This is a genomic window from Pseudomonas sp. EL_65y_Pfl2_R96 (assembly GCF_963970905.1).
GTDB lineage: Bacteria > Pseudomonadota > Gammaproteobacteria > Pseudomonadales > Pseudomonadaceae > Aquipseudomonas.
The window spans coordinates 1-49,519 of record NZ_CAXAQH010000041.1 but is presented as its reverse complement, the minus strand read 5'-3'; the positions used below and the strand labels follow the sequence as shown (position 1 = coordinate 49,519).

Genomic DNA, 49,519 nt, shown 5'->3' with positions numbered 1-49,519 from the left:
ACATCGTTGGGTTTTACAACAACGAGCGGCTGCACTCGAAACTGGGATATCTGCCACCGACCGTTTACGAACGGGCAATGGCGTCTAAACCTCCTATCGAGGTGTCCGGAATTAGTTGACCACTACAGATAACCATCATGAAGAAAGAGGCGGCTGGCTCAAAGGAAACAGAGGGGGGCGGCTCTGCCTCTGAGCGGATAGACGCGAGGGTCAAGGCGCTGGACACGGTAAAGATGAACAAGGCGCTGAACGGGGAGGGCGTAGAGGAAAAACCCGAGATGGCCCAGGCAGACGGTGTTGCTGTTGCTGCATCGACGCCAGCCAGGGCGATGGCCTCATCGCGAGCAGACTCGCTCACGCAAGGGGGTCTATGTCGGGCCCAAATAACTGGGGCAATGCAGTTCAAAAGTGTGTGCGGGCTTGTGTGGCGAGGGAGCTTGCTCCCGTTGGGTCGCGCAGCGACCCTGGCATTTCAAAGTTAAACCGCATGCAAAGGGCTTACGACTGCTTCGCAGCCGAGCGGGAGCAAGCTCCCTCGCCACACAAGCCCGCTCTTACAAGGGCTTGCGCTTGATCAGAGGGGCGGTTGGGCAACCAGGCCTTCTTCCCCACGCAGCTGACGGCTCATGTCGTCGCAGCTTTGCGACCAGGCCGTCAGCCACATCGACATCTCGGGTGACTGTTCGGCCAATCCCAGATCCCTGACGATCTCTGTAGATGCAACCGTGCCTTTGGCCGAGCGGAACAGCCCCCGCATGATGACGACGCCAATCACTCGCCCTTTGCTCACGAAGCGGTGTTCCATAAAGCTCCATTTATCGTCCCAGCCGAGCATTTTGGTGTGAATCTCGAACGATTCGAACACCTTCAGCTCACGACGAAACTTGCCCCAGGTATCCCCAACGATCGGTACTGCCTTGTTGCGCAAAGCCACGCGGTAAGCGCCGCTGCGCAGGACGAAATCCATGCGGCCTATATCGGCCAGGGTGAAATAGCGGCCATTGGTGACGTGCCGGTTGAGGTCGAGGTCGAGCGGCCAGACGCGCAGGCGGATGACGGTGGTGGCCAGGGCGTCTACCGGCTTGCGCCAGGGGCGACGAAACAGCATGAGGATAAGTCGAAACCAGAGATTCATAAGGATGCCGAGGGTTGAATGACCGGTGCACTTTAGGGGGGAGAAATCGGATAAGGTAGGTGCACAAATGACTTTTTTCATGCGAAAAGCGCAATCGGGATCATTCATGCACGTCACCCTGCTACTGGCTGATCAATGTTCCGCCGCCAGCGCCACCTTGGCGCTGGAAGTGCTCAGTGCCGCCAACCTGTTCGCCGACACCGCCAGCGCGCCGTTCAATGTGGTTGCCGCCTCACTGGATGGCGGTGACGTCGCCGGATGGGGAGGGCAGACGCTGCACGTGGACCAATCCATCGCCGACATTTCCCGAACCGATCTGGTGGTGATCCCGGGGTTCCTCTTCACACTGAAGGACGCCTTGCCGGCATTTCCCGGTTATGGACCGTGGCTGCGTCAACAGCACGCGCAAGGTGCCGTTGTGGCTTCCATGTGTACGGCAACGTTCATGCTGGCCGAAGCGGGCATGCTGGACGGCATTCGTGTCACCACGCACTGGGCCTTTGCCGATTTTTTTCGGCGCCGGTATTCACAGGCCTGCCTGGAGGAGGCGCAGATCCTCTGCGAGGACAATCGCCTGATCACCTGCGGCGGCGCGACGGCCGCCATGGATCTGTTGCTGCATCTGATCCGCCGGTTCGCGTCACTGGAACTGGCGCAGAAGTGTGGCAAATACCTGCTGGTCGACAACGTGCGCAGCGAGCAATCGGTCTATGTCATGTGGTCACTGCCCAAGCACCATGGGGACAGTGACATCCTGCGGGTTCAAACGTGGCTGGAGGATCATTTCCATCAGCCGCTGCTGATCGATGACTTGGCCGAGCGATTCGGGTTTGGCGTCAGGAACTTCAAGAGGCGTTTCAAGGAAGCCACCGGTTACACGCCGCTGACCTATCTGCAAACGCTACGTCTGGAGCGGGCAAAGCAGCTGCTCGAGTCCACACGAATGACCCTGGACAGCATCACGTACAAAGTGGGCTACGAAGATGGCAACTCGTTTCGCAGGCTTTTTCGGCAGCGAGTGGGCCTGCTTCCGGCGGCTTACCGAAAGAAGTTTCAAGCGAGCGTGGGTTGAGCGACATCCACTGCTGGTCGAGGCTGTGTAAAAACCGGCGTCAAGGCGCAGCGCCCGGACGAACATAGTAATTGTCGAACTCGCCGCTTTCGACGAACTGGAAGCCATGACGGATGTAAAACCGATTCGAAGCGCTCTCTTTGAGCGCGCCCACTCTGATAGGGAGCGCGGCGGCGTCCGCTTCTTTGAAAATCTGTTCGAGGACAGCAGAGCCTACACCTGATCCCTGAGCACTCGGTCGCACATACAAGTGGTCAAGCAGCAGTTCGTTCAGGTGAGGCTTGACCACAATAAAACCAATCCGCACACCGGCCAGCTCGATGTGACGCGTGTTACGGGGATCAAAACCGTTGAGAAAGCGTTCACGGGCACGTACCGGATCAAATCGCCCAACACGCTCCAGACTTTCGCGCATGGCCTCAATTCGAATGGCCACAAGATTGTCCAGGTCGGCGGGTTGAGCCGCGACCAACGTGACTGGAGAATTTTGATCAGGTATGACGGACATCGTCTGCGCTCTAATTATCATCACGGGGAGCCAGCATAGAGCGTGCACCGGCTCGGCGAAGAGTGCTTCGTCGCTGAAAAGGAGCAAAGAGAGTTATAGATTGGCTTCAAGGCTTCGGTGTAGACGCCAGTCATGATGAAATAGCCGCCCGCTTTTGTTGTCCGCAACACTCGATTTGGAGCCGAACATGAAACACGCCGCCGTACTCACCTTCGCCTTGATGCTCAATACAGGGTTATTCAGCCTGCAAGCAGACGCGGCGGGAGATGTTGAGGCGGGTGAGAAGCTGTTTAAGCGAATCTGCGGCGGCTGCCATCAAGTCGGGAGTTCGGCGAGGGGTTCTTTCGGCCCGCAGCTCAATGGCATTTTCGGGCGCCCTGCGGGAAGCACGACGGACTACCAGTACTCATCCGCCATGAAATCATCAGGCGTCGTCTGGGCCCGCGAAACACTCACCGCCTACATCGAAGCTCCAAAGGACGTGGTCCCCGGCACCCGCATGATTTTCTGGGGCCTCAGCGATCCGGAAAAGATCGAAAACCTGTTGGCCTACCTTCAGACATTTCAGCCGCAATAATCGGTGCATGCCTACCTTTGTGGCGAGCGAGCTTGCTCGCGCTGGGCGCGCAACGGCCCCAAAATCTGACAATCATTGCCGATTTTTGTGAGTGCTACGCACTGGTGCGCCAGCCCGGTCAAGCGGGAGCAAGCTCCCTCTCCACAGGTTTCTCAGTCATTGATTGTGGTTCACGCCCACGCTTTTCCGAGTTCCTCCAGACCGGCGTTTTGCAGGTCCTGCGGGTTCATGACCACACGGAACTTGCAGTTGGCCTGGAAGTTGAGGAAGAAGGGTTCCGCATATCCGGGTATTTCGGAGGGATCCACGATATCGATCAGGAAAATTCCACTTCGCATGCCATCTTGCTCAGTGAAATAAGCCGCCTCGGGCTTAATGGTGTCCAGGATGCGGTTCATGATTTCGCCGACCTTCCCGGACCTGACAAACGCGTTGAAAGGCTCATGGGGGAATTCGACCATCAGTAGCATTTTCATTATTCGATACTCTGTTGATGTGGCGCGCTCCTTACCCGGATCCTTACTCCTGGTGTTGATGCCGCAAGCCGTGCCCGCGGTGTGTGGTTAAGAATAGCGAAGGGTGAGAGGTCGTCGGTGCAGGGTTACGGACGGTCGTTACTGTAGAGACGATGCCGACTCACCGATCCCCACTTACTGCTTTACCGGCGTGCAGAGTTCCACAAGTGTTCCGTCAGGGCATCGAACGTAGGAGACGATTTGTCCCCAGGGTTTGGCGCCTGGCGCAGAGATTTCGACGGCGCCCGCCTTCAACGCTCTGGCATGCGCCGCCGGAACGTCCTCGGTCACCAGACCGACTTCGATTCCGAGTGGTTTGGGGGAAGAGTGCGCCGAGACATGGCCGGTGCTGAAGTTCATCGCAGCCAGTTCATCGGCGGCGAATGCCAGCGCGGTTTCTCCCGTTTCGAGTTCGCCGTAGGTGTTGGATTCATGGAGGAAGCGAACGCCAAGCCCGAAGGCTGACGAAAAGAACTGGAGTGAGGCAACAACGTCCGGGACGTAGATGATCATGTAGCCAAATTTCATGAGCGGGCATTCCTTGTCGCGTCAAATGAGTGGCGAATCTAGCAGATTGTTCTGTAAATTTGTTGTCCGTTTTAAAGCGCTCACAGCATCTTTCTTTCGAGTGGGCGCTGATGGCGCGTAGCTGTTTTCAAGCAGTGTCCTGATTTTGGCGATCCACGCTTTTACTAAGCTCGTGTCCGTCCTGTTTCAGTGAGATGACGGCATGTCATTCGCAGACTAGTTCGTTGCAGAGATACTGGCGCTGAACAATGCGGCGGCTGAAGTGTATTCAGAGGGTGTCATCTTCGTGTCATCGACCTAATGGCAACATCCTCGCAAACCGTCTTGAGCGCTCAGCGGAACTCCGTCTGCGGGCCGATGAATTTGCCAGGAATCCCCCCTATGAAAGACGCCTCCCTGTTTGCGGCCATTGACCTGGGGTCCAATGCGTTTCGCATGATGATTGGCCAGTCGGTCAGGCGTAATCAGGGGTTCGTGATCCAGGAAGTGAAAACCCTGCGTGAGCCTGTCCGTTTGGCGGAGGGGTTTCAGGGCGGGGCGCTGGACGAGTTGGCGCTGGATCGGGGATGGCAGGCACTCGCGCGGTTTGGCAAAAAACTGCGCGGCTTCGAGGCGGGGCGTGTGCGGGCAGTGGCGACCAGTGCCGTGCGCGAAGCTGACAATGCTCAATTATTTTTGACCAGCGCGGAGCGGCATCTGGGTTTTTGTATAGACGTCATCTCTGGGCATGAAGAGGCTCGACTGGTGTACGCCGGTGTTGCCCATACGATACCCGGCACAGAGAGTATGCGACTGGTCGTGGATATCGGCGGCGGCTCCACAGAATTGATTCTGGGGCAGGGCACGCAGCCCCTGTTGACCGAGAGCATTGCCATTGGCAGCGGCACTCTTGGCACTCGTTACTTTCAGGGGGGGTGTATCACGGCTCAGGCGCTCCTGGAGGCTGAGCGAGTGGCCACTCTACAGTTTGAAAAAGTTACCCGTCGTTATCGTGCAATGGGTTGGCAGCAGACTATCGGCTCTTCAGGCACCGCACGGATGCTGGCCAAAGTGCTCAAGGCCAATGGCTTGAATGACGATGGTCAAAGCGGTATCACCTACGGCGGTCTGTTGCGCTTGTCGTTGCGTCTGCTGGAAGCGGGGCATGTTAAACAACTCAAATTGGCGGGCTTGCCACCCCATCGCCTGAGTGTCTTGCCCGGTGGTCTGGTGCTCATGCTGGCGGCGTTCAAGGTATTCGGCATCTCGCATATGAGTCCTTCCGAGCCGGGCTTAAGGTTGGGCGTTCTTCATGGCCTGATGTCCAGGCACTGAATGAAGATGCTTCAATAAAAAAGCTGTGCTATTCGGATCAAACAGGTGTGAGGACGTGATGGCTGACAAACTCCGGGTTCTGTTCGTTTGCGCAAAAAATGACGTTCGCTCACTGATGGCCGAAGCGTTGCTTCGGCACATTTGACGATTCAGTCGGGCAAAAAAACGCATGAAAAAACCCGGCTGATGAGGCCGGGTTCTTTGGTCGAGTGTTGCGGTAAAGCCACTCATTCATGCTGCGCGGTTTTCGATCAGACGATCCGAGCCACCTTCAGCGACGCGATTCTCGATCAGACGATCCGAGCCACCTTCAGCAACGCGGTTTTCAATCAGACGATCCGAGCCGCCTTCAGCGACGACCGGGTGAGTAGAAGACGCGGCGAAAGCGTTAACTGCAAAAACCGAGAAAGCGATGCCGAGAAGAGTTTGGCGTTTCATGATGGTGTGCTCCGGGGTGTTATGGGTTGGGTATGGAGCGGATGTTACGCCGAGGATTTTTTATGAGAACTTCATTGAAGTGATGGTGACTATCGACGCGAGCAATGGTTGAAACGTGGTGGGAAAATGCCGCGTCCACGCGTCATGGGCCCACACCCATCGAACATTGGATGCGGGCTGTTTTCCTCAGGTTTACACGAACAGGTCATAGGACAGTTTGCCGATCAGGATCAGCAGCAACACCAGGAACAGCGCCCGGACAAAGGGCACGCCTTTATGAACCGCCAGCCAGGTGCCGGTCAGTGCGCCCAAAATGTTGAATGCCGCCATGGGGATGGCGATCAGGTAGAGCACGTTACCCGTCGGAATGAAGAACATCAGCGCCGCTACGTTGGTCGCGATGTTCACCAGCTTGGCCGACGCCGAGGCGTGCAGGAAGTCGAAGGCGAAGCAGCGGATGAACAGGAAGATCAGAAAGCTGCCAGTGCCGGGCCCGAACAGTCCGTCGTAGAAGCCGATGGCACCGCCGATGCTGATCGCCAGCAGTTTTTCCCTGGTACCGATGTGCATGGGTTTGTGCAGAGCGCCGAAGTCCTTTTTCCAGAAGGTGTAGATCGCCATCAGCACGATCAACACCAGCACCGCCGGCCGGATCACCGACTGGGGGACGAACGACACCGTGGCCGCACCGAAGAAGGACATGACAAACGCCGCACAGGCGGCGGGGATCACCAGGCTCCAGTTGATCACCACCTTGCGCACGAAGGACCGGGCCGCGAATGCGGTGCCGCAGGCTGCCGCAACCTTGTTGGTCCCCAGCAGCGCCGCCGGTTGTGCCGTGGGCAGCACGTTGAACAGCGCGGGAATCTGGATCAGTCCGCCGCCGCCCACCGCCGCATCGATCAGGCCGGCGGAGAAGGCGAACACGCAAAGGATAATAATATCGACCATGAAATCAGGCTCTGACGATGAAGGGTGGGTGAGCGTCCGGCGGCTTCTACGTGTTTCATCGCATCGGCTTGCCTGCGTCCTTGAGCAGGAAGGTTAACGGAAGGGCTTTTAATGTGTTGCAATGCCACGTTGTGAAAAGTGCAACGAGGTGGCGCATGGCATTGGATATGTTGGGGGAACTTGAAGCCTTCGCGACGGTGGCTCGCAAGCGCAGCTTCGTCGCGGCGGCACGTACTCTGGGGCGCTCCCCCAGCGCGCTGACCCGTGCCGTTCAAGCCCTGGAGGAAAGTGTCGGGATCAAGTTGCTCAATCGCTCCTCCAATGCCGTGAGCTTGACCGAGGCGGGTGAGCGCTTGTTGCCCCACGCCTACAAAATGCTGGATCTGCAACGTGAGGCGGATGAAGACCTGGCCGGCATCAGCGGCCAGGCCTACGGCTGGGTCCGCTTTTCCGCCCCCGAGTTCCTTGGCCACGGCGTATTGCCCCGGCTGATCGCGCAGTACGCCGAGCGTTATCCAGATGTGAACGTCGATGTGATTTTCACCGATGAGATCGTCGACCCGGCCAAGAACAAGCTGGACTTCTCGATTCGTGGTGGGTATCCGCAATCCAGTGACCTGATCGGCTTTCCGCTCTGGAGTTATTCACGTTACCTGTACGCCAGCCCCGGGTATCTGGAGCGGCGCGGAATGCCCGACTCCATTGAGGCGCTGGAGGCGCACTCACTGATCCTGCACACGGCACCGCGGATTCTCAAAGAGTGGAATTTTCGCAGTGAGGCGCAGGCCATCAGCTTTCGGGCTCATCCCAAGTTTCGCTTCAACTCCGGTTCGGCGGTGTTCCAGGCGGCCCTGGCGGGCCTCGGCATCGCCCGCCTGGCGGACTGGCTGGCGGAGCCCGAAGTGGAAGCGGGGCGCCTGCTCCGGGTCTGTCCCGAGTACAAACTCACCTCCAGCAGCGGTGAGAGCCCGCAGATGCACGCGGTGTACCCGGCCGGGAATCTGCCGCTGCGGGTGAAGTCGTTGTTGGAGATGATCCGTGGCGTTGGTGAGAGCCTTGATCGAAAGCGTGTGCGGATGCTTTAGGCGGCGACGCATCACGATTCGCGGACACAAAAAACGGGCGCCACTCAGGCTAATGCCAGTCAGTTAAGCGCAACCCCTGTGGGAGCGGGCTTGCTCGCGAAGAGGGAGTGTCAGTCGGCATTGATGTCGCCTGACACACCGCTTTCGCGAGCAAGCCCGCTCCCACAGGTTCCGCGCCTTAACTGACTGGCATTGGCCACCCAGGAACCCGTTTTCGTTTACTCCGTCGCCTGCGCCCGCAAGCGTCTGCCGATCACATCCATCAAGTCACAGCCATCGCGCAGCGGAATGGCCAGCAGTTTGGCAAAGTCCGACAGCACCACCGTGTCGCAACCGATCTCGGCGCGGAAGGCGATGTTTTCCAACACCTGCGTGACCGTGCGGATGCGGTAGTCGGCCATGGCTTGCAGGACGTCGAGTGGGGCTTGGGTGTCGATGAGCAGGGAGGCCGGGATCAGGTCGATTCCGGTGAGGGGCATGTATCTATCCATCGGTGAAACTCCGAATCAGGGTTAAAGGACTGATCCGATCGGCAGGTCGCCAAACCTGGTCGCCATTTGGGCGACGGGCGGACTATAAACATCAATGGGCTAGGGGGCAAGGTGCAGGGGGCTGCGATTGGTGTAGGAAGTGATAGACAAACCCTTCTTTGCGTCTTTTGGAATCATATGCCGCATAGGTTTCAGAGGAGAGAGAAGCTATACTCCTGTGCCATGCACAATCCAGATCATATCCGCGAACTGCTCAAAAAATGGGTCGCCAAGACCATGCCTCATGCTGAGGACGATGTCTTCATTGGGGAGCTTTGCTTCATCAACAAAGCTAGGCGCGCAGATCTTGTGCATGCCAACGGTCAGCTAACGGCGTTCGAAATAAAATCAGCCTCAGATAGCTTGTCCCGATGGGAAGGGCAGCAAGATGCGTATCTCAGTTGTTTTGATCAGGTTTGGCTTTGCTGTCATTCCAAACACATAGAGAAAGCGTTCGGCGTAACACATCGGAGCGTCGGAATTCTTGTGGTTGATGACCTTGGAACTATTGCTGTGGTCAGGAAAGCAACGAACAACAAATTGCGCGATAAATTTACACTTACAGGACTTTTGTGGCGCTCGGAGTTAGATGAAATTTGTAAGGAGTTTCAGCTTGAAACGAAAAGCGTTATGAAGATCAAAGAAGTGCGCCTCGAAGTGGCCGAGGCGCTAGAGTGGGACCTTATACGAGACAAGGTTTTAACTAGGTTGAAGGTTCGTTACTCTCAAGGTCAGACCATGTCATCGATGGAAATATTGTCGCCATCATCTTCATGCTGAAGGAATTGGAGCGTTGCACAAATATGCTGGTTAGCTCTTAGGCCGTTCCATACCCCATTATTCCCATATTTCTCATTTGTTTGGCTAATCCGCCCATACTCTCTGGTCGCCCAGCAAAAGTCATCGCCATGGTAGTCGGGCAACTGACGAATGTCTCTTGCTAATTGAACGTAGTTTTCAAATTCTTTATCTCTTCCTAGCCGCTTCAACCACCATTCATTAGGTGCGTAATAACTAGCAAAAGGGATGACTGCCATGCCGGGAATATATTCCACAGCGGCACCAGGATTTGTGCCAGCGTAATCGCCATAAATTAAATTTATCGCGCCGTTCAGTTGTTTTGCTTCTGCTTGCCAAACTATGTCGTAGCAAATAGCCGTGCTGGAACTTCCTGACTGAGGTTTCTGGCTCGGGAAGGATGAACTAACAAGAGTAACGCTATGAACCCCGTAACTGTCCAGGGTGGATAAGCTATGGTCGAGTGTGCCACCGTTAATGGTGGATATTGGCGACCTGTCTCCAAAGTCTAGGATTGCAATTATGTTTTCTGGGTTTGGTATGGCGTCAAGAATGCTGATTGCCCTGTCCCAGCTAGCTCCTGTTATCTCGGGAGTGCAAATAATTCTGATGGCGATGGTTTCAAACTCTGTTAATAATAGTCTTGCTTGTTGTATGACGTCTCGGGAGTTGTCTGTGTTCAGCCAGGATACAACTGGTATTAGTGAGTTGTTTTGGGTTTTTAATTCGGTGAGCCAAATTCGTTTGTTTTCGAAGTGATTGGCAGGGTTGTGCAAGTCTCTTTCTGCTATAACCTCGTCGGCGATGTCTTGTGGGGATCTGGATATGTCCATCAAATAAGGGTGGTTGCCCCATCCCACAAGGAAATCATTAAGGTTGCGTTCTTTGCCTCTCATGTTTAGAAGTGGTGATACTAATTCTTTACGATTTTCTTCAAGATTTATCAGTGCCTTTACATCGTTTTGACCTACCTTCATACACGGTATGTAAAGCATGTGTACCTTCCTTTGGTGGTGGAGCGTAACTCGACTAGAGGTGGATTGAGCGTAGATACCTTTTTCGATGCCTGGGTCTATGTGATGTATCCGCGTATTTCTGGTTAGATTTTCTACACGAAATAAAAAATACATTTCAAGGCATCAGTTACATTCATTCATGCTTGTGTAAATCCATTTACAATCCCCCGATTGCGTAACGTCCTACCCTCATCCGAGATTTTTCTACTCATGCAAACCCCCGCCACCCAATCCCACCCCCTCTGGCAAACCTACCTCCTGTTCCTCGCGCCCATGGTCCTCTCCAACTTCCTCCAGTCCATGTCCGGCACGATCAACAGCATCTACATCGGCCAAATGCTCGGCACCCAGGCGTTAGCGGCGGTATCCGGCATGTTCCCCGTGGTGTTCTTCTTCATCGCCTTGGTCATCGGCCTCGGCGCTGGCGCTGGGGTTCTGATTGGCCAAGCCTGGGGCGCTCGCGAGCCGCACTTGGTCAAGGCCATCGCCGGTTCGACGTTGCTGTTGGGGGCGATGATCGGGTTGGTGGCGGCGGTGTTGGGCAGTGTGTTCGCCCGGCACGCGTTGCAGGGCTTGGGTACGCCGGCGGATGTGCTGGACGATGCGGTGGCGTATGCGCATGTGATGATGTGGATCTTGCCGTCGTTGTTGGTGTTTGTGTTGTTCACGCAGTTGCTGCGCGGGGTGAGTGACACGGTGTCGCCGCTGTTGGCGTTGGTGGTGTCGACGTGTGTGGGGCTGGCGCTGACGCCGGCGTTGATTCTCGGGTGGTTGGGGTTGCCGCCGCTGGGGATTCAGAGTGCGGCGTGGGCGGGGTTGGTGGGTAACTTGTCGGCGATGGGGTGGTTGGCGTGGCGGTTGCTTCGCAAGGGGCATCCGTTGGCGCCGGATCGGGAGATGTTTGGGGCGATGCGGCTGGATCTGGCGATCCTCGGCAAGGTGTTGCGCATCGGTTTGCCCACGGGGTTGCAGATGGTGGTGTTGTCGTTGTCGGAGCTGGTGATTTTGGCGCTGGTGAACCAGCACGGTTCCCAGGCGACGGCGGCGTACGGGGCGGTGACGCAGATCGTCAATTACGTGCAGTTCCCGGCGTTGTCGATTGCGATCACGGCGTCGATCCTCGGCGCGCAGGCCATCGGCGCCGGGCGCATCGAGCGCATGGGGCCGATTCTGCGCACCGGGCTGTTGATCAACGTGTGCCTGACCGGTGGTTTGGTGGTGTTGGGTTATCTGTTGTCGCACTGGTTGCTGGGGTTGTTCCTCACGGAGGATTCCACCCGGGCGATGGCGGAGCACTTGCTGCACATCATGCTCTGGAGCCTGCTGGTGTTTGGCTTCCAGGCGATCGTCGGCGGCATCATGCGCGCCAGCGGCACGGTGTTGGTGCCGGTGGTGGTTTCGATCGTTTGCGTGGTCGGGGTGCAGTTGCCGATGGCTTATCTGCTGGATGCGCGCTTTGGCTTGCAAGGGGTGTGGATGGCGTTTCCGGTGGCGTATCTGGGTATGCTGATGCTGCAGACGCTGTATTACAAAATGGTCTGGCAGCATCAGAAGATTGAGCGGTTGGTGTAGGTCACGTGTTGCTCTTGAGCCAGGTTTCGAAGCGCGTCGGCCCGACGATGGGGTGTTCTCCTGGCGTCAGCGAGTGGTCATCGATCGGCGCGCCGAAGTAGGGGACCGCGTCGTCCGGTTGGGCCTGGCGCGGGTCGTTGGTGTGTTGCAAGAACAAGCGCACGAACTCCACCAGCGGCCAGCGCTCAGGCCCGGCCACTTCCAAGGTGTTATTGCTCGGCGCTTGCACGGCGATCTTCGCCAGCGCCGTCGCGACATCGAATGCGGCAATCGGTTGCAACGCGGCGGAGGTCAACCGCACGGTGTCGCCGTCCTGCACGCCCGAGTACGAAATGGCCCCGATGAACTCGAAGAACTGCGTGGCCCGCAGCAGGGTGTAGGGAATGCCTGAGTCCTTGATGAGTGTTTCCTGGGCCATTTTCGCCCGGAAGTAACCGCTGTCGAGCATGCGCTCGGTGCCGACCACCGACAGCGCGACATGGTGTTTGACCCCGACGGCTTTTTCGGCGGCGAGCAGGTTACGCCCGGAGGTTTCGAAGAACTCGAGCACGGCAGCGTCTTCGAAGGAGGGCGAGTTGGCCACGTCGACCACCACGTCGGCGCCTTGCAAGGCCTCTTGCAATCCCTCGCCGGTGAGGGCGTTGACGCCGGTGCTCGGTGACGCGGCCAGGGTTTCATGCCCCAGGTCTTGCAGGTTTTTGCAGAGCTGCCTGCCGATCAGCCCAGTACCGCCAATCACGACGATTTTCATGACGAGTCTCCCGATGCGTTCGCAGTGGGTGCGGTGTGTCAGCCCCGCTTGAGCGTCGTTTTTCTGGTCGGGTTGGGGGGCTGGCTTGGAGTCCTGCAACCATTAAAGCCCCGGAATCTGCTCAATGGCGCAAGGGTCGGGAAGTTGTCCGGTAGGTGGTCGCAACCGCCGTTACTCCGGTGGTGTGGCCGGAAGTTGGAGGGTGTTTTTGCGGGCCCCATCGCGAGCAGGCTCGCTCCCACATTTGATCGGCGGCGATCACAGAAAGTGGATTCACTGCATATCCCCTGTGGAAGCGAGCCTGCTCGCGATGAGGCCAGCCCATCCAGCACAAAACCCATTATTGCTTCTGCTGATTCTCCGCCACAGCAGCCTTCGATTTGCTGAACCGGTAGAACAGGTTGGGCTCGCTCACAATGTAGAGCTCGCCGGAGGTGTCCATGGTCATGCCTTCGGCTTGCGGTATGGTTTTTTTGAGGTCATTCAGGCCGAGCAGGGAGCGGAAGCTGACGAAGTTGCCGTTCTGGTCCAGTTCGGTCACGTTGTAGGACTGCTGGCTCAGTATCAACAAGTGACCGGTCCGCGGATCGTAATAACCCTCGGAAAGGTCCAGGCCGAAGACGCTATGGTCGATCCAGTGGGTCAAGTCCTTGATGCGGACCTGCAATGGGCCGCCGATGGACGCCAGCATGCCCGTGACCGTAAACAGCTGCCGCGGATCGCGTTCCTTGATCGCGAAGATACGATCATTGGCCGCATCATAGGTCACGCCTTCAAAGCCTTTGTTGTGCTCGCTCAGGTTGATCTCGACGGCGACAAATGGGGCGTTCTCCACGTGGATCGGGCCAGGGCTGTCCGGCAAGGTGACGACGTACAGTCGCTGCAACTCTTCATCGGCGATCACTACGCGTCCGTTGCCTATGTAAGCAAGGCCTTCGGTGTCCTGGAAGCCGATCAGCGGGTAACGTTCGAGCAGATCGCCGTTGCGGCTCATTGCCACTATCTGCATGGGCGCACCATTGGTGATACCCAGCAGACGATCGTGGTCCGGGTCATAGGCGATACCGGACAAATTGGTGATGTCCGCGACAGGCTTGGCCTGGATAACGGCTTTATAGTCCGGCAGCCAGATATTTTTGTCGGGCGCCTGATTACCATGCCAGAGGTTTTTCCCATACGCATACAGCTGCTGGTGGACCATGAAACGTGCGGAAACCGCGTAGACACCAAGCAGTACAACAATGAAAAATAGTCCCAGCTTCCATTTCTTGCTCATGACTTGTCCTTGTTCCAGCTGAAGCGATAGACCTTTGCGGGTTGTCCGGGCTGGCATTTGCCGTTGTCGGCATCGGCGCCCACGATCGACCATTGCGCGCGAGACGTTTCGCCCAGCTCATGGGCGGCCTGGGGATTGAAACACTGGCCCAGCACTTCATCCGGGACCAAGGCGTAGGCGTCACGGTGTTCGCGCAGCCACTGCGCTGCTTGTTCGACCGAGGAGTTGCTCATCCCGAAATGCACGATCGGCTGCCGGGCGAATAACCAGTGGCCCTCGCGCCAGTTGACCAACACCAGATCGGCGCCGTGGGTCATGGTCGCCGCCTGCGCCATGATCGCTTCATGGGGGTTGGGGCCTTCCTTGATCGGCTCGATGAAACCGCGGGCGAACCACAGAACAAACCAGGTCACCACCAGCGCCTGGAATACCCGCATACCGCGCGGGCGCTTGCCGAACCAGCGCTTGAGCAGCCAGGGAATCAGCGGCGCCGCCACCAGCACCAGCCCTGGCAATGCCGGGTAGATGTACAACTTGCGCTTGCCGCTGCTCAGGCAGAAAAACAGCACCACCAGCACCACCCAGCCCAGCAGCACCAGCACTCGACCGTCGTGCTTGCGCAGTTGCTTGCGCCAGGCCGGTACCAGCCACGGGAGGGTTAGCACCAACGGCAGCCAGTATTGCGGAATCACGTTGACGAAGAAGTACCAGAACGGTTCGCGATGGTCCCACGCGGCGGCATAGCGTGCCGCTGTCTGGCGCAACAGGATTTCCCGCGCATAGGCGATTTCATCCGCGGTGCCATTGAGCACGATGGACAGTGCCAGGGGCAGCAGCCAGACCGCGATGGCGCCGAGCGCAACCACAAAGCCCAGGAACCACTTGCGCTTCTGGCCGGGCATGGCCACCACGCCGGACCAGTTTTTGCGCACTGCGTAGGCATACGGAATCAACATCAGGACCGGGACGAAGCCGACCCCTTTGGTGATCACGCCAATGCCCATGGCGGCGCAACCCACATAAAACCAGCGCCAGGCCGGCCCGAGCAGCAGGTGCCGCGCCAGCCCGTACAGGCCCAGGGACGTGAACAGAATCAACAGGCTGTCGATCTGGCCGGTACGCAGGATGCTGTAAGTCTGGTATGTGGCCAGGTACAACAGCGCCGCTATTCGACCAATGCGCTGATTCCACAGCCGGCGGCCCAGGTCGTAGACCACGGCGGTGACCGTCGCGGCCGACAACAGCCCCGGAATATACAGGGCGAGGGCGGGCAGGCCGGTGAGCCACGCAAAGAATGCCACCATCCACATGAAGACCGGCGGCTTGTCGCCGTAGATCTCCGCGGCGCGGTGGGGGATGAACCATGAGCCGTTGTGCAGCATTTCCAGGGCTACGCCGAGGAAGCGTTCCTCGTCCACGTTCTGCGGTTGACGCAGCCCCAGGCCAGCGCCGATCAATAGCAAGGCAAGCAGCACCAGGCCCAGGCATTCGATGCCGGGCGACAGGGTTTTACGCATGGCTCAGTCCTTCAGGTGTTTGCTGCGGGCAATCAATTGCAAATTGCGCAGATAGACGATGGAGCCAAAGGCCTGGCCGGCGATGAAGACCGGGTCTTCCCGGTAAATGGCATAAGCGAGCAGCAGGGCGCTGCCGACAATGCTCAGATACCAGAAGCTCACCGGAATCACGCTGCGTTTTTTGTATTCGCTGAACAGCCACTGCAAGACGAAGCGACCGGTAAAGGCAATCTGGCCAGCGAAGCCGACCACCAGCCACAGGGTTTCGCGGGAGACGTTCATCCTTCGATCTCCTGTGCGTTGGTGTTCAACCGCGTGCGTTTGATCAGCCACCACACGCCGAACAGGTCGAGAATGCCCACCAGGGCGCGGTCGATGTTGCCGTATTTGGACACCCCGGCGGTGCGAGGCCGATGGTTGACCGGGTGGACGATCATTCGGCCGTTGTGACGCTGGATCAGCGCGGGAATGAACCGATGCATGTGGTCGAAGTACGGCAAGCGCAGAAACGCCGCGCGCTCGATCAACTTCAGCCCGCAGCCGGTGTCCGGGGTCGCGTCATTGAGCAGGCGGCTGCGCAGCCCGTTGGCGAAACGCGATGCCCAGCGTTTACTCGCGGTGTCGCGGCGGTTGACCCGGTGCCCGGCCACCAGTTGAACGTCTACCAGCCCCTGTTCACCACGCACCAGCGCCAACATCCCGGGGATGTCCGCGGGGTCGTTTTGACCGTCGCCATCAAGCGTGGCCAGCCATTGCCCCCGGGCGGCGATCGCCGCGTGGTAGAGCGAGGTGCTTTGCCCCAGCGAGCGCTCATGGCGCAGGATGCGCAACGCATCCAGGCCGCTGTTTTTCAGCTGCCGCAGTTCATGCAGGGTGGAATCGGTGCTGCCATCGTCCACGACAATGATTTCGTAGGCCTCGTCGGCCAATGCGACGCGGATTTCCTCAAGTAACGGTTTGAGGTTGTTCGCTTCGTTCTTTGCTGGAATCAATACAGATACAAAAATGTCTTGGTTCATAGAGTCCCCCCCTTGCTCCTTGGTTTTTTATTTATCAAGGGCTCACGTTTCATATCTGATAGAAGTGGCGATACCACTTCACAAATTCCGCCACGCCTGTCTCAACCGTCACTTGAGGACGGAAGTCGACCCACTCGGCCAGTGCCGAAATATCGGCCCAGGTCTTGATCACATCGCCTGCCTGTAGCGGCATGAAGTTGCGTTGGGCCTTGATGCCCAGCGCGGACTCCAGGCAGTCGACGAACTCCAGCAGCGGCACTGGCTGGCCGCGGCCTATGTTGAAAATCCGGTTTACGCCATCGCCTGGCTCGTTCGGCACGGGTGGCTTGGAGCGCAGGCGGGCGATGCTTTCGACGATGTCGTCGACGTAGGTGAAATCCCGCGACATCTGGCCATGGTTATAGATGTCGATCGGCAAGCCTTTGATGATCGCCTCGGTAAACTTGAACAGCGCCATGTCGGGGCGCCCCCAAGGCCCGTAAACGGTAAAAAAGCGTAAACCGCTGGCTCTCAGGCCATAGAGGTGGCAATAGCTGTGCGCCAGCAGTTCATTGGCTCGTTTGCTGGCGGCATACAGCGAAATGGGATGATCGACGGCGTCTTCGACGCTGAACGGCATTTTGCTGTTGGTGCCGTACACCGAGCTGCTCGAGGCATAGATCAGATGGGCGGGGCGATGGTGCCGGCACGCTTCCAGCACATTCAGAAAACCTACCAGATTGGACTGCGCATAGACGTCCGGGTTATCCAGTGAATAGCGAACACCCGCCTGGGCGGCCAGGTGCACAACCTCGGTAAAGGCATGGGCCTGGAACAACGCCATCAAGGCCGGTTTGTCGACGATATCCTGGGCCTGGAAGCGAAAGCCCGGCAACGATTCCAGCTCCTTGAGCCGGGCGTGTTTGAGTTCCACGCTGTAGTAGTCGTTGAGATTGTCGATACCGACCACTTCAAGGCCTTCGCGACACAAACGCTTGACGGTGTGATACCCGATGAAACCGGCGGCGCCAGTGACCAGAACCGTCATGAGGCCTGCGCCTGTGTGCGACTGATCCCCATCCTGCGCAAAGGACGCCTTTGCATGACAACCCCCTGTAAGTGTTCGCTGATCAACGTATTTTTTTGAGTCGATGCCACCGTAGGCTCCATGCCTTGCTCCATTGTTTTGTTATAGGCCTGCGCAATGCTCATCATGAGCCGCAGAACTCGCAGCCATATACCCTGCCGGCTGAGTTGTAAAAAAAATGTCAAGTGGTTATTTCGATTTTATGACCGCCTCCTTATAGGCCTTCGGTTGTGATGGCCCTCACAACGCGGCACCCAGCATCTTCAGGTATTGAGCGCTCTCGGAAATCGTGTTGTGGTCCGTGTCCGGTATGACCTGCAGCGAGGCCACACCGTTGGCGAAATGCGTGTAGAGCTGGTCCGTGCTTGAGCGTGGTATGACTTCGTCGTGCTCGGCCACCACCAACAGCGTCGGGACCGTGATGTGGGCGGCGTATTTCCAGGATTCAAATTTTTCCTGTAACAGCCACTTCACCGGGAACCAGGGGAACTGGCGGGCGGCGAGGTCTTCAAGGCTGTTGTAGGGCGTGATCAGAATCAGCCGCGAGGCCGGGCGTTGGCTGGCGAGGCGCACGGCAACGCCCGAACCCAGGCTGCGCCCGACCACGGTGATAGTGGGATGGGTGTTGTAGACCCAGTCGAACAAGGTCATGGCATCGCGCTGAATCGCCTCCTCGGAAGGCGACCCGGAACTGCCACCGTAGCCTCGGTAATGAAGCAAGTAGATCGCATGATCTGCAAAAGCCTGCGAGAAGGGGGGCAGGCTGCGGGAAACGTCCTCGGCATTGCCGCCGAAGTAGATCAACGCCTTCGGGCCGTCGTGCGGCCTGACGGTCACCAGCACCTGCGCGTCGGCGACTGACAATGCAAGAAGCGTTTCGGGTGCGTCGATGGCGCGTGGTTGCGGGTAGTAGATGAGGGCGCGTTGAAACACGAACAGCGCGGCGCAGAGCAGCAGGTATGCAATGGCAATGAAAGCGAAGAGAGACGCCAGGGTTCGCGACATTCGGCTAAGTTTAGTGGACGACATGGACTGCTTTGGGCCTTGAGACAGCTATTGCTGGAGCGCCGCCAAAGTGTAGTTCAGTAATTTCAGCTGTACAGGAGAGCCGCGGTGCGGAATCTGTGGGAGCGGGCTTGCCCGCGAAGACGGCGTCACAGTCAACATTGATGTCGCCTGACACACCGCTTTCGCGGGCAAGCCCGCTCCCACAGGGGTTGTGCTTCACTGACTGGCATTGGCCCATACCCATGGCTGTTTTCACCCGCAGAAGAATACTCACGCTGGCTGCCGGTGCTTCGGCGGTCCTCACCTTCGATCCAGCCTTTGCTGCATCGACGCCGTCGACGGAAACAGGAGGCAAGAACATGCTGACCCGAGCCATTCCTTCCAGCAACGAGCCGTTACCCATTGTCGGGTTGGGCACTTATCGCGGCTTTGATGTCGAGCCTTCAAGTCCCGCTTACAAGCATCTGCCCGCCGTTCTCAACGCGTTGTTCGAGAAGGGGGGAAAGGTAATAGACAGCTCGCCCATGTACGGTCGCGCCGAGCAGACGACCGGTGAGTTGCTATCGATCCATCAGCCTCGCTCACCTGCCTTCCTGGCCACCAAAGTCTGGACCCGTGGCCGCGAAGAAGGCATTGCGCAGATGGAACAGTCGTTCAAGCTGTTGCAAACCGACCGTATCGATCTGATGCAGATTCACAACCTGCTGGACTGGAAAACCCATCTGCCCACCTTGCGCGAATGGAAGGCGCAAGGGCGCATTCGCTACATCGGCATCAGCCATTACACGGCGTCGGCGTATGACGAAGTGGAAGCGGTGTTGCAAGCCGAGCCGATGGACTTCCTGCAAATCAACTATGCACTGGACGACCGCACCGTCGAGAAACGAATCCTGCCGCTGTGCCGCGAACGCGGCGTGGCGGTGATCTGCAATCGGCCTTTCGGCGGAGGTGGCTTGCTCGCTCGATTGAAAGGCAAACCGTTACCGGGATGGGCTGCGCAAGTGGGGATCAACAGCTGGGCGCAACTGGCGCTCAAGTTTGTGCTGGCTCATCCGGCGGTGACCTGTGTCATCCCCGGCACCCACAACCCGCGCTACATGGCGGAAAACGCCGGTGCGGGTGGAGGCCCAATGCTGACGGATGCACAGCGCCAGCAGTTGATTGCCCTGGTGGGGTAGTCGTGTTGACAAAGTAGCGGGGCGACCAATGCCAAATGCGGAACCTGTGGGAGCGAGCCTGCTCGCGAAGAGGGATTATCAGTCGACATTAATGTTGCCTGACACACCGTATTCGCGAGCAGGCTCGCTCCCACATGGATTGCGCTTAACTGGCCAGGGCGACGTCATTGCAGGGCCTGGGCAGTCTGCAATGCGTCCGCTGTCTCCAGCGGGATCTCCAAGGTGAAAAGGGCGCCCTGACCGGGTCCGTCGCTATGGACGCGAAGGCGCCCGTTCATCTCTACCGCCGCGAGCGCACAACTGTGCAGGCCAAAACCATGACCTTCCTTGCGTGTGGTGAAACCGTGATTGAAGATGCGGGTCATGTTCTCGGCAGCAATCCCTTCGCCCTGATCCTCTACGCTGAAGCGCAGCGTTGTGTTATCGATAATCTTGACGCCCAGTGTCATATGGCGCTGCCGGTCGCTGACCTTGGACATCGCGTACTTGGCATTGCTGATCAGATTGATCAGGATCAACAGCAGTCGGTGCTTGTCGCCGATGATGGTCGGTGTGGCCTGATAGTCTTTGGTGACGGTGACATGGTGCCGACTCAAGGCACCGGAATTCATGCGTAACGCATCTTCGAACAGATCGATGACGTTCAGCGGCTCGACCAGCCTGGCGGCGCCGGCATAGGCCTGTTGGGTGGCGACGATGTCCTTGATGTGATCGATGCTTTTGGTGAGTTGCGACAGCTCGTCAACGATGCTCGCTTGCTCGGCCGCGATGGAGTTGACCAGTTGATTGAGGTAAACGGGAAGCAGTTTGCCTTTTTCATCGAGCGTGATGAACTGCCCCAGGTCCTGGGCGTGCTCGTTCATCATGTTTACCGCTTTGCCCAGGCCAAGTGTTTTGCTGGCCGCCAATTTGCGGGTGATCAAATCTGCAGAGACGTTAACGCTGTTCAGCACATTACCGACGTTGTGCAGCACATTGGTCGCGATCTCCGCCATGCCGGCCATCCGCGCGGCATCGACCAATTCGCGCTCGGCTTCCAGCAGTTTGCGGGTACGCTCCTCGACACGTTGTTCCAGTCGCTCGTTTGCCGTCTGCAATTCATTGTTCATCTTGTTGATCACCGCATAACTGCGAATCAGGCGGGCGGCCAGGTACAACAACAGAAGCGCCATGATGCCGGCGCATATCCCCAGGTAAAGGTGATATTGGCGATCTGTCGCGCCGGTGCGCCGTTGTGTCTCGTTCAATAACTCGTTGATGCTGTCCAGTTGCTGTGCGACCGGAATGACGCTGATGCGATCAAGCAAGTCATTGACGATGGGCTGCTCTCGAACGGTGGCATTCACGGCGCCTACAAATGCAGTGAAAGGCAGGCGCTGTTCAGGCGGCAGTTGATGGATGTATTCATTCAGAGCTTTCAGATGTTCGGAGATTTCCTCAGCCCTTTCGTCGGAGACATAGAGGGCGTATTCAAGGGTGTCCAACGTAACATCGAACACCAGTGAGGCCGCCGCCGCATGCACCAACGGGAGCTTGTCGTTGACATCTTCGCGCAGCGCCTGAATGCCATCTTCCAGCTCGGGCAGGGCATCCAGTGAAATTCGCAAGGCCGTGTTGTGTTGTTTGAATTGCTCAACCAACTGGATCTTGTTTTCTACCGCATCCAGATAACCCTGCCGTCGAGATTGCCAAAGGGTCGAGAGAGGGCCGGCAGCGTTGAGGCTATCGAGCTGCGCCCATCGCTGTTCCGCTTCAGGAGGCGCCACCAGAAGCAGGTTGTTGTTCAGGCCGATTTTGGCCCGCAGGATTTTCACGTTCCAGTTGGCATCGTATTGCTTGAGTTGACGAACGAAGTCGCGTGACTCGAAGTAGGTCGATGTGTCGTACGAATAGGATTTGATCAGCAAAAATATCAGTACGCTGAAGAGGGTCAGCGCAATGGTGGCCAAGGCAGGCCATTTGTAATGGTTAGAAATCTTCATGGCGGCGTTCCTCCCTCATACAGGCCGTCCTGAGAGAGAGGCTGCCAACGGTTAATGAATTCCATTTTTGCGCTCCCTGCAAAATGGCGAGCAATCGCCACATCATCCGTAAGCCTAGCGTTGTTGGCGGACGGTGCCGGAAAAAACACCGAATGGCTGGGGCGAACGTCAGGGGGTGAGCACAATCGCTCCTTTGACCTGACCGGCCCTCAGGCTTGCCAGCGCCTGATTGGCATCGTCCAGGGTAAAACAGGTGACGTCGCTGTGCACGGGCGTATGACGCAGCTCTTCAAAAAACGCCGTGCCATCTTCGCGGGTAAGGTTCGCTACCGAGCGGACGCTGCGTTCGCCCCACAGCAGTCGATAAGGGAAACCGGGGATGTCGCTCATGTGGATGCCCGCGCAAACCACACAGCCGCCCTTGACGGTGGCTTCCAGCGCCAGGGGCACCAGCGCACCGACGGGGGCGAAGATCAGGCTGGCGTCGAGCGGGTGTGGCGGTGGCTGATCCGAGGGGCCTGCCCACGCCGCTCCCAGGGTTCGGGCATAGGCCTGGCCCTCGCTGTCGCCCGGACGAGTGAAGGCGTACACCTGCTGCCCCCGGCCTCGCGCCACCTGAATCGCCAGATGCGCCGCCGCGCCGAAGCCATAGAGGCCCAGGTGGCGCGCGCCTTTGGCCATTTGCAAGGCGCGAAAACCGATCAGCCCGGCACATAGCAGCGGTGCGGCTTCGGTCGCCAGGAGCGCGTCCGGGAGGGGGAAACAGAAGTGAGCGTCGGCAACTGTGTAGTCGGCATAACCGCCATCCAGATGACAGCCGGTGAACTGTGCCCGGTCGCAGAGGTTCTCCCGGCCCGAGCAGCAGAACGTGCACTCACCGCACGTCCAGCCAAGCCAGGGAACCCCGACGCGCTTGCCAACCCAGTCGGGCGTGACGTCGGCCCCCACCGCCGTCACTTCACCGACGATTTCATGGCCCGGCACCCGCGGCAACACCGCTTGTGGCAACTCACCGTCCAGCAGATGCAGGTCGGTGCGGCACACGCCACAGGCCAAAACCTTGATCAACAGTTGGTGCGCGCCGGGTCGCGGAACAGGACGTTCTTCGCGTTGCAGCGGCTGGCCGGGGCTATGTAAAACCATGGCGCGCATGACGATTCTCCACAAGCCAATGCACCGCAAGGTGTCAGAGGGGCGGCTCCCGGTGACAGCCGGCGACGAGTTGCTTGAGCCCGTCCAGATCCAGGATTTTGACGTTACGCCCGGAAATTTCGACCAGTGCCAGATCCCGCAGATGAGCAATGCCCCGACAGATGGTCTCCAGGCGCAGGCCCAGATAAGAGCCAATCTCTTCGCGCCGCATCTTCAGCACAAAGTCTCTGGACGAGTACCCCCGAATGCTCAGCCGTTGCGACAGGTTCAGCAGGAAGGCGGCCAGGCGTTCATCGGAGTTCATGTTGCCCATCATCATGAGCATGCTGTGATCACGCACGATTTCCCGGCTCAGGAGCTTGTTCATGTTGTGTTGCAGTGAGGGCAGCTCCTGGGCGAGTTTCTCCAGTTGCGCGTAGTGCAGGGGGCAGACTTCGCTGTCCTCAAGGGCAAAGGCGCTGCAGGCGTGCCGATCGTCGCTGATGGCGTCCAGACCGAGCATTTCGCCGGGTATCTGAAAACCGGTCACTTGCTCGCGGCCGTCGACCGACAGCATGCTGGTCTTGAATGAACCGATCCGTACCGCGTAAAGCGAGCGCAACGGATCGCCGGCCCGGTACAGGGCTGCGCCTTTTTTAACCTTTACACGCTGAGTGATCAGAGTATCCAGCCGTTCGACTTCGTGGCTGGTCATGCCAATCGGCAGACACAACTCCAGAACGCTGCAATTGGAACACGCGGCTTTCAGATAATGATGTTGATACGGCCGGGTTTCAGGCATTGCGTAAGCCCCTCTGATGGTGGCTTAAAGCATAGTTCGGATCACCGTTTCAATCGGGCGTTTACAGATGGAGTCGATGAGCGGGAAAAGGCCTGTCCCCGTTGAGCCGGGACGGGCGGCGCGAGACTTGATGTAAATCAAGTGTTGCGCGGTGCAGAGTCCCAGAATCGACGCATGCCTTGCGGTTTACCGAGGCCCTGGCGGAGGACGTCATGAGCGAATTTCTGAGTGCCGAGCAACTGGAAGGGCTGGATGCCTACTGGCGAGCGTCCAATTACCTGGCGGTCGGGCAGATTTACCTCAAGGACAACCCGCTGATGAAGGTGCCGCTGACGCTGGCGGATGTAAAGCCACGGCTACTGGGGCACTGGGGCACGACGCCGGGGTTGAACCTGATCTATACGCACCTCAATCGTCTGATCACGGCCTACGACCTGAACATGATCTTCATCGCCGGCCCGGGGCATGGTGGACCGGCCATCGTGGCGCAGACCTACCTGGAAGGAACGTACACCGAGTTCTACCCGTCGGTGGGGCGCGATACCAACGGCCTGGCCCGACTGTTTCGGCAGTTTTCCTGGCCCTACGGCATTTCCAGTCATGTGTCGGCGCAGATCCCGGGGTCGATCCATGAAGGGGGCGAGTTGGGCTACAGCCTGGCCCATGCCTACGGTGCCGCGTTCGACAATCCCGACCTGATAGTGGCGTGTGTGATTGGCGACGGCGAGGCGGAAACCGGGACGCTGGCGGCCAGCTGGCATTCCAACAAGTTCCTCAACCCGGCGCGTGACGGCGCCGTGCTGCCGATTTTGCACTTGAACGGGTACAAGATCGCCAATCCCACGGTGCTCTCCAGCATCAGCGAGGAGGAGTTGTCGGCGTTGATGTACGGCTACGGCTACGATCCGTATTTTGTCGAAGGCGATGACCCGGCAGAGGTTCATCAAGCCCTGGCCAGAACGCTGGACACCATGGTGCTGGAGATTCGTGAGATTCAGCGGGTCGCGCGTCAACGATCGCCGTCCCGGACGCTGGAGCGGCCCCTGTGGCCGATGCTGATCTTGCGCACGCCCAAGGGCTGGACGGGGCCGACATTCGTCGATGGCCTGCGGGTCGAAGGCACTTGGCGTGCGCATCAAGTGCCCTTGGCCGACTTCCAGCAGCCGCAGCATTTGCGGCAACTGGAGGAATGGCTCCGTAGTTACCGACCTGACGAATTGTTTGGCGCCAATGGCGCCTTGTTGCCCGAGATCGCCGCGTTGGCGCCCACCGGTCATCGGCGAATGAGCGCCAACCCCCACGCCAACGGTGGGCTGCTGTTGCGCGCGCTGGATCTGCCACGGTTCACCCAGTATGCGGTGAACGTCGAGGCGCCCGGTGGCCTGCGGGCAGAGGCCACGCGGGTGCTGGGCCGGTTTTTGCGCGACGTGATGAAGTGCAATCTGACGTCGAGCAATTTTCGCCTGTTCGGCCCGGACGAAACCGCCTCGAACCGGCTGGATGCGGTGTACGAAGTCAGTGCCAAGGCGTGGATGGAGCCGCTGGGGCCCGATGATGTCAACCTGGCGACCGATGGCCGGGTGATGGAGATTCTGAGCGAACAGGTGTGCGAAGGCTGGCTCGAAGGCTATTTGCTGACCGGCCGGCATGGCGTGTTTTCCTGTTACGAGGCGTTCATCCACATCGTCGACTCGATGTTCAACCAGCATGCCAAATGGCTGAAAACCGCCGCCGAAGTGCCATGGCGCAAACCCGTTGCCTCGCTCAACTATTTGCTCACCTCCCATGTCTGGCGCCAGGACCATAATGGCTTCTCCCACCAGGACCCTGGCTTCATCGATCTGGTGGCGAACAAAACGGCGGACGTGGTCCGGATCTATCTGCCGCCCGATGCCAATTGCCTGCTGTCAGTGGCCGATCACTGCCTCAGAAGCCGTAACTACATCAACGTGATCGTGGCCGGCAAGCAACCGGAGTGGCAGTGGCTGGACATCGATGCCGCCATTCGTCATTGCCAGGCCGGTATCGGGCGCTGGGACTGGGCCTGCCGGGATGACAGCGATCCGGACGTGGTGATGGCCTGTGCCGGCGACGTTCCGACCCTGGAAACCCTGGCGGCGGTCACTTTGCTGCGCGAATACGTGCCGGATTTGCGGGTGCGGGTGATCAATGTCGTCGACCTGATGGTCCTGCAGCCGTCGTACCACCATCCCCACGGTTTGCCCGACAGCGCCTTCGATGAACTGTTCACTGTCGACCGGCCGGTGATCTTTGCTTTCCACGGCTACCCCGCGCTGATCCACCGGCTGCTGTACAAGCGCACCAATCATGAAAACTTCCATGTTCGCGGGTTCAAGGACGAGGGGGCGACCACCACACCGTTCGACATGGCGGTGCTCAATAATCTGGATCGGTATCAGTTGGCCCTGGATGTCATCGAGCGCGTGCCCCGGCTGCACGATCAACTCCAGACTGCCCGGGCGCGCTATTGGGCGACGATGGAGAAACACAAGCTTTACCTCATCGAACACGGGCAGGACATGCCTGAAGTGATGCAGTGGCAATGGACGCCTGCGCCGGACAATCGGGGTTGACGGCAGGCGCCGGGCACTATTTGCTCTTCCAGTATTTCTGCATCTCCAGAAACAGAAACGAGGCGGTCCAGGAGATCAGCACCAGCCCCGTCAGTGCCTCCAGCCCGGTCAGGTACTTGAGGTTTCCCATGGGTGAAATGTCGCCGAATCCGATGGTGGTAAACGTGGTGAAGGAAAAGTACACGCAGTCCATGAACGTGCCGTCGAAATTGCCGCTCAGGCTGCCCCATTCACCGGAGCGGATCAGCAGGTAATAGACCAGCGCGAAACACCAGACTTCTATCGCATGGGCCAGCATCGCGCCGAACACCCCGACGACGATCCGAAAGCGACTCCAGAGTTTGAGCCTGGGCAGCCAATCGTTCAGGCGCAGCAGGCATTCGTAATGGATCACCACTGTGACGACCACCACCAACGTGTTGATTAGCGTGACTGCGAACATGATGAGCCTTCAGCGATAAGGGCGGGGGCAATCTGCGGGCGATTGATCGGTGCGTCACGGTGCCGGTAATGCCGGGGTGGGCTTGAATGGCATCAGCGGTGGAAACTCCTCGGGCGTGAGGGTTTCCTTTTCCAGCAACAGGCGAGCACCTTCGTCCAGGTCGGCCCGACGACTCTGGAGCAGCGCCTTGGCCCGTTGGTAGGCTTCATCGAGCAGGGCACGAATACCCAGGTCGATTTCCCGAGCGGTCTGTTCCGAATAATCCTTTTCGCCCATCGTGGCCATGCGATCTCCCAGGTACGTTGAGGTTTGCTTCTCCAGCACCGACTGTCCGAGCTCGGGGCTCATGCCGAAGCGGGTGATCAGTTGCCGGGCGATATCGGTCGCGCGGACCAGATCGTCGGCGGCCCCGGTGGAAATCTGGCCATAGACAAGGTCCTCGGCGGCGCGCCCGGCCATCAGCACGACGATCCGGTCCTTGAGCGTCTGGCAACTGATGAGGAAATGATCCTCGGTCGGTCGCTGCAAGGTATAGCCCAGCGAGCCGATGGCGCGGGGCACGATCGAGACTTTATGGACCGGGTCCATGGCCGGCAGGCTGCTGGCGGCCAGGGCATGCCCCATCTCATGATAGGCCACCACCCGGCGCTCGTCGGGATCGAGCAGGCTGCTCTTGCGTTCAAGCCCCGCGATGAGGCGTTCCACCGCCGCGGTGAAGTCGTCCAGACTGACCGCATCGGCGCCGCGCCGGGTGGCGACGATGGCTGCTTCGTTCACCAGGTTGGCCAGGTCGGCGCCGGTGAAACCGGTGGTGATTTCGGCGATACGCGCGCTATCGAGGCTTGGTTCCACGGTGATTTTCTTCAGATGAACCTTAAGAATCGCCTGCCGCCCTTTGCGATCGGGGCGGTCGATCAGAATCTGCCGGTCGAAGCGGCCGGCCCGCAACAGCGCCGGATCGAGGACCTCAGGCCGGTTGGTGGCGGCCAGCAATACCACGCCTTCACGGGGATCGAAGCCGTCCAGCTCGGCCAGTAACTGGTTGAGGGTCTGTTCTTTTTCGTCATTGCCGCCTAACACGCCGATGCCGCGCATCTTGCCCAGTGCGTCGAGTTCATCGATGAAGATGATGCAGGGTGCCGCCTGCCGGGCCTGTTCGAACAGGTCGCGGACCCGTGCCGCACCGACCCCGACGAACATTTCGACGAACTCGGACCCCGAAATCGAGAAAAACGGCACACCGGCTTCACCGGCGATGGCCTTGGCCACCAGGGTCTTGCCGGTGCCTGGCGGGCCCACCAGCAAGGTGCCCTTGGGGATGTGTGCGCCCAGGCGTGCGTATCGGGCCTTGTCCCTGAGGAACGAGACGATTTCCACCAGTTCGGCCTTGGCTTCGTCGATGCCCGCGACATCGGCGAAGGTCACCCCGGTGTCGCGTTCGACAAAGACCTTGGCCCGGGACTTACCGACATTCATCAGCCCGCCAAGGCCTTGTTTTTCCGCCATCCCGCGAAACAGGAAATGCCAGAACACCATGATCATCATGAACGGCAACAACCAGCCCAACAGGCTGTTCATAAAGGTGTTTTCGTTGACCCCGGTAAAACCGACGCCCGATTGGGACAGTTCGGTTGCCAGCGACGGATCGACCCGCACCGTGGAGAACCGGTCGCGTCCGTCGATGGGTTCCACCAATTTGCCGCTGATCCGGTCCTTGTCGATCTGCAAGTCACTGACTTTTTGCTCGTTCAACAATTGCATGAACTGGCTGTAGGGCAGGGGCTGCACGGCCTGGCGCTCGACAAAGAAGACCTGCATGAGGCCCATGACGATAAAAGCAATCGCCAAGTAGGACAGGTTCCACTGGTCGTTCTTTTTCATGGCCTTGGCTCAGAGTGGGAACGCATATCGGTAAGCCCGCGGCCAACCCATTTAATAAAGATAGCCTGCTTCAGCTTCTCCCTCGCGCAGGGCGCCGGATGATGTGCACAGATCACCTCACCTCGTGCCGGTCATTCAGGAAATGATGGCTGGGCAGGCGATTCCTTTTCCGGAATATCCGTCATGGTCGCCTCGGTGAGCAGCAGAACACTGGCAACCGACACGGCATTTTCCAGGGCAATGCGCACCACTTTGGTCGGGTCGATGATGCCGGCTTCGTACATGTCGACATAACAATTGGTCGCCGCATCGAAGCCCACGTTGCCAGGTTCCGCGAGCATGCGGGCGATGACCACGCCGGCATCCACTGCCGAGTTTTCAGCGATGAACCGGGCCGGTGCTTCCAAAGCCCGACGCAGAATCTGCAGGCCGGTTTTGACATCGCCCTCATGGCTGGCTTCCTCGGCTGCGATCATCGGCACAGCCTTGAGCAGCGCCAGACCGCCACCCGGAACAATGCCTTCGGCGATCGCCGCCCGGGTCGCGGAAATCGCATCGTCGAGTGCATCCTTGCGCGCTTTCATTTCAGCTTCGGAAGGCGCACCGACGCGGATCACCGCCACGCCACCAGACAGCCTTGCCAGGCGTTCCTGAAGTTTTTCCCGGTCGTAATCGCTGGTGGTGTTGTCCATTTGCACGCGGATCTGTTGCAGGCGCGCCTCGATAGCCTCGCGTGTACCTGCGCCGCCAATCAGCGCCGTGCTGTCTTTTTGCACCACGACTCGATGGGCCTGCCCCAACTGGCTCAGATCCACCTGGTCGAGGTTGATGCCCAACTCACTGGACACCACGGTGGCACCAGTCAGAACGGCAATGTCCTGAAGCATTTCCTTGCGTCGATCACCAAAGCCTGGCGCCTTGATCGCCACCGCACGCAATACCCCCCGAATCTGGTTGACCACCAACGTGGTCAACGCTTCGCCCTCTATGTCGTCGGCGATCAAGACCAGTGGTTGACCACTTTTGGCAATCAATTCCAGCAATGGCAGCAGGTCTTTGAGCACGCCGATCTTATGGTCACAGAGCAGCAGGTAGGCATCGTCGAGTTCGGCCTGCATCTTCTCGGTATCGGTCACGAAGTAGGGCGAGACATAACCACGATCCAGGCGCATCCCTTCCATGACCTCGACCACTGTTTCGGTGGTCTTGGACTCTTCGACACTGACGACACCTTCAATGCCGACCTTTTCCAGAGCGTCGGCAACCAGCTGACCGATGACTGCGTCGTTATGGGCCGAAAGCGTGGCAATCTGGGCTTTTTCCTTGGGCGTGCTGACCGGGCGCGACTGTGCCAGCAGTGATTGCATGACCAGAGCAAACCCCCGGTCCATGCCGCGCTTGAGGTCGATCGCACTGGCGCCGGCGACGACGTTGCGGATGCCGTCGGCCAGGATTGCATGGGCCAGAACCGTTGATGTGCTGGTCCCGTCCCCTACGGCTTCGCCGGTGCGTTCCGCCGCTTGCCGCAGCATTTGCGCACCCAGATTCTCTTCGGGGTCCAGCAGATCGATCCGTTTGGCAATCGTCACGCCGTCGTTGCAGACCGTCGGATTACCCCATTTATTCTGAATCAACACCGATTTCGATTTCGGTCCCAGGGTCACCCGGACAGCGTCCGCCAGCTGTGTGGCGCCACTCAGGATTTTCTCGCGAGCGGCAGCACGAAACAGGATTTTAGTGTGGGCCATCAGGTTGTTCTCCTGAAGAGTTCAACGACATGTGCGTCTTTTCAGCTTCTATGAAATGGCATGTTCAGCGTTGATTTTTATCAACAAAGCCACAGTACGTACCGTTCGGATGATCGACCGTTGGTTGTTGGCCCGAGTTGATAAATATCAACCTGAGCCACAGCAAACCGGGCCCAAATGAAATCTTCAAATCCACGGTGTTTTCAATGGGCCTGACTGGAAGGGGGGCGATTTGAAAGCACAGTTTCGCGTGGGATTTTTATCCAAGTCATTTGCGAGGAAAGACCATGGACAAGTATCAGCAGAGTCAGAAAAACCAGCTGTTCAAAACACCCGCCCATGATCCTTATCGCTTGCCGAAAATCGAAGGTTCTGCCGTCTGCCCGCAGTGTGGGGCCGCTTATCAGGCGGGCAACTGGACTTGTAAGATTCCTGAAAGCACGGTGGTTCATGACGCGCAAATGGTGATCTGCCCAGCCTGTCAGCGTACCAATGACAACAAGCCGGCGGGTACGCTCACGCTATCGGGCAGTTTCTTGCTCGAGCATCGAAACGAAATCATCAACCTGATCGAAAACACCGAGAAAAAGGAAAAAGCGGAGCATGCCCTGGAGCGCATCATCAGCCTCACCGACTCCGAAGGCGCGCTGGTTGTCACCACCACGGGCATCCATCTCGCGAACCGCCTGGGCCATGCACTGAAAGCAGCCTTCAAAGGGCACGCCGATTATCAGTACAGCGATGATGAGTTCGGGGTGAACATCGACTGGACGCGTGACGATTAGAATCGGGCGAGGGTGGAATACTGATTTGTTTCATGCTCATCAGGCAGGGTGCGGCAGGTAGCCTGCCCGGCGAAGGTAGTTGATTTATATCAACGCCAAAGTGATTCCAACGGAGGAGTCTGGGTAGACGCTGGTGCCTGATCCAGCGAGGGCGCAACGACCGCGCCCTCGCAACAGGCCATGGCGTGTTGAAGCCCACCTGCCTGGAGTCAGATCATGAGCCAGTATCAACGGTTGTTATTGATCATCAACCCGGCCCTGCGCCACTCTCCCGCAATACAACATGCGGCGGCCCTGGCCAAGGCCAGCGGGGCACGTTTGCATATCGCTGCCTTGATAAAATCGTTGGACATTCTGTCGCTGCTTGAAGAGGGCGTGCGGGAAACGGCGCGAGAGAATTACCTGCAGGACCATCGCGATTGGTTGACGTACCAGGCAAAAAATATCCGTGGTCGGGGGATCGAGGTGACGACGGAGGTGGCTTGGGCCGATGACCTGCAGCAGGACATTCTGGATCACGTCACGGAAATGCAGCCCGACCTGTTGATCAAGGAGGTTCAGCATGAGTCGGCACTCAAGCGCGCGTTCTTCACCCCGCTGGATTGGCACTTGCTGCGCCACTGTCCGGTGCCGGTCTATCTGGTGGGCGGCAGTGGCCATACCTTGCCGCACAAGATCGTGGCCGCGGTCGACGCTTCGGGTACCGATTCCGACAGAGAGCTGAATGACCGGATCATCCAGCAGGCCAATGGCCTCGCGCTGCAGTGCAATGCCGAGTTGCACCTGCTGTACGCCTGCGACATCACAGACTATCTGGGCGATATGGGCGGCGGTGGTCTGACGCTGTCGGACCTGACCAAGCAGTTGCGTAAAGAACTGGAAAAATCGTTCCTGGGGCTGGCCGGTCGGTACGGTGTGGCCTCTGACCGTCGGCATTTCATTCTGGGGAACCCCGTCTCGGCGCTGAGTGAGTTTGCCAACGAACATCAGGTGGATGTGATTGTGATGGGTAGAGTCCAGTCGCATGGCTTGAACAAGCTTGTGGGCAGCACGACCGAACATATTCTGTATCAGGTGCCTTGCAGCGTCCTGGCGGTTTAGGGACGGCCCCGTTCACGGTTGATGACATCAACGAAGACAACTAGGCCGCCCGGAAATTTACCCGGGTGATGCTCGGCACCTACTGGACTCTTCGCCTGCCCCCCTTGTCCAGTTGTGCCGTCATCGCGCAGCGCCATGACGCCAGACCTCAATACAAAACTCCGTTTCGTAAGGGGGTACGTTGCATTCGACGATGTCGGTGGCGGCAACTTGCAGATGCACGCCGACGATATCGGCATGGATCGGCTGCTGGCAGACGTGCCGGTCGACCAATACGGCCGTGTAGACCCGGCGAGCACCGAGTTGCGCCAGATACGCGCAGGTACGCAGGAGCGAATGGCCTTCAAACAGCACATCGTCGACAACGAGCAGGGTGGTGCTGGCAAGGTCCAGCTCGCCCAGCAGCGGATTTTCGGTCAGTTCGGTGTGGGCATGCAGCACTTTGAGGTCATCGGCATAGCGCTTGACCTTCAAGGGGTAGAGCGGCAGTTCTGGCTGGCCGGTCTGACGTGACAGATGGTGTTGTAAACGCTGCGCCAGAGGTTCGCCGCGGCGTTGGATGCCAATCAGGGCCACTTGAGTGGATGGCAACAGTGTCGCGGCCTGGCGCGCCATCGCCTGCAGCACCGAATCGAGTTCATTGCTGTCGTACAAGCGCAACCGCGGGCTTGCAAGTAAGGTCGGCATGGCAGTCTCCCACAGAGAGCCGCTGCGGCGCGGCGCTGTCCAATATTGGCAACGTAATCCATTCGGCCCAAGCCTGATTGATATTGATCAACAACGACGAAATGAGAAATGCCAAACCCTTGCGCGTCCATGGCGGGCCTTGCGTGCGAACTTGATAAAAATCAACAACAAGGCGACTTCAGCGGAGGACTCTAGTGAAAGCTGATGCTTGATCCCGCAAGGACGTGGAGAGGTCAAGGTTGTGTGATACGGACCGACAGGCGTAATCGCCTGGGGAGGTTTTCAAGTGATTCAGAGTCCCTCGATGCAAACCCTCTTGCGTGACCGGGTGGATGCCGGTCGACGGCTGGTGGAGCCGCTGCTCAAATACGCTCATCGACCCGATGTCATCGTTCTCGCCTTGCCCCGTGGCGGCGTGCCGGTTGCCTATGAAATTGCCACGGCCCTGGAGGTTCGCCTGGACCTGATGCTGGTCCGCAAGCTGGGGGTGCCATTCCATCAGGAGTTCGCCATGGGCGCGATTGCCAGTGGCGGCATCCAGATCGTCAATGACGATACGCTGCGGGCGAACCGTATCGATCAGCGCACGCTCGATAACGTGGTGGCACGGGAAACCCAGGAACTGTTGCGTCGCGAGCGCCTGTACAGGGGCTCGCGTGCCCCCGTGGCGCTCAAGGATCAGGTGGTGATTCTGGTCGACGATGGCCTGGCGACCGGGGCCTCGATGATGGCGGCAATACAGGCGGTGCGCCTGCAAGCACCGTCGCGTATCGTCGTCGCCGTGCCGGTGGCGCCACCCGAGACGGTAGAGGCGCTGTATAGCGAAGTCGATGAGGTGATCTGCCCGCTCACCCCCGAGTGGCTGATGTCGATCGGCAATTGGTACATGAATTTTTCCCAGACCTCGGATGAAGAAGTCATCGATCTTTTGCAACGGGCCTGGCGCAGAGAATCCGCTGCGCGTGTTTCCGGCCAGGAGGATTCCGATGTTTGAGCCTCGCTATCGAAAGCTCGACCTGGGGAACGTGGCGCTGTCTGCCGACCTGCGTTTGCCGGTGCACGCTGGCGGCCTGGTGGTGTTCGTTCATGGCAGCGGCAGTGGTCGTTCAAGCCCGCGTAATCAACAGGTCGCACTATCTCTGGCTCAGCGGGGGTTGGGCACGTTGCTGTTCGATCTGCTCACGGAACCGGAGCAATACCAGGACAACCAGACTCGGGAATTGCGTTTCAATATTGCGCTGCTGTCCAGCCGACTGGTGAAGGTGATTGACTGGATTGGCCGGGACGCCGAACTGCAACCGCTACCGATCGGATTGTTCGGCGCCAGCACCGGTGCAGCGGCGGCGCTATTGGCCGCGGCCGAGCGGGCGGACGTGGTGCATGCGGTGGTGAGCCGGGGAGGGCGGACCGATCTGGCGGGTGCGGCGCTGTCCTGCGTGAAGGCCCCGACCTTGCAGATTGTCGGTGAGTTGGATCCGGTGGTGCTCAATCTCAATGTGCAAAGCGGTCGCGCCTTGCAGTGCGAGCAGCGCCTGGAAGTGGTGGCGGGCGCGACACATCTTTTTGAAGAGGCAGGAACCCTTGAAGAAGTCGCCAGACTGGCCGGCGACTGGTTCGAGAAGTATTTGCAACGGTAGTCATCCAAAGCAGACAACCACCGTCTGATGCCTGTCATATGCCGAATGGAAAGGTTTCGTCTTCCGGTTCCAGCGCCTGGCTTTCCGGCAGCGGCAATGCCGTTACCGGTTGCGTCTGTTCAATCCAGACCATGGCGTCGAATTGTTCGCTCAGCACTGACTCGAAGTAGTGGCTGCTGCGCTCGCTGGCGGGCCTATAGATCACTCCGATGGCCCGCTCCAGCAGAGGTTTGGACAGGGCTTGGCGCAGTTCTTTTCGCTGTGGATCCCGCCAGTCGGTCAATGAAGCCGGGACGCCGGCGTTAAGGAACTTGCGCTCCCAACTGTCTGGCCGAGACGGCCGTATGTCCTTGATAAGCATCTCGCCATCCCAGTCGTCGGCCGCGGCCACCTGGCCATGGTCGGTGCTCATGCCGATCAGAACCACATCGCGCCCATAGGCATTGCGGCACAGTTGACCGATATTGAACTGACCCTTCCAGCCCATTTCCGTGGCGGCCGCATTGCCGATATGGGAGTTGTGCGCCCACACCACAGCTTTGGCTTGAGGGCCGCGGTGTTCGAGCAGCGCACGTAACGTGTCGAACATGTGCCTGTCGCGCAGGTTCCAGGAGGCCGTCGAACCTCGATAAATCGCTCGGTAATATTGTTCCGCCGCCTGGATGACCCGGGCGTTCCGGGTCGCATCGAAGAACGCTTCATCATCCTTGATGGCCCCGGCCAATTGCTCGGCCAGCATGGCATTGAGCTGTTCGACCACCGCATGCTCGCAGGGCATTATGCCGTCGCGTTCGACAAAGTGGCCGTACAGCGCAGGATCATCCTGCCAGGGGCTCAAACAGCCATAGCGACGCCGAGCTTCGTGTGCCAGCTGCGGGTCGACACGGTCCAGATAGCTCAGAACCTCGTGGATGGAATTGCGCAAACTGTAAACGTCCAGACCGCGAAACTCGACGCGCTGCTCAGGCGCGTGTTGGTGGTTGTACTGATGCAGCCAATGGGTGAACGCTTTCACATCGGTGTTGCGCCACATCCAGGTCGGGAACCGGCTGAAAATGTGCCGCGTCCAGGCCGAGCGCGCCAACCCCCGGGCATAACGGTCTACATGACCCGCGTCCGGCCAGTCTGCTTCAACGGCCACGATATTGAATCCGTGCTGCTCGATCAGCCGTTGGGTAATCGCCGCCCGGGTCCGATAGAAGTCACTGGTGCCATGGCTGGCTTCACCGATCATCACCACGCGCGCATCCGCGTAGCGGTCGAACATTTCACCAAAGGCTTGTGAGTTCAGTTCCGGCAGGGGTTCGGCGTATTGACGCAGGAGCGGGACGATGGAGGCCTCATCTATGTGGGTATGCGCGCCATACAGTTGGTTCAGCATGTTTTGGGAAGGTATGTTCATGAACGTCATCCCCATAAAGGCGGGTTGGCCAACCTGCAATGCTGCGTAGTGCCATGTCGACTGTCAGGGGCCGCGCTGACTTGCACTTTTTTGATCTGGTCCCTCTCAGAAAACAGCTCCTTGCCGGTTTCCCGGCAAAGGGCCGAGCCTGCGGTCAGTCGGCTTTGACGGGCACGACTTTGTCCGCTTTCATGGCTTCGGGTTTTTTCGGCAGCGAGATGCTCAGTACGCCTTTGCTGAAGCTCGCTTCGATCTTCTCGGCGTCGACCCCTTGGGGCAGGTTGAACACCCGTTCGAAGGAGCCATAGTGACGCTCGCTGAGGTGATAACCCTTTCTCTTTTCTTCCTTGTCCTCTTTCTTTTCTCCTTTAATGATCAGGCAACCGTTGGACAGTTTGAGTTCGATGTTCTTCTGATCCATGCCGGGCAGTTCAGCAGTGATTTCGAAGCTCTTGTCTTTCTCGGTGATGTCCACGGCAGGCATGCCGTAGCCTGTCAGTTCCTTGCGCCAGAGCGGTTCGACATCAAACAGTCCGCGCCCGAATAGCGACAGCCCTGTGCCGCGGCTGAAGTCTTCGAATACGTGATCGATCTGTTGGCGAAGGTTTTCAAAGGGATGCCACAGATCGGCGTTCAGTGGCTGCGCAACGGTTTTCTTTTCGGTTTGTACCGGCATTTTTTTCACGGAATTGGCCATTTCTTTTCTCCTCTTGGTGAATAAGGTGAACCGCGAACAGTGGTTGTGCGGCCCACCACGACAAAACAACAACCCGACACTCGCCCTTACAAAGCCAGTGTTCCGGACCACAACATCCAGCCGGCGATGGCTGCCGCCGTCCAGATAATGATCAACAGTCCCGTCTCGGGGCCATTGAGCGCTTGTCCCTGGCGAGCCTTCATGGTGCCCAGGTAAATCAACGAGCCGGGGGCGTAGAGCAAAGCGCTGAGCAACATGTATTTAGGCCCGGCGGCATACAGCAACCACAGGCAATACAGCGTGGCGACCGAGGCAATGGCCATGTCGCGCAGTTGCAGGCCTCGGTGGCCGGCGTAGGTCTGGCCCTGCCAGGTCAATTTCAACGCGTACAAACCGCTAAATAGATACGGCAGCAGAATCATCGAAGTGGCCAGGGAAATCAGGGTCAGGTAAGTGGCGCTCGAATACAGCGTCAGCAGCAGGAACAGTTGAATGCAGCCGTTGGTGATCCACAGCGCATTGGCCGGCACTCCGCGGGCGCTCTCCACGGCGAGCGTACCCGGCATGACCTTTTCCTTGGCCGGGGTGAATATCGATTCGGCTGCCAACAGCGTCCAGGCGAGCAGGGCGCCACCCACTGAAATGATCAAGCCGATGCTGATCAACATCGCGCCCCACGGCCCGACTACCGCTTGAAGCACGCCCGCCATCGAAGGGTTTTTCAGGGTCGCCAGCTCCGGTTGTCCGAGAATGCCCAGCGACAACAGGGACACCGCAATCAGCAGCAACAAGGTAATGACGAAACCGATAACGGTGGCACGGCCGACATTGACGCGTTCTGCCGCACGGGCGGAAAACACGCTGGCACCCTCGATCCCGATGAACACCCAGACGGTCACCAGCATGGTGCTTTTGACCTGATCCAGCGTGCTGCCCAGTGCAGGAGAACCCCAGAAGTCGACCATAAAGGTTTTACGCTGGAAGGCTGCGATCACCAGCCCGATAAACAGCAGCAAGGGCACGATTTTGGCCAGTGTGGTCAGCGCGTTGGCTTTGGCTGCGGTGCGCATGCCCCGCAGGATCATCCAGTGCAACGACCAAAGCACCACGGACGCCCCGGCAATCGCCGCTTTGTTGTTGCCTTCGCCAAACAGCGGGAAGAAGAAACTCAGCGCGGAAAACAGAATCACCATGTAGCTGACGTTGCCGACCCAGGCACTGATCCAATAACCCCAGGCGGAGTTGAAGCCGAGGAACTCACCACCCAACGCCCGGGCATAGGCAAACACGCCGTTGTCCAGTGTCGGTTGACGGCTGGACAAGGTTTGATAGACCAGCGCCAACGACAGCATGCCGACGCCGGTGATCAGCCAGCCAATCAGGATGGCGCCAGCACCCGCACTGGCGGCCATGTTTTGCGGCAGGCTGAAAATGCCGCTGCCGATCATCGAACCGACCACCAGAGCAACCAGCAGGCTCAAGGACAAGCGTTTGGGCTCCAGTTGTCGCCAACTGCCGGCAAGGGGTTGGGGGGCGGTCGGCGGGAGGATCGGTTGCGTGCCGTGCAGATGAGTCGCCATGTCAAGCCTCCACGAAACGAAAGAGTGGGCGCAGACCGCAGATGCGGTGGAGTGAACGTTGACTCTGAATGTCTACGTGAACGGTCAACGCCTGTTTGATTTAGATCAGAAAGGAAGCAGACAGCGATGTTGTCCCGCAGCGGCCATTGCGCGAACGCCGGGCGAAGCTTCAATTGATAACGTATAGCGAACATGTCGGGCGTTCGAGACCTAAGCTCTACCCATGACGGCGATGAGTCGCGGGCGTTTCTGTAGCGAGGGATGCGGAGCGCTTTTTTGAGGAACCACATCGATGCTCAGTAAGTGGCTGGACCCGGTTCTACTGCTGCTCACCGCCCTGACGCTGCTGGCCGGGGGCATTGCGCAGGTTGCTCACAAGTCTGACTGGGCATCGATTTGCTGGGCCGCGGGCAGTCTGGTGATGGCCCTGGTGCTGCTCGTCGAGATTGTCAGGCGCCTGGCCCGTCGCGAGGCGGGTGTGGATCTGATCGCTCTGCTGTCGATTGCCGCCGCGTTGTTTTTTCGGCAGACGCTGGTGGCGGCGGTGATTGCCTTGATGCTGGCGTCGGGGCGCATCCTGGAGTTCTTCACCAAACAACGCGCCGAACGCGAGCTACGTGCGTTGGTCGACCGGGCGCCACGCTTTGCCTGGTTGCAGGAAAACGGCAATTTACGGCAGATTCCGGTCGAGCAGATCCAGGCGCATCAGACGTTGCTTGTGCGCCTGGGGGAGGTGGTGCCGGTCGACGGTCGTCTACTCAGTCCCACCGCGATTCTCGACGAGTCGGCGCTCAGCGGCGAGTCATTGCCGGTCACCCGCCGGGAAGGAGAACAACTGCCCAGTGGCGTGACCAATGTCGGTGCGCCGATGCTGCTGACAGCCACTCGAACCGCAGCGCAGAGCACCTATGCGGGGGTGGTGCGTCTGGCCGAAGCGGCACGACGCTCGCGGGCGCCTTTCGTGCGTTTGGCTGACCGTTACGCGTTGTTCTTCATTCCGCTGACATTGCTGATTGCCGGCATCGCCTGGTACATGAGTGGCGATTCTTTGCGCGCGCTGGCGGTTTTGGTGGTGGCCACGCCTTGCCCGTTGATTCTTGCAGTGCCGATTTCGATCATGTCAGGTATCTCGAGGGCGGCGCGGCGCGGGATCCTGATCAAGGACGGCGTCACCCTGGAAGCGCTGGCCGAGGTCAAGCAGGTGTTTCTCGACAAGACCGGCACGTTGACCAGCGGCCACGCCCGTCTGCAGTCGATCGAGACCAACGGAGCGCTCGATCCGCAGCATCTGCTGAGCCTGGCCGCTTCGCTGGCACAGGCCTCGACCCATCCCATCTCCCAGGCCATTGTCGAGGCGGCCTGTCAGCGTGGATTGCCGCTCAGCGTGCCGCAGGCGGTCGAGGAAAGTCCGGGCTCTGGTCTTTGCGGGTTGATCGATGGCCGACGGGTGCGTTTCGGCACGTTGTCCTTTGTTCAAAATGAATCACCGGGCGACTGGGCCGCCACCATGCTGCGTCGCATGGATTACCTGGCGTGTAGCGGCAGCTTCATTGAAGTGGATGGGGCACTTGCGGGCCTGCTGATTTTCTCGGACAAACTGCGTCGGGAAACCCCGCTGACCCTGCGCCGGCTGCGCAACAGAGGCATCGAGAGGATCGTCATGCTCACGGGTGATCGTGTGGAAACCGCCGAGATGATTGCACTGTCAGCCGGGATCGACGAGTTGCGTGCCGGGTTGAGTCCTGGGGACAAGGTGCGTGCGGTACAGGATGCCTGCCTGCACGCCAGCACACTGATGGTCGGTGATGGCATCAACGATGCCCCGGCCCTGGCGGCGGCCAATGTCGGGGTGGCCATGGGGGCCAGCGGTGCCACGGCGTCCGCGCAAGCGGCGGGAGTTGTGCTGCTGGTGGATCGTCTGGATCGTCTGGTCGAGGCGCTGGACATCGCCCGCCGGACCCGCCACATCGCCCGTCAAGGCGTATTGGCCGGCATGGGCATGTCGGTGCTGGCCATGGGGGTGGCAGCCTTCGGTTACCTGCCGCCGCTGGTCGGTGCCGTGGTGCAGGAGGGCATCGATGTGGTGATCATTTTCAATGCCTTGCGTGCATTGGGGCCGTTACGAGGTCTGCGCCAACGCAAGCTTGCCGCCGAACATATCGATCGCCTGCAGGACGAACACGACCAGCTCTCTACGGTACTGAGCGATCTGCACCAACTGGCAAGCGACTTCGCCCAGCGTCCACTTGAACAAGCGCAGACGGACCTGCTGGCGCTGGTAAAAAACCTGCAAGAATCACTGGCCCGTCATGAACGGGACGATGAAAACACCCTGTACCCGCTGTTGACGCAAAGCCTGCCTGGCGAGGATCCCATGTCGGCGATGAGCCACGTCCATCGAGAGATTTTTCGCCTGATCCATTTACTGGCGCGCATGAGCACGGATTTCAGTACCGACCCTGCAACGGCTTCTGTCGATGAGATACAGCATCAGTTGATCCGCCTCGATACCCTCGTGCGGCTGCACTTCGATCAGGAGGAGGAGCTCTTTCGCTACCTGGATAAGCGCTGAAAAAGCCGGCTGCCTCGCCGCAAGCCCTTGATGCCCGGGGAAACTATAGGTTCCCCGGGCTCATTGACTCAGGCGATGCGCAAATGATCATCAACTTGCCTCACACCCGGTACTGACCAGGCGGCACGCTCGGCGATCTGACGCTCGCGCCACAAATGAACTTTGCCTTCAAGCTTCACCACATCGCCTTCGACCTTGACGTGAATGCCCTTGGCATCGACTTCGGCATTGCGTTTGAGGGCTTCTTCGATGCGACGCTGGATATCATCCACGTTCACCTGCGGACGAAGGACGAGCCGATTGTCCACGCCTACCACTCCCGACAGCTTGCGCACAGCCATCTCGGCGGTCTCTTTCTGGTACTGCCAGTCCACTTCGCCTTCAAGGGTGATCCACCCGTTCTGCACAACGACCTTGATATCCTGCTCGGGAATGTCGGAGCACCAGGTGAGGATATTCAAGGCGCGGGAGGCAATGGCGTCGTCCGCCGTGCCGGCGCCTTTCATCGGCCTGACCTGAATTTCTTCGGCCACGGCGCGTACCCCTTTTATGCTTTTAACCGCGCGTTCTGCGCTGACTTTTTGCGCGTAGCTTTTAACGTGGCCGGTGAGCGTGACGACGCCGTTGTCCACGGTCACACCGATGTTGGCGGCATCGATATCAGGCTGGAATTCAAGCTCATCCATAATGCTCTGACGCAGACTCAAGTCGCTCATGGTGATGTCCTCTGTCTGAAATGCTGGTACGGCAGGTGCGATATAGCTCTCTACAGCTCCTCAGGTGAAACCACCCATACACTGCACGGCATCTTGTACAGCAGATGTTCCACCGTGCTGCCCACCAGTCGACCCACGCCTCGGTGGCCGACCCGGCCCATGACAATCACGTCGATGTCGTAGGCATCGGCGTATTGGGCAAGGACCTTGGTCGGGTTGCCCATGATCATGTGCTGTTGCTCCGGCGCGATACCATTGCGCTCGGCCAGTTCGCGGAAGGCATCGGCCTGTGCGTCGAACAGCGTCTTGGCTTTGCCTGAAGAAAACAATGCCGAGCTACTGTCGAAATCGAACTCGTCCGCGCTGAGGGATGAAAGGTCGTGGGCGTAGATCACGTCGAGCTGGGCGTTACAGGTGCTCGCCAGTTTTGAGGCCTCGCGCAAAATCCTGTCGTTGAAATCCTTGTACTGGGTATTGCTATGGAAGGGATCGACTGCGGCGAGGATCCTGCGCGGCAGCGCGTGCTGCGCATGGCTGACAAAATGTAGCGGCACCGGGCATTCGCGCAGCAAATGGATATCCAGGGGCGTGAACATTATCCGTGACAGCAGCGACTCGTATTCCAGTGCCTTGATCAGTACCGCCATGGGTTGTTCTTTGAGATGAATGAGGATTTCCTGCAAGGGTCGTTCAACCCAAACCACCTCCGTGGTGACGGGCACCCCGATTTTACGCAAGGGCCGGGCCTGGTCTTCGAGCCATTGCCGATGGCGCTCGACATACCCGAGCCGCATCTGCTCCAGCGCTTGTTCGTTGACCATGCTTGCCGTTGCCAGGCCTTGCAGGTAATCGAAGGCGACGATGTGCAGGGCCGCGCCCGAGGCCTTGGCCAACGCGGCGGCGCGGTCGAACGCGGGGCTGTTTTCCATGAGGGGCGAGACGACCAGCATGAAGCGTGATTGCTCAGACATGACTAAACTCCCGTCAATAATCGTAGATATTCCTGTATTCGCTGGCACCCCTGCGTTTTGGGCAGTGGTCCTCTGGCTTTTATCCTGCCGCTGACTGGGGGGGGCGGGATTGATCTTTATCAATCTGGCGAGTGATCCAGCCTGCGGTCCGACGTGTGGTGGGGCGCGCCGTATCCATCTACAAAATATTGACCATTATCAACCTCTCCTGCGTCATGCCGGCGCAGTCTTGGGGTTGTGGCTTACCCGGACGGGACTCACATGAACGACACCTTGGGCCTGGCAGGGGCGGCAGCTGCGCTGGGGATCGGCATGCTCGTCGGCCTTGAACGTGAACGGCACAAGGGGCGGGGGGACAGTCGTGCCTGTGCCGGATTGCGGACGTTTGCGATCACTGCGTTGCTGGGGTATGTGGCGATGCAGGTCGGTGGTGGTCTGTTGTTGGGGGCCATGGCGATCTGTCTGGCCTTGCTGGTCACCGTGGCTTACTGGCGAAGCCTGAGCAATGATCCTGGTGTCACCAGTGAAGTGGCGTTATTCATGGTGTTGGTATTGGGGGCGTTGTGTGGCACCGCGCCCGAGTTGGCTATTGCCATTGGCGTGGTGGTGGCGGGGCTGCTGACGTATCGTCAAAAGCTGCACCACTTTGCGCGTAGCCAATTGACTGAAGCGGAAATGCGCGATGGTCTGGTGCTGTTGGTCGCCGCGCTGGTGGTGTTGCCATTGGCGCCTGACCGTTTTATCGGTCCGTATGCCTCTATCAATCTGCGCACCATTTGCACCCTGACCGTGTTGCTGATGGCCGTCGGGGCGACAGGGCATATCGCCGTTCGTATCCTGGGCACTCGTTACGGCTATGTGGTCAGCGCCATCGCCTCCGGATTCGCTTCCAGCACCGCGACCATCGCCGCGATGGGGCACCTTGTCGCCAAGGAGCCAGGCAACATCAAAATCCTGAGCGCGGCAGCGATGCTGTCCAACCTGGCTACCGTCATTCAGATCGGCCTGATCCTGGGGGCGGTCGACACCGGTCTGTTGAGGCACATGTGGGGACCGCTGTTGTGTGGTGCCGCCGCCACGGCGTTGTATGGCCTGAGCCTGATGTTCCCGCAACCTGCGAGTGGCGCCAATCGGCCGGTCAAGGTCGGCGGTGCGTTCAACCTCAAGCTGGCCCTGGTCATCACACTGACCATGACCGGCATCACCTTTGTGTCTTCGATGGTGCTCAGCCACTTTGGTGAAGTGGGCGTGATGGTCACGACGACGCTCGCCGGTTTCGCCGATGCACATTCTTCGACGGCGTCCATTGCCGCCCTGGCCAAGGCCGGGCTGTTGCCGTTCGATGCCATTGCCGGGCCCACGCTGGTTGCCGTCAGCAGTAACTCCCTGAGCAAATGCCTGGTGGCCTGGGTCAGCGGCGGGCGACGGTTCGCCGCGTATATCATCCCCGGCCAGGTCTTGCTGACGTTGGCAATGTGGGCGGGCATGTTGCTGCATTAACGTGCATCCGGGCGCTGTAGCTGACAAAGATCAAGTCGCCTGAATCTGCTGCGATCACTCTAGGGTTCTACTCACTGCATCGAGATGGCCGCGTGCCGAGGTGTCCCATGTCGCAGACTCAGCGTTTACTGTTGATCGCCCCCCAAGCCATGACCCGTACACCGGCGTTCGACCGGGCCGCCGCATTGGCCCGCGCGATGCAATCGCCGCTGCACATCGTGGCATTCGATTACTTGCAGGCCTTGGCCGTCGCCGGCCTGTTTGCCCCCGAGCAAGTCGCCCAGGCCCGGGAGGGCTATTTGCAAACCCATCGGCGATGGCTCGCCGAGCAGGCCGAATTGATGAAAAAACACGGCGTCGAGGTCACCAGCGAGGTGGTGTGGGTGCAGCACCCTTATGAGGAGATCCTGCACTTCGTCAACGAGATGTCACTGAGCCTGATCATCAAGGATGCCCAGGAAGAATCGGCGTTGAAGCGGGTGTTTTTCACACCGCTGGATTGGCAGTTGTTGCGCGATTGTCCGGTGCCGGTGCATCTGGTGACCAACGCTCTGAACCCGCGGCCACGCAGCGTGCTGGCCATCGTCGATGTGTTGCGTAGCGAAGAGCAGGACCTGGTATTCAATGACCAGATTATCGACGCCGCAACGAAGCTGGCTGAACAATGTGAGGCGAAAATCGAGTTGGTGCATGTGTATGACTGGACGGCCGTGTATGCCCTGGACATGGGTGTTGGCGCACTCCCGTTGGCCTCCGGTCTTTACGAAGCCATGGGCACGGCGCAACGCGAAGCGTTTACGGCGCTGGCCGAGCGTCACCGCGTGCCGCCTGAGTGTCGGCACTTCATCGAAGGTTCGCCATTGCTGAGTATTTGCAAGTTCGCCGAGGACCATCGCACCGATGTGATTGTGATGGGGACGGTGCAGCACTCGGGGTTGAACAAGCTACTGGGGACCACTGCCGAACAGCTCTTGCACCGAGCCCCTTGCAGTGTGCTGGCGATCAAGCCCGACAGAATGTTGCAATCCTGAACGTTGACTTGCCCCACGGCGGGCCGTTGCCGGTGCGTCGTGGGGCGATTGGCTTTTACATATACAGACGATGAATGACCTGGCGGCTGTCGTCAGGATCATTGTGCCTCTCAAAACCCAAGGCTTGAGCCAGGTCGCGCATGGGGGTATTGCTGGAGGCGTCGATCGAATACATCTGATGAAAACCGTTTCTGCGGGCGGCCTTGATCAGATGTCCCATCAAGGCGGTGCCGAGGCCCAGATGCTGCCATTCATCGGCGACCGTCACCGCGCACTCACACTCATGTTCCGACGTGGCGGCGTAGCGGCTGATGCCGATTTCGATCAATTTGCCGTTTTCGTGAACCAGCGCGATGTAAGCCATGCGCTGTTTGTTATCGGTGTCCATCAACTGATCGAGCATGGCGGCGCCGGGCTCGTTGATCTGCGCGAGAAAACGCATGTGCCGGGACTCGGGCGACAGGCGCTTGATGAAGGTGTATTCAAGTTCGCGGTCCTTTTCCAGCAGTGGCCGGATCAGCACATGGCGGCCGTCCTTGAGCGCTTCGATCCAGTACTTTCCGGTGACTGCGGCATAGACGGCCGCGGCCCGATCATTGTGGTCTTTGACAGTGAGCATGGATGATCCTCCATCTTGTTTGAAAGGCCGGTGCGTATTCACTCGCCACGCGGTTGATTCCTTTTTACGCCGCTGGCAGCCCTTGAATCTGATCTGGATCAGACACCCGTCACGAGGGCGTTCATTTGCGGGTATTTGATGTAAATCAACCTGGGGGAGGGGGCAGCGAGCGCAGTCTTGGGTGATGCCGGCGGGTAAGGACCGGTTTCGAGCCGAGGTGTGTGATGGGTCAATATCAACGTTTGTTACTGATCGCCGACCGAACCCTGCATCAGTCTCCAGCCTTGCTCCGTGCGGTCGCACTGGCCAAGGCGAGCGGGGCCACGCTGGATGTGCGGGCCTTTGTCGATCCGGCGCCGATTGTTCATCTATGGGAAGAAAAAATCGACGAGGCGGAGTATCAGCGTTATCTGCGTCACTGTCATCGTTGGGTGGCCGACGAGGTCGAGCGGCTTAAAGGGCAGGGCGTGGACGCGACGGTTGAAGCCGTCTTCACCACCCATCCGTTGCTGGACATCTTGAAGACAGTCGAAGACCTCAAGCCTGACCTGCTGATCAAGGACGTCACCCTGGAACCGGCGCTCAAACGGGTGTTCATCACGCCCCTCGATTGTCACCTGCTGCGCGAATGCCCGATCCCCGTGCACTTGGTCAACCAGATCCGTTACGGGCTGCCGCACCGGGTCGTGGCCGCCGTGGACCCGTTCGATCCGGCGACGCAAATCAGTGGCCTGAACGACACCATCATCCAGACGGCCAATGCACTGGCATTGCAATGCGACGCACCGTTGCACTTGCTCTACGCCTATGACTTGTCGCCGGCTTTCAATGGTGATGCACCGCTGGTCAGCGGTGGTTGGGGCGTGGACTTCATCGAAGAGCTACGCGAATCCCTGCACCGGGCGTTTATCACCCTGGCGGATCGCTACGGTGTTCCTCCGGAGCGTCGGCACTTTGTCATGGGCCTGCCGGTGCCGGTCATCAGTGAGTTTGTCGAGCAATACCTGGCGGATGTGGTGGTGATGGGCACGGTGCATCGCGTGGGGATCGACCGCTTGATCGGCAGCAACACCGAGCGGGCGTTGTACTCGGTGCCAGGCAGCATTCTGGCGGTCAGGCAGCCGGGTTCGAGCGTCGGGCGCCAAGCCGACGGCTGGCCGCCCACTAGTTGATAAAAATCAGAGCCTCACGGCGAGAGCCCCCGATACTTGAGTCACAATCTGAAGCTATCCAGACGAGGTGGGTGAGGGTGAAAATTCAGCGTTTGCTATTGATTGCCCCAACTGAAATGGCCTGCACCCCGGCGTTCGATCGGGCGCGGGCCCTGGCCTGTGCAACCGGTGCGATGCTGCACATTGTCGCTTTCGATTATGTCCAGGCGCTGGCGGCGGCCGGCCTGTTTGACCACGAGGCCATGGCTCAGGCGCGGGAAGGTTACTTGCAGGTACATCGTCAATGGCTGGAGCAGCAAGCGCGGTTTCAACGATGCGAAGGCGTGCAGGTGACAACTGAGGTGGTGTGGGCCAGACCGACCCTGGCGCATCTGCTGGAGTACGTGAATGACTTCCATGCAGACCTGGTGATCAAGGACACCCACCGCGTGTCGGCGCTCGACCGCGCCTTCCATCGGCCTCTGGACTGGCAGTTGCTGCGCGACTGTCCGGCCCCCTTGCACCTGGTCATCGATGCTACGAATCCGAAGCCGTCGAGCATACTCGCCACCATCGACCTGTCCCATCTGGAGGAGCTGACCCTGGGGCTCAATGACCGGATTCTCGACCTTGCCTCAAGCCTGGCCGAATCCTGTGGCGCCACCTTGCACCTGCTCAATGTCAGCGGCTGGTCGGAGTTGGGGGAGGCGCAAGTGAATGTGCCGACCGCGACACTGAATGGCAGTTTGAGAGACGCAGTCAGCGATGCTCAGCTGGAGGCCTTTGAAGCGCTTGCCGACCGCTACGGAGTCGAGAAACAACAGCGTCATCTGTTGCCCGGTATCCCTTCCAAGGTGATTGCCCATTTCGCACAACAACATGCCTTCGACATGGTGGTGCTGGGAACGACCTACCATCGGGGGATCGATGTATTCATCGGCAGTACGGCCGAAAGTGTATTGAACCGGTCACCCTGCAGCCTGATGATCGTCAAGCCATTGGCCCGTATCGACTAGAAGATGAACCAGTGTGATCTCCGTTGATAAAAATCAACTGCCCATGAACGTAAAGGAGCGATCAATAGCGCTCCATGAATGCTCAAGGAAACGGCCATGCGAATGACATTTCTCGGTGCTGCGGGCACGGTCACGGGCAGCAAGTACTTGCTGGAACATCACGACCAACATGTGCTGATCGATTGCGGCCTGTTCCAGGGCTATAAGCAACTGCGCTTGCACAACTGGGACCCGTTCCAGCTGCCGGTTCGCGATCTGGAAGCCATTGTGCTGACCCACGCTCATCTGGATCACAGTGGCTACCTGCCGGTGTTGGTGCGCAACGGTTATCGCGGCCCGGTGTATGCCACGCCAGCCACCTGTGAGCTGGTGAAAATCCTGCTGCGCGACAGCGGCCGTTTGCAGGAAGAAGAGGCCGAGTTCGCCAATCGCCATGGCTTCTCCAAACACACCCCGGCCTTGCCGCTGTACACCGAGCAAGACGCTGAGCGGGCATTGAAACTGCTGCGGCCGGTGCAGTTGCACCACCGGGTCGAGATTGCCCCGGGGATGAGCATTCTGTTGCGCGGTGCCGGGCATATTCTGGGCGCAGCGACCGTGGAAATCGTCGCTGATGGCATGACCCTGGTGTGCTCCGGGGATCTGGGGCGGCCGAACGATCCATTGATGTTTGCCCCGGAGACGATCGAGCAGGCCGATTATCTGCTGGTGGAGTCGACCTACGGTGACCGTCGACATCCTGACGAGTCCCCGGAAGATCAACTGGCCGAGGTCATCACCCGTACCGCGTTGCGCCATGGCATCACGCTGGTGCCATCGTTCGCGGTCGGTCGCGCGCAGTTGCTGATGTACCACCTGTATCGCTTGCAACAAAAACACGCGATTCCCGACCTGCCGATCTACCTCAACAGCCCCATGGCCACCGACGTCACGCGGTTGTACCAGCGCTTTCGCAGTGAGCATCGGTTGTCCCAGGAAGAGTGCGAAGGCATGTGCCATGTCACGCGTTTTGTGCGCTCCACCAAAGACTCCATCGACCTGGATCAGCAACGCACACCGGCGGTGATCATCGCCGCCAGCGGTATGGCCACTGGCGGGCGGGTGCTTCATCACCTCAAGGCGCTGGCGCCCAACCCGCTCAATACGCTGTTGGTGCCGGGTTTTCAGGCGGGCGGCACCCGCGGCGCGCAGATCATCGCAGGCGCCCTGTCGGTACGTATTCACGGCAAAGACGTACCGATCCGGGCCGAAGTGGTGCCGATGCAAACCCTGTCCGCGCACGCCGACGCCGATGAAATCATGGCATGGTTGCGCGGTTTCAAGCGGCCACCGAAACACACCTATGTGGTACATGGCGAACCCAACGCCTCGGATGTATTGCGCCGGCGCATCAGCCTGGAGCTGGGCTGGTCGGTCTCGGTGCCGGAGTACCGCGATAGCGTGGAGCTGACGGGGCCTCTCTAGTGCTCTGGCCACTATAGAAAAGGGGCTCTAAAAAAAGGTTCTTCACGGATTACCGGGAAAGACGCTCTTGATCTTCATGAAAAAGAATTCGCTGTCCCGGTAACCGTACGCCATCCGCTTAATGACTTTTATTCGATTGTTTATGCCTTCCAGCTG

General features: G+C 59.0%; 46 protein-coding genes and 2 pseudogenes. 19 read left to right on the top strand and 29 right to left on the bottom strand.

Going from position 1 to position 49,519, the window contains the following annotated elements; all coding sequences use genetic code 11:
- Positions 1-574: 574 nt before the first annotated feature.
- On the bottom strand, positions 575-1,135 hold the full coding sequence (locus AACY49_RS27370) for a thioesterase family protein (protein WP_258700755.1): 561 nt from the start codon (positions 1,133-1,135) through the stop codon (positions 575-577).
- Between the two features lie 106 nt (positions 1,136-1,241).
- On the opposite strand from AACY49_RS27370, the gene AACY49_RS27365 reads away from it, so the two are divergent.
- Positions 1,242-2,207: a GlxA family transcriptional regulator gene (locus tag AACY49_RS27365; RefSeq protein WP_258696582.1), complete on the top strand. Its 966-nt coding sequence runs from the start codon at positions 1,242-1,244 to the stop codon at positions 2,205-2,207.
- A 40-nt stretch (positions 2,208-2,247) separates the two neighbouring features.
- Here the strand turns inward: AACY49_RS27365 and AACY49_RS27360 are convergent, their stop codons facing one another.
- Positions 2,248-2,715 (bottom strand): GNAT family N-acetyltransferase, encoded by a 468-nt coding sequence (locus AACY49_RS27360; RefSeq protein ID WP_339527435.1) that lies wholly within the window; start codon positions 2,713-2,715, stop codon positions 2,248-2,250.
- Positions 2,716-2,902: 187 nt separating this feature from the next.
- Between AACY49_RS27360 and AACY49_RS27355 the strand changes: the two genes are divergently transcribed.
- Positions 2,903-3,292 carry a c-type cytochrome gene (locus AACY49_RS27355; RefSeq protein ID WP_258696580.1) on the top strand — a complete coding sequence of 130 codons (390 nt, stop codon included), beginning with the start codon at positions 2,903-2,905 and terminating at the stop codon, positions 3,290-3,292.
- 170 nt (positions 3,293-3,462) lie between these two features.
- On the opposite strand, the gene AACY49_RS27350 is transcribed toward AACY49_RS27355, so the two are convergent.
- Both AACY49_RS27350 and AACY49_RS27345 read right to left on the bottom strand, forming a co-directional pair.
- On the bottom strand, positions 3,463-3,768 hold the full coding sequence (locus AACY49_RS27350) for a panthothenate synthetase (protein WP_258696579.1): 306 nt from the start codon (positions 3,766-3,768) through the stop codon (positions 3,463-3,465).
- A gap of 174 nt (positions 3,769-3,942) precedes the next feature.
- Positions 3,943-4,335 carry a VOC family protein gene (locus tag AACY49_RS27345; protein WP_258696578.1) on the bottom strand — a complete coding sequence of 131 codons (393 nt, stop codon included), beginning with the start codon at positions 4,333-4,335 and terminating at the stop codon, positions 3,943-3,945.
- A 381-nt stretch (positions 4,336-4,716) separates the two neighbouring features.
- Between AACY49_RS27345 and AACY49_RS27340 the strand changes: the two genes are divergently transcribed.
- Both AACY49_RS27340 and AACY49_RS27335 read left to right on the top strand, forming a co-directional pair.
- A complete protein-coding gene (locus tag AACY49_RS27340) occupies positions 4,717-5,649 on the top strand; it encodes a Ppx/GppA family phosphatase (protein ID WP_339527434.1) in 933 nt (310 codons plus the stop codon).
- Positions 5,650-5,707: 58 nt separating this feature from the next.
- A pseudogene (locus tag AACY49_RS27335) lies at positions 5,708-5,788 on the top strand (arsenate reductase/protein-tyrosine-phosphatase family protein); the annotation flags it as partial.
- Positions 5,789-5,883: 95 nt separating this feature from the next.
- Here AACY49_RS27335 and AACY49_RS27330 read toward each other — a convergent pair.
- Positions 5,884-6,087 (bottom strand): annotated as a pseudogene (locus tag AACY49_RS27330) (phage infection protein); the annotation flags it as partial.
- Positions 6,088-6,279: 192 nt separating this feature from the next.
- Positions 6,280-7,038: a sulfite exporter TauE/SafE family protein gene (locus AACY49_RS27325; RefSeq protein WP_339527433.1), complete on the bottom strand. Its 759-nt coding sequence runs from the start codon at positions 7,036-7,038 to the stop codon at positions 6,280-6,282.
- A 155-nt stretch (positions 7,039-7,193) separates the two neighbouring features.
- Between AACY49_RS27325 and AACY49_RS27320 the strand changes: the two genes are divergently transcribed.
- The gene (locus AACY49_RS27320; protein WP_339527432.1) at positions 7,194-8,123 is read left to right on the top strand and encodes a LysR family transcriptional regulator; all 930 of its coding nucleotides are present in this window, start codon (positions 7,194-7,196) and stop codon (positions 8,121-8,123) included.
- A 218-nt stretch (positions 8,124-8,341) separates the two neighbouring features.
- Here the strand turns inward: AACY49_RS27320 and AACY49_RS27315 are convergent, their stop codons facing one another.
- Positions 8,342-8,614, bottom strand: a complete 273-nt coding sequence (locus tag AACY49_RS27315; RefSeq protein WP_315866214.1) for a hypothetical protein — start codon at positions 8,612-8,614, stop codon at positions 8,342-8,344.
- A gap of 222 nt (positions 8,615-8,836) precedes the next feature.
- Here AACY49_RS27315 and AACY49_RS27310 point away from each other — a divergent pair, with 222 nt between their 5' ends.
- Entirely contained in the window at positions 8,837-9,433 is a 597-nt protein-coding gene (locus AACY49_RS27310; RefSeq protein WP_339527431.1) for a sce7726 family protein, read from the top strand.
- Here AACY49_RS27310 and AACY49_RS27305 read toward each other — a convergent pair.
- On the bottom strand, positions 9,385-10,446 hold the full coding sequence (locus AACY49_RS27305) for a beta family protein (RefSeq protein WP_339527430.1): 1,062 nt from the start codon (positions 10,444-10,446) through the stop codon (positions 9,385-9,387). The genes AACY49_RS27310 and AACY49_RS27305 overlap by 49 nt on opposite strands.
- A gap of 231 nt (positions 10,447-10,677) precedes the next feature.
- Between AACY49_RS27305 and AACY49_RS27300 the strand changes: the two genes are divergently transcribed.
- The gene (locus AACY49_RS27300) at positions 10,678-12,039 is read left to right on the top strand and encodes an MATE family efflux transporter (RefSeq protein WP_339527429.1); all 1,362 of its coding nucleotides are present in this window, start codon (positions 10,678-10,680) and stop codon (positions 12,037-12,039) included.
- Between the two features lies 1 nt (position 12,040).
- Here the strand turns inward: AACY49_RS27300 and AACY49_RS27295 are convergent, their stop codons facing one another.
- The 7 genes from AACY49_RS27295 to AACY49_RS27265 all read right to left on the bottom strand — a co-directional run bounded on the left by AACY49_RS27295 (position 12,041) and on the right by AACY49_RS27265 (position 18,697).
- The gene (locus AACY49_RS27295) at positions 12,041-12,790 is read right to left on the bottom strand and encodes an SDR family oxidoreductase (protein ID WP_339527428.1); all 750 of its coding nucleotides are present in this window, start codon (positions 12,788-12,790) and stop codon (positions 12,041-12,043) included.
- A 340-nt stretch (positions 12,791-13,130) separates the two neighbouring features.
- Positions 13,131-14,066: an SdiA-regulated domain-containing protein gene (locus AACY49_RS27290; protein ID WP_339527427.1), complete on the bottom strand. Its 936-nt coding sequence runs from the start codon at positions 14,064-14,066 to the stop codon at positions 13,131-13,133.
- Entirely contained in the window at positions 14,063-15,583 is a 1,521-nt protein-coding gene (locus AACY49_RS27285) for an ArnT family glycosyltransferase (protein WP_258696567.1), read from the bottom strand. Before AACY49_RS27285 ends, AACY49_RS27290 begins: the two co-directional genes overlap by 4 nt.
- Positions 15,584-15,586: 3 nt before the next feature.
- A complete protein-coding gene (locus AACY49_RS27280; protein WP_258696566.1) occupies positions 15,587-15,865 on the bottom strand; it encodes a lipid-A-disaccharide synthase N-terminal domain-containing protein in 279 nt (92 codons plus the stop codon).
- A complete protein-coding gene (locus AACY49_RS27275; RefSeq protein ID WP_258696565.1) occupies positions 15,862-16,602 on the bottom strand; it encodes a glycosyltransferase family 2 protein in 741 nt (246 codons plus the stop codon). The genes AACY49_RS27280 and AACY49_RS27275 overlap by 4 nt, the downstream gene beginning before the upstream one ends.
- A 49-nt stretch (positions 16,603-16,651) precedes the next feature.
- The gene (locus tag AACY49_RS27270; RefSeq protein WP_339527426.1) at positions 16,652-17,629 is read right to left on the bottom strand and encodes an NAD-dependent epimerase; all 978 of its coding nucleotides are present in this window, start codon (positions 17,627-17,629) and stop codon (positions 16,652-16,654) included.
- A 279-nt stretch (positions 17,630-17,908) separates the two neighbouring features.
- Positions 17,909-18,697: an alpha/beta hydrolase gene (locus AACY49_RS27265; protein WP_339527425.1), complete on the bottom strand. Its 789-nt coding sequence runs from the start codon at positions 18,695-18,697 to the stop codon at positions 17,909-17,911.
- Positions 18,698-19,035: 338 nt separating this feature from the next.
- Here AACY49_RS27265 and AACY49_RS27260 point away from each other — a divergent pair, with 338 nt between their 5' ends.
- Positions 19,036-19,854, top strand: coding sequence for an aldo/keto reductase (locus AACY49_RS27260; RefSeq protein WP_339527436.1), 819 nt, complete (start codon positions 19,036-19,038; stop codon positions 19,852-19,854).
- Between the two features lie 164 nt (positions 19,855-20,018).
- Here the strand turns inward: AACY49_RS27260 and AACY49_RS27255 are convergent, their stop codons facing one another.
- The 3 genes from AACY49_RS27255 to fnr all read right to left on the bottom strand — a co-directional run bounded on the left by AACY49_RS27255 (position 20,019) and on the right by fnr (position 23,769).
- Positions 20,019-21,836 (bottom strand): DAHL domain-containing protein, encoded by a 1,818-nt coding sequence (locus AACY49_RS27255; protein WP_339527424.1) that lies wholly within the window; start codon positions 21,834-21,836, stop codon positions 20,019-20,021.
- Between the two features lie 168 nt (positions 21,837-22,004).
- The gene (locus AACY49_RS27250) at positions 22,005-22,988 is read right to left on the bottom strand and encodes a zinc-dependent alcohol dehydrogenase family protein (RefSeq protein WP_339527423.1); all 984 of its coding nucleotides are present in this window, start codon (positions 22,986-22,988) and stop codon (positions 22,005-22,007) included.
- A gap of 34 nt (positions 22,989-23,022) precedes the next feature.
- Positions 23,023-23,769 carry a fumarate/nitrate reduction transcriptional regulator Fnr gene (fnr, locus tag AACY49_RS27245; protein ID WP_258696559.1) on the bottom strand — a complete coding sequence of 249 codons (747 nt, stop codon included), beginning with the start codon at positions 23,767-23,769 and terminating at the stop codon, positions 23,023-23,025.
- 212 nt (positions 23,770-23,981) lie between these two features.
- Between fnr and AACY49_RS27240 the strand changes: the two genes are divergently transcribed.
- On the top strand, positions 23,982-26,363 hold the full coding sequence (locus AACY49_RS27240; RefSeq protein WP_339527422.1) for a phosphoketolase family protein: 2,382 nt from the start codon (positions 23,982-23,984) through the stop codon (positions 26,361-26,363).
- Between the two features lie 16 nt (positions 26,364-26,379).
- Here AACY49_RS27240 and AACY49_RS27235 read toward each other — a convergent pair whose 3' ends face one another.
- The 3 genes from AACY49_RS27235 to groL all read right to left on the bottom strand — a co-directional run bounded on the left by AACY49_RS27235 (position 26,380) and on the right by groL (position 30,434).
- The gene (locus AACY49_RS27235; RefSeq protein WP_258696557.1) at positions 26,380-26,805 is read right to left on the bottom strand and encodes a potassium channel family protein; all 426 of its coding nucleotides are present in this window, start codon (positions 26,803-26,805) and stop codon (positions 26,380-26,382) included.
- A gap of 54 nt (positions 26,806-26,859) precedes the next feature.
- Positions 26,860-28,686: an ATP-dependent zinc metalloprotease FtsH gene (gene ftsH / locus AACY49_RS27230; RefSeq protein WP_339527421.1), complete on the bottom strand. Its 1,827-nt coding sequence runs from the start codon at positions 28,684-28,686 to the stop codon at positions 26,860-26,862.
- A gap of 131 nt (positions 28,687-28,817) precedes the next feature.
- Positions 28,818-30,434 carry a chaperonin GroEL gene (gene groL / locus AACY49_RS27225; protein ID WP_339527420.1) on the bottom strand — a complete coding sequence of 539 codons (1,617 nt, stop codon included), beginning with the start codon at positions 30,432-30,434 and terminating at the stop codon, positions 28,818-28,820.
- 287 nt (positions 30,435-30,721) lie between these two features.
- Between groL and AACY49_RS27220 the strand changes: the two genes are divergently transcribed.
- On the top strand, positions 30,722-31,219 hold the full coding sequence (locus tag AACY49_RS27220) for a BCAM0308 family protein (protein ID WP_339527419.1): 498 nt from the start codon (positions 30,722-30,724) through the stop codon (positions 31,217-31,219).
- 216 nt (positions 31,220-31,435) lie between these two features.
- Positions 31,436-32,320, top strand: a complete 885-nt coding sequence (locus AACY49_RS27215; RefSeq protein ID WP_339527418.1) for a universal stress protein — start codon at positions 31,436-31,438, stop codon at positions 32,318-32,320.
- Positions 32,321-32,440: 120 nt separating this feature from the next.
- Here the strand turns inward: AACY49_RS27215 and AACY49_RS27210 are convergent, their stop codons facing one another.
- A complete protein-coding gene (locus tag AACY49_RS27210; RefSeq protein WP_258696543.1) occupies positions 32,441-33,007 on the bottom strand; it encodes a phosphoribosyltransferase family protein in 567 nt (188 codons plus the stop codon).
- 304 nt (positions 33,008-33,311) lie between these two features.
- Here AACY49_RS27210 and AACY49_RS27205 point away from each other — a divergent pair, with 304 nt between their 5' ends.
- Positions 33,312-34,001 carry a phosphoribosyltransferase gene (locus tag AACY49_RS27205; protein ID WP_339527417.1) on the top strand — a complete coding sequence of 230 codons (690 nt, stop codon included), beginning with the start codon at positions 33,312-33,314 and terminating at the stop codon, positions 33,999-34,001.
- Entirely contained in the window at positions 33,994-34,644 is a 651-nt protein-coding gene (locus AACY49_RS27200; protein ID WP_339527416.1) for a dienelactone hydrolase family protein, read from the top strand. Before AACY49_RS27205 ends, AACY49_RS27200 begins: the two co-directional genes overlap by 8 nt.
- A gap of 34 nt (positions 34,645-34,678) precedes the next feature.
- Here the strand turns inward: AACY49_RS27200 and AACY49_RS27195 are convergent, their stop codons facing one another.
- From AACY49_RS27195 to arcD, 3 genes are all read right to left on the bottom strand, one after another.
- Entirely contained in the window at positions 34,679-36,046 is a 1,368-nt protein-coding gene (locus AACY49_RS27195; RefSeq protein WP_339527415.1) for an erythromycin esterase family protein, read from the bottom strand.
- A gap of 154 nt (positions 36,047-36,200) precedes the next feature.
- Positions 36,201-36,743 carry an Hsp20/alpha crystallin family protein gene (locus tag AACY49_RS27190; protein WP_339527414.1) on the bottom strand — a complete coding sequence of 181 codons (543 nt, stop codon included), beginning with the start codon at positions 36,741-36,743 and terminating at the stop codon, positions 36,201-36,203.
- A gap of 86 nt (positions 36,744-36,829) precedes the next feature.
- Positions 36,830-38,323 (bottom strand): arginine-ornithine antiporter, encoded by a 1,494-nt coding sequence (gene arcD / locus AACY49_RS27185; protein WP_339527413.1) that lies wholly within the window; start codon positions 38,321-38,323, stop codon positions 36,830-36,832.
- A 292-nt stretch (positions 38,324-38,615) separates the two neighbouring features.
- Here arcD and AACY49_RS27180 point away from each other — a divergent pair, with 292 nt between their 5' ends.
- The gene (locus tag AACY49_RS27180) at positions 38,616-40,895 is read left to right on the top strand and encodes a heavy metal translocating P-type ATPase (RefSeq protein ID WP_339527412.1); all 2,280 of its coding nucleotides are present in this window, start codon (positions 38,616-38,618) and stop codon (positions 40,893-40,895) included.
- Positions 40,896-40,963: 68 nt separating this feature from the next.
- Here AACY49_RS27180 and AACY49_RS27175 read toward each other — a convergent pair whose 3' ends face one another.
- Positions 40,964-41,611, bottom strand: a complete 648-nt coding sequence (locus AACY49_RS27175; RefSeq protein WP_339527411.1) for a BON domain-containing protein — start codon at positions 41,609-41,611, stop codon at positions 40,964-40,966.
- A 50-nt stretch (positions 41,612-41,661) separates the two neighbouring features.
- Positions 41,662-42,582 carry a universal stress protein gene (locus AACY49_RS27170; RefSeq protein WP_258696535.1) on the bottom strand — a complete coding sequence of 307 codons (921 nt, stop codon included), beginning with the start codon at positions 42,580-42,582 and terminating at the stop codon, positions 41,662-41,664.
- Between the two features lie 261 nt (positions 42,583-42,843).
- Here AACY49_RS27170 and AACY49_RS27165 point away from each other — a divergent pair, with 261 nt between their 5' ends.
- Positions 42,844-44,082: an MgtC/SapB family protein gene (locus AACY49_RS27165; RefSeq protein WP_339527410.1), complete on the top strand. Its 1,239-nt coding sequence runs from the start codon at positions 42,844-42,846 to the stop codon at positions 44,080-44,082.
- Between the two features lie 107 nt (positions 44,083-44,189).
- The gene (locus AACY49_RS27160) at positions 44,190-45,113 is read left to right on the top strand and encodes a universal stress protein (RefSeq protein WP_339527409.1); all 924 of its coding nucleotides are present in this window, start codon (positions 44,190-44,192) and stop codon (positions 45,111-45,113) included.
- Between the two features lie 55 nt (positions 45,114-45,168).
- Here the strand turns inward: AACY49_RS27160 and AACY49_RS27155 are convergent, their stop codons facing one another.
- Positions 45,169-45,732, bottom strand: a complete 564-nt coding sequence (locus AACY49_RS27155; protein ID WP_258696532.1) for a GNAT family N-acetyltransferase — start codon at positions 45,730-45,732, stop codon at positions 45,169-45,171.
- Positions 45,733-45,956: 224 nt separating this feature from the next.
- Between AACY49_RS27155 and AACY49_RS27150 the strand changes: the two genes are divergently transcribed.
- From AACY49_RS27150 to AACY49_RS27140, 3 genes are all read left to right on the top strand, one after another.
- Complete coding sequence (locus tag AACY49_RS27150; protein WP_320391136.1) at positions 45,957-46,904, top strand: universal stress protein; 948 nt, start codon at positions 45,957-45,959, stop codon at positions 46,902-46,904.
- Positions 46,905-46,981: 77 nt separating this feature from the next.
- Positions 46,982-47,899: a universal stress protein gene (locus AACY49_RS27145; protein ID WP_339527408.1), complete on the top strand. Its 918-nt coding sequence runs from the start codon at positions 46,982-46,984 to the stop codon at positions 47,897-47,899.
- Between the two features lie 96 nt (positions 47,900-47,995).
- A complete protein-coding gene (locus tag AACY49_RS27140) occupies positions 47,996-49,363 on the top strand; it encodes an MBL fold metallo-hydrolase (RefSeq protein WP_339527407.1) in 1,368 nt (455 codons plus the stop codon).
- Between the two features lie 42 nt (positions 49,364-49,405).
- On the opposite strand, the gene AACY49_RS27135 is transcribed toward AACY49_RS27140, so the two are convergent.
- Positions 49,406-49,519: transposase (locus tag AACY49_RS27135; RefSeq protein WP_143497295.1), on the bottom strand; the 114-nt coding region annotated here is incomplete at its 5' end.

Coding starts and splice junctions, on each gene's coding strand:
- AACY49_RS27295 (WP_339527428.1), bottom strand. CDS start 12,790: ATGAAAATCGTCGTGATTGGCGGTACTGGGCTGATCGGCAGGCAGCTC.
- AACY49_RS27310 (WP_339527431.1), top strand. CDS start 8,837: ATGCACAATCCAGATCATATCCGCGAACTGCTCAAAAAATGGGTCGCC.
- AACY49_RS27215 (WP_339527418.1), top strand. CDS start 31,436: ATGAGCCAGTATCAACGGTTGTTATTGATCATCAACCCGGCCCTGCGC.
- AACY49_RS27305 (WP_339527430.1), bottom strand. CDS start 10,446: ATGCTTTACATACCGTGTATGAAGGTAGGTCAAAACGATGTAAAGGCA.
- AACY49_RS27320 (WP_339527432.1), top strand. CDS start 7,194: ATGGCATTGGATATGTTGGGGGAACTTGAAGCCTTCGCGACGGTGGCT.
- AACY49_RS27165 (WP_339527410.1), top strand. CDS start 42,844: ATGAACGACACCTTGGGCCTGGCAGGGGCGGCAGCTGCGCTGGGGATC.
- AACY49_RS27350 (WP_258696579.1), bottom strand. CDS start 3,768: ATGAAAATGCTACTGATGGTCGAATTCCCCCATGAGCCTTTCAACGCG.
- AACY49_RS27190 (WP_339527414.1), bottom strand. CDS start 36,743: ATGGCCAATTCCGTGAAAAAAATGCCGGTACAAACCGAAAAGAAAACC.
- AACY49_RS27340 (WP_339527434.1), top strand. CDS start 4,717: ATGAAAGACGCCTCCCTGTTTGCGGCCATTGACCTGGGGTCCAATGCG.
- AACY49_RS27370 (WP_258700755.1), bottom strand. CDS start 1,135: ATGAATCTCTGGTTTCGACTTATCCTCATGCTGTTTCGTCGCCCCTGG.
- fnr (WP_258696559.1), bottom strand. CDS start 23,769: ATGCCTGAAACCCGGCCGTATCAACATCATTATCTGAAAGCCGCGTGT.
- AACY49_RS27275 (WP_258696565.1), bottom strand. CDS start 16,602: ATGAACCAAGACATTTTTGTATCTGTATTGATTCCAGCAAAGAACGAA.
- arcD (WP_339527413.1), bottom strand. CDS start 38,323: ATGGCGACTCATCTGCACGGCACGCAACCGATCCTCCCGCCGACCGCC.
- AACY49_RS27290 (WP_339527427.1), bottom strand. CDS start 14,066: ATGAGCAAGAAATGGAAGCTGGGACTATTTTTCATTGTTGTACTGCTT.
- AACY49_RS27315 (WP_315866214.1), bottom strand. CDS start 8,614: ATGGATAGATACATGCCCCTCACCGGAATCGACCTGATCCCGGCCTCC.
- AACY49_RS27325 (WP_339527433.1), bottom strand. CDS start 7,038: ATGGTCGATATTATTATCCTTTGCGTGTTCGCCTTCTCCGCCGGCCTG.
- AACY49_RS27280 (WP_258696566.1), bottom strand. CDS start 15,865: ATGAACGTCTCCCGCGAAACCCTGTGGCTGGTGGTCGGCTTCGCTGGC.
- AACY49_RS27250 (WP_339527423.1), bottom strand. CDS start 22,988: ATGCGCGCCATGGTTTTACATAGCCCCGGCCAGCCGCTGCAACGCGAA.
- AACY49_RS27345 (WP_258696578.1), bottom strand. CDS start 4,335: ATGAAATTTGGCTACATGATCATCTACGTCCCGGACGTTGTTGCCTCA.
- AACY49_RS27180 (WP_339527412.1), top strand. CDS start 38,616: ATGCTCAGTAAGTGGCTGGACCCGGTTCTACTGCTGCTCACCGCCCTG.
- AACY49_RS27205 (WP_339527417.1), top strand. CDS start 33,312: ATGCAAACCCTCTTGCGTGACCGGGTGGATGCCGGTCGACGGCTGGTG.
- ftsH (WP_339527421.1), bottom strand. CDS start 28,686: ATGAAAAAGAACGACCAGTGGAACCTGTCCTACTTGGCGATTGCTTTT.
- AACY49_RS27260 (WP_339527436.1), top strand. CDS start 19,036: ATGCTGACCCGAGCCATTCCTTCCAGCAACGAGCCGTTACCCATTGTC.
- AACY49_RS27175 (WP_339527411.1), bottom strand. CDS start 41,611: ATGAGCGACTTGAGTCTGCGTCAGAGCATTATGGATGAGCTTGAATTC.
- AACY49_RS27155 (WP_258696532.1), bottom strand. CDS start 45,732: ATGCTCACTGTCAAAGACCACAATGATCGGGCCGCGGCCGTCTATGCC.
- AACY49_RS27200 (WP_339527416.1), top strand. CDS start 33,994: ATGTTTGAGCCTCGCTATCGAAAGCTCGACCTGGGGAACGTGGCGCTG.
- AACY49_RS27140 (WP_339527407.1), top strand. CDS start 47,996: ATGCGAATGACATTTCTCGGTGCTGCGGGCACGGTCACGGGCAGCAAG.
- AACY49_RS27285 (WP_258696567.1), bottom strand. CDS start 15,583: ATGCGTAAAACCCTGTCGCCCGGCATCGAATGCCTGGGCCTGGTGCTG.
- AACY49_RS27235 (WP_258696557.1), bottom strand. CDS start 26,805: ATGTTCGCAGTCACGCTAATCAACACGTTGGTGGTGGTCGTCACAGTG.
- AACY49_RS27355 (WP_258696580.1), top strand. CDS start 2,903: ATGAAACACGCCGCCGTACTCACCTTCGCCTTGATGCTCAATACAGGG.
- AACY49_RS27365 (WP_258696582.1), top strand. CDS start 1,242: ATGCACGTCACCCTGCTACTGGCTGATCAATGTTCCGCCGCCAGCGCC.
- AACY49_RS27170 (WP_258696535.1), bottom strand. CDS start 42,582: ATGTCTGAGCAATCACGCTTCATGCTGGTCGTCTCGCCCCTCATGGAA.
- AACY49_RS27240 (WP_339527422.1), top strand. CDS start 23,982: ATGAGCGAATTTCTGAGTGCCGAGCAACTGGAAGGGCTGGATGCCTAC.
- AACY49_RS27270 (WP_339527426.1), bottom strand. CDS start 17,629: ATGACGGTTCTGGTCACTGGCGCCGCCGGTTTCATCGGGTATCACACC.
- AACY49_RS27150 (WP_320391136.1), top strand. CDS start 45,957: ATGGGTCAATATCAACGTTTGTTACTGATCGCCGACCGAACCCTGCAT.
- groL (WP_339527420.1), bottom strand. CDS start 30,434: ATGGCCCACACTAAAATCCTGTTTCGTGCTGCCGCTCGCGAGAAAATC.
- AACY49_RS27220 (WP_339527419.1), top strand. CDS start 30,722: ATGGACAAGTATCAGCAGAGTCAGAAAAACCAGCTGTTCAAAACACCC.
- AACY49_RS27195 (WP_339527415.1), bottom strand. CDS start 36,046: ATGAACATACCTTCCCAAAACATGCTGAACCAACTGTATGGCGCGCAT.
- AACY49_RS27360 (WP_339527435.1), bottom strand. CDS start 2,715: ATGTCCGTCATACCTGATCAAAATTCTCCAGTCACGTTGGTCGCGGCT.
- AACY49_RS27210 (WP_258696543.1), bottom strand. CDS start 33,007: ATGCCGACCTTACTTGCAAGCCCGCGGTTGCGCTTGTACGACAGCAAT.
- AACY49_RS27255 (WP_339527424.1), bottom strand. CDS start 21,836: ATGAAGATTTCTAACCATTACAAATGGCCTGCCTTGGCCACCATTGCG.
- AACY49_RS27300 (WP_339527429.1), top strand. CDS start 10,678: ATGCAAACCCCCGCCACCCAATCCCACCCCCTCTGGCAAACCTACCTC.
- AACY49_RS27265 (WP_339527425.1), bottom strand. CDS start 18,697: ATGTCGTCCACTAAACTTAGCCGAATGTCGCGAACCCTGGCGTCTCTC.
- AACY49_RS27160 (WP_339527409.1), top strand. CDS start 44,190: ATGTCGCAGACTCAGCGTTTACTGTTGATCGCCCCCCAAGCCATGACC.